The 57,671-nt window shown below is 53.6% G+C and carries 44 protein-coding genes and 1 riboswitch (2 of these 45 cut by a window edge); of the genes, 19 read left to right on the top strand and 25 right to left on the bottom strand.

The genetic code is table 11. The annotated features are described in order from the left end of the window. From DUE52_RS03000 to DUE52_RS32020, 7 genes are all read right to left on the bottom strand, one after another. Positions 1-753 carry the start of a M61 family metallopeptidase gene (locus DUE52_RS03000; RefSeq protein ID WP_114404462.1) on the bottom strand. 1,089 nt of this gene lie to the left of the window's left edge, so only the first 753 of its 1,842 coding nucleotides appear in the window; the start codon lies at positions 751-753; the stop codon falls past the left edge of the window. A gap of 87 nt (positions 754-840) precedes the next feature. Beyond that, entirely contained in the window at positions 841-1,416 is a 576-nt protein-coding gene (locus DUE52_RS02995; protein ID WP_114404461.1) for a YdeI/OmpD-associated family protein, read from the bottom strand. 15 nt (positions 1,417-1,431) lie between these two features. Further along, the gene (locus DUE52_RS02990) at positions 1,432-3,423 is read right to left on the bottom strand and encodes a heavy metal translocating P-type ATPase (RefSeq protein WP_114404460.1); all 1,992 of its coding nucleotides are present in this window, start codon (positions 3,421-3,423) and stop codon (positions 1,432-1,434) included. 5 nt (positions 3,424-3,428) lie between these two features. Then, on the bottom strand, positions 3,429-4,049 hold the full coding sequence (locus DUE52_RS02985; protein WP_114404459.1) for a hypothetical protein: 621 nt from the start codon (positions 4,047-4,049) through the stop codon (positions 3,429-3,431). 11 nt (positions 4,050-4,060) lie between these two features. Continuing rightward, the gene (locus tag DUE52_RS02980; RefSeq protein WP_114404458.1) at positions 4,061-5,299 is read right to left on the bottom strand and encodes an efflux RND transporter periplasmic adaptor subunit; all 1,239 of its coding nucleotides are present in this window, start codon (positions 5,297-5,299) and stop codon (positions 4,061-4,063) included. After that, complete coding sequence (locus tag DUE52_RS02975; RefSeq protein ID WP_114404457.1) at positions 5,296-9,705, bottom strand: CusA/CzcA family heavy metal efflux RND transporter; 4,410 nt, start codon at positions 9,703-9,705, stop codon at positions 5,296-5,298. The genes DUE52_RS02980 and DUE52_RS02975 overlap by 4 nt, the downstream gene beginning before the upstream one ends. A 99-nt stretch (positions 9,706-9,804) precedes the next feature. Next, the gene (locus DUE52_RS32020) at positions 9,805-10,134 is read right to left on the bottom strand and encodes a DUF6660 family protein (RefSeq protein WP_133299745.1); all 330 of its coding nucleotides are present in this window, start codon (positions 10,132-10,134) and stop codon (positions 9,805-9,807) included. A 481-nt stretch (positions 10,135-10,615) separates the two neighbouring features. Between DUE52_RS32020 and DUE52_RS02965 the strand changes: the two genes are divergently transcribed. After that, positions 10,616-11,788 carry an MFS transporter gene (locus DUE52_RS02965; RefSeq protein ID WP_114404455.1) on the top strand — a complete coding sequence of 391 codons (1,173 nt, stop codon included), beginning with the start codon at positions 10,616-10,618 and terminating at the stop codon, positions 11,786-11,788. Between the two features lie 98 nt (positions 11,789-11,886). Here DUE52_RS02965 and DUE52_RS02960 read toward each other — a convergent pair whose 3' ends face one another. From DUE52_RS02960 to DUE52_RS02950, 3 genes are all read right to left on the bottom strand, one after another. Then, positions 11,887-12,651 (bottom strand): glycerophosphodiester phosphodiesterase, encoded by a 765-nt coding sequence (locus tag DUE52_RS02960; RefSeq protein WP_114404454.1) that lies wholly within the window; start codon positions 12,649-12,651, stop codon positions 11,887-11,889. Between the two features lie 244 nt (positions 12,652-12,895). Continuing rightward, on the bottom strand, positions 12,896-14,056 hold the full coding sequence (locus DUE52_RS02955; protein ID WP_374755887.1) for a glycoside hydrolase family 18 protein: 1,161 nt from the start codon (positions 14,054-14,056) through the stop codon (positions 12,896-12,898). 84 nt (positions 14,057-14,140) lie between these two features. Then, a complete protein-coding gene (locus DUE52_RS02950) occupies positions 14,141-14,680 on the bottom strand; it encodes an RBBP9/YdeN family alpha/beta hydrolase (protein WP_114404453.1) in 540 nt (179 codons plus the stop codon). A 275-nt stretch (positions 14,681-14,955) separates the two neighbouring features. Between DUE52_RS02950 and DUE52_RS02945 the strand changes: the two genes are divergently transcribed. The 3 genes from DUE52_RS02945 (at position 14,956) to DUE52_RS02935 (ending at position 18,944) form a co-directional block, all read left to right on the top strand. Then, on the top strand, positions 14,956-15,348 hold the full coding sequence (locus tag DUE52_RS02945; protein ID WP_114404452.1) for a hypothetical protein: 393 nt from the start codon (positions 14,956-14,958) through the stop codon (positions 15,346-15,348). Positions 15,349-15,649: 301 nt separating this feature from the next. Continuing rightward, positions 15,650-16,417, top strand: coding sequence for a GNAT family N-acetyltransferase (locus DUE52_RS02940; RefSeq protein ID WP_114404451.1), 768 nt, complete (start codon positions 15,650-15,652; stop codon positions 16,415-16,417). Further along, positions 16,407-18,944, top strand: coding sequence for an AMP-binding protein (locus DUE52_RS02935; protein WP_114404450.1), 2,538 nt, complete (start codon positions 16,407-16,409; stop codon positions 18,942-18,944). Before DUE52_RS02940 ends, DUE52_RS02935 begins: the two co-directional genes overlap by 11 nt. A gap of 9 nt (positions 18,945-18,953) precedes the next feature. Here the strand turns inward: DUE52_RS02935 and DUE52_RS02930 are convergent, their stop codons facing one another. Then, entirely contained in the window at positions 18,954-20,294 is a 1,341-nt protein-coding gene (locus DUE52_RS02930; RefSeq protein ID WP_114404449.1) for an MFS transporter, read from the bottom strand. 31 nt (positions 20,295-20,325) lie between these two features. After that, positions 20,326-20,742 carry a DoxX family protein gene (locus DUE52_RS02925; protein ID WP_114404448.1) on the bottom strand — a complete coding sequence of 139 codons (417 nt, stop codon included), beginning with the start codon at positions 20,740-20,742 and terminating at the stop codon, positions 20,326-20,328. 247 nt (positions 20,743-20,989) lie between these two features. On the opposite strand from DUE52_RS02925, the gene DUE52_RS02915 reads away from it, so the two are divergent. Further along, positions 20,990-21,892 (top strand): SAM-dependent methyltransferase, encoded by a 903-nt coding sequence (locus DUE52_RS02915; protein WP_114404446.1) that lies wholly within the window; start codon positions 20,990-20,992, stop codon positions 21,890-21,892. Positions 21,893-21,971: 79 nt separating this feature from the next. On the opposite strand, the gene DUE52_RS02910 is transcribed toward DUE52_RS02915, so the two are convergent. From DUE52_RS02910 to DUE52_RS02900, 3 genes are all read right to left on the bottom strand, one after another. Further along, positions 21,972-23,096 (bottom strand): lactonase family protein, encoded by a 1,125-nt coding sequence (locus DUE52_RS02910; protein WP_114404445.1) that lies wholly within the window; start codon positions 23,094-23,096, stop codon positions 21,972-21,974. A 96-nt stretch (positions 23,097-23,192) separates the two neighbouring features. Beyond that, complete coding sequence (locus tag DUE52_RS02905; protein WP_114404444.1) at positions 23,193-23,762, bottom strand: YceI family protein; 570 nt, start codon at positions 23,760-23,762, stop codon at positions 23,193-23,195. 129 nt (positions 23,763-23,891) lie between these two features. Continuing rightward, positions 23,892-25,220 carry a voltage-gated chloride channel family protein gene (locus tag DUE52_RS02900; RefSeq protein WP_114404443.1) on the bottom strand — a complete coding sequence of 443 codons (1,329 nt, stop codon included), beginning with the start codon at positions 25,218-25,220 and terminating at the stop codon, positions 23,892-23,894. A 35-nt stretch (positions 25,221-25,255) separates the two neighbouring features. Next, a riboswitch (Fluoride riboswitch) is annotated at positions 25,256-25,323 on the bottom strand. Positions 25,324-25,461: 138 nt separating this feature from the next. Between DUE52_RS02900 and DUE52_RS02895 the strand changes: the two genes are divergently transcribed. The 5 genes from DUE52_RS02895 to DUE52_RS02875 all read left to right on the top strand — a co-directional run bounded on the left by DUE52_RS02895 (position 25,462) and on the right by DUE52_RS02875 (position 33,450). Then, on the top strand, positions 25,462-27,525 hold the full coding sequence (locus DUE52_RS02895; protein ID WP_114404442.1) for a S9 family peptidase: 2,064 nt from the start codon (positions 25,462-25,464) through the stop codon (positions 27,523-27,525). Positions 27,526-27,639: 114 nt separating this feature from the next. Beyond that, a complete protein-coding gene (locus DUE52_RS02890) occupies positions 27,640-28,629 on the top strand; it encodes a methylenetetrahydrofolate reductase (RefSeq protein WP_229312045.1) in 990 nt (329 codons plus the stop codon). A gap of 12 nt (positions 28,630-28,641) precedes the next feature. After that, positions 28,642-29,550 (top strand): alpha/beta hydrolase, encoded by a 909-nt coding sequence (locus DUE52_RS02885; protein WP_114404441.1) that lies wholly within the window; start codon positions 28,642-28,644, stop codon positions 29,548-29,550. A 347-nt stretch (positions 29,551-29,897) separates the two neighbouring features. Beyond that, on the top strand, positions 29,898-32,300 hold the full coding sequence (locus tag DUE52_RS02880) for a TonB-dependent receptor (protein WP_165840850.1): 2,403 nt from the start codon (positions 29,898-29,900) through the stop codon (positions 32,298-32,300). A gap of 82 nt (positions 32,301-32,382) precedes the next feature. Then, positions 32,383-33,450, top strand: a complete 1,068-nt coding sequence (locus tag DUE52_RS02875) for a fatty acid desaturase family protein (protein WP_114404439.1) — start codon at positions 32,383-32,385, stop codon at positions 33,448-33,450. A gap of 116 nt (positions 33,451-33,566) precedes the next feature. On the opposite strand, the gene DUE52_RS02870 is transcribed toward DUE52_RS02875, so the two are convergent. Further along, positions 33,567-33,995, bottom strand: a complete 429-nt coding sequence (locus DUE52_RS02870; RefSeq protein ID WP_114404438.1) for a DUF4345 domain-containing protein — start codon at positions 33,993-33,995, stop codon at positions 33,567-33,569. Positions 33,996-34,086: 91 nt separating this feature from the next. Then, entirely contained in the window at positions 34,087-34,794 is a 708-nt protein-coding gene (locus tag DUE52_RS02865) for a MarR family winged helix-turn-helix transcriptional regulator (protein ID WP_114404437.1), read from the bottom strand. 198 nt (positions 34,795-34,992) lie between these two features. Between DUE52_RS02865 and DUE52_RS02860 the strand changes: the two genes are divergently transcribed. From DUE52_RS02860 to DUE52_RS02840, 5 genes are all read left to right on the top strand, one after another. Continuing rightward, positions 34,993-35,676 carry an ABC transporter ATP-binding protein gene (locus tag DUE52_RS02860; protein WP_114404436.1) on the top strand — a complete coding sequence of 228 codons (684 nt, stop codon included), beginning with the start codon at positions 34,993-34,995 and terminating at the stop codon, positions 35,674-35,676. Positions 35,677-35,680: 4 nt separating this feature from the next. Beyond that, on the top strand, positions 35,681-36,625 hold the full coding sequence (locus DUE52_RS02855) for an HlyD family secretion protein (RefSeq protein WP_114404435.1): 945 nt from the start codon (positions 35,681-35,683) through the stop codon (positions 36,623-36,625). A 19-nt stretch (positions 36,626-36,644) separates the two neighbouring features. Beyond that, the gene (locus DUE52_RS02850) at positions 36,645-37,769 is read left to right on the top strand and encodes an ABC transporter permease (RefSeq protein WP_114404434.1); all 1,125 of its coding nucleotides are present in this window, start codon (positions 36,645-36,647) and stop codon (positions 37,767-37,769) included. Between the two features lie 156 nt (positions 37,770-37,925). Further along, the gene (locus DUE52_RS02845; RefSeq protein WP_114404588.1) at positions 37,926-39,239 is read left to right on the top strand and encodes a TolC family protein; all 1,314 of its coding nucleotides are present in this window, start codon (positions 37,926-37,928) and stop codon (positions 39,237-39,239) included. 158 nt (positions 39,240-39,397) lie between these two features. Beyond that, complete coding sequence (locus tag DUE52_RS02840; protein WP_114404433.1) at positions 39,398-40,531, top strand: J domain-containing protein; 1,134 nt, start codon at positions 39,398-39,400, stop codon at positions 40,529-40,531. Positions 40,532-41,050: 519 nt separating this feature from the next. On the opposite strand, the gene DUE52_RS02835 is transcribed toward DUE52_RS02840, so the two are convergent. The 7 genes from DUE52_RS02835 to DUE52_RS02805 form a co-directional block, all read right to left on the bottom strand. Continuing rightward, positions 41,051-42,610 carry an ABC transporter permease/substrate-binding protein gene (locus DUE52_RS02835; protein ID WP_114404432.1) on the bottom strand — a complete coding sequence of 520 codons (1,560 nt, stop codon included), beginning with the start codon at positions 42,608-42,610 and terminating at the stop codon, positions 41,051-41,053. Between the two features lie 132 nt (positions 42,611-42,742). Beyond that, positions 42,743-43,639 carry a DUF1207 domain-containing protein gene (locus DUE52_RS02830; RefSeq protein WP_114404431.1) on the bottom strand — a complete coding sequence of 299 codons (897 nt, stop codon included), beginning with the start codon at positions 43,637-43,639 and terminating at the stop codon, positions 42,743-42,745. A gap of 53 nt (positions 43,640-43,692) precedes the next feature. Continuing rightward, complete coding sequence (locus tag DUE52_RS02825) at positions 43,693-45,072, bottom strand: dipeptidase (RefSeq protein WP_114404430.1); 1,380 nt, start codon at positions 45,070-45,072, stop codon at positions 43,693-43,695. Positions 45,073-45,177: 105 nt separating this feature from the next. After that, a complete protein-coding gene (gene plsY / locus DUE52_RS02820) occupies positions 45,178-45,837 on the bottom strand; it encodes a glycerol-3-phosphate 1-O-acyltransferase PlsY (RefSeq protein WP_114404429.1) in 660 nt (219 codons plus the stop codon). Between the two features lie 244 nt (positions 45,838-46,081). Then, a complete protein-coding gene (locus DUE52_RS02815; RefSeq protein WP_114404428.1) occupies positions 46,082-49,267 on the bottom strand; it encodes a PVC-type heme-binding CxxCH protein in 3,186 nt (1,061 codons plus the stop codon). A 54-nt stretch (positions 49,268-49,321) separates the two neighbouring features. Next, the gene (locus DUE52_RS02810; protein WP_114404427.1) at positions 49,322-50,224 is read right to left on the bottom strand and encodes a ThuA domain-containing protein; all 903 of its coding nucleotides are present in this window, start codon (positions 50,222-50,224) and stop codon (positions 49,322-49,324) included. Between the two features lie 162 nt (positions 50,225-50,386). Next, positions 50,387-52,303 (bottom strand): sensor histidine kinase, encoded by a 1,917-nt coding sequence (locus DUE52_RS02805; protein ID WP_114404426.1) that lies wholly within the window; start codon positions 52,301-52,303, stop codon positions 50,387-50,389. Positions 52,304-52,530: 227 nt separating this feature from the next. On the opposite strand from DUE52_RS02805, the gene DUE52_RS02800 reads away from it, so the two are divergent. The 4 genes from DUE52_RS02800 (at position 52,531) to DUE52_RS32295 (ending at position 55,951) form a co-directional block, all read left to right on the top strand. After that, positions 52,531-53,091 (top strand): sugar O-acetyltransferase, encoded by a 561-nt coding sequence (locus DUE52_RS02800; protein WP_114404425.1) that lies wholly within the window; start codon positions 52,531-52,533, stop codon positions 53,089-53,091. 21 nt (positions 53,092-53,112) lie between these two features. Further along, on the top strand, positions 53,113-54,069 hold the full coding sequence (locus DUE52_RS02795; protein ID WP_114404424.1) for an ABC transporter ATP-binding protein: 957 nt from the start codon (positions 53,113-53,115) through the stop codon (positions 54,067-54,069). Between the two features lie 12 nt (positions 54,070-54,081). Beyond that, a complete protein-coding gene (locus DUE52_RS02790; protein WP_114404423.1) occupies positions 54,082-55,641 on the top strand; it encodes an ABC transporter permease/substrate-binding protein in 1,560 nt (519 codons plus the stop codon). Between the two features lie 145 nt (positions 55,642-55,786). Next, positions 55,787-55,951: a hypothetical protein gene (locus DUE52_RS32295; RefSeq protein ID WP_165840849.1), complete on the top strand. Its 165-nt coding sequence runs from the start codon at positions 55,787-55,789 to the stop codon at positions 55,949-55,951. Positions 55,952-56,106: 155 nt separating this feature from the next. Here DUE52_RS32295 and DUE52_RS02785 read toward each other — a convergent pair whose 3' ends face one another. After that, positions 56,107-57,671 carry the 3' portion of a M28 family metallopeptidase gene (locus tag DUE52_RS02785; RefSeq protein ID WP_114404422.1) on the bottom strand. The gene runs 121 nt beyond the window's last position, so 1,565 of the gene's 1,686 nt are visible here — the last part of the coding sequence; the start codon falls outside the window, past its right edge; its stop codon occupies positions 56,107-56,109.

The following is a 57,671-nucleotide window of genomic DNA, read 5'->3' as shown; positions in this document are numbered from 1 at the left end:
CCCTTCAACAATCTTCTTCAGATCGGCCATAAACTGCTGCCGGTCGAAGTTGCCGAGGTTGTACCCAATAAAATAATGCGGAATTCCCTGTACTGTGAACGAGGGCAGTTGCTCCAGATTCCCCATCAAAATCGGGCTGTCATACAGCAGGTCGTAGTTGGGTGCCACAAACGTATGGGACTGTCCGGTAATTGAATCCAGACCCGTGGCAATGGGGCCGCTCCATTTCGCATACGGTTTTAGCGTCACGGTAAGCGGGTGGTTGAGTTGTCCTTCGGGGTACAGAAACACACCCGCCGGTGAAATATAGCCCCGGTTTTCGTCCAGGTAATTTCCGGCCACAAAATTCCGGGTGGCTTTGACGTCATAGGTGAGCGTAACCGATTTGGTCTGTTTCGGATAGACTTTCCAGCGGCTGTTGGCGGTTTTGTCCCATTTCAAAGGCTTGCCGGAACCGTCGGTGGCTTGAAAATTCTGCACCTGTTGGGCATAATTCATCAACTGGTAATACCCGGGTGTCCAGACCGGCATCTTAAAACTCAGCGTATCGCCCGGGATGCCGTCGCAACGAAACGTAACGTGGTAGAGATGTGTGGCGGGGTCTTCCATCGAAACCGTAAACGCCAAGTTTCCGACTTCTTTTTGTCCGAATGAATGCGGGATGGTGACGAGAAAAACCGCAGCAAACGTCAGGGTTTGAAAAAACCGGATGAGAAATGGGTTTCGGGAAAAGAGAAGTGCAAAAGTTTCCATAAATACCGCAAAACGCTGGCGGATTTTGTCGTCCGGGCTTGTTTGCGACTCATTTTAACGATTGTCTGACAGAATTCAAAGGCAACGTTATTCGCCATTACGCCTAAATGGTGCCACTTTTCGTCCGTTTTCCGAGTCTTCGATCAAGCTCGTCAGGCGTTTTAGACGGGTTTCGGGCTGTTTGGCGCTCATAATCCAGTGTCGAACCGTTTTCTGGTAGGAGGGAGCCTGTTTGTGAAAAAAGTGCCAGGCTTTTTCGTTCGCTTTCAGTTGGGCTTCAAAAGCTGCGTCGAATGGCTGGTCTTCTTTTTCGTGTGAATAAATCCCGGCTTTTTTCAAATCCCGGACTTGAAAAATGGTCAGACCGGCGGGTTTTACCAGACCTTGTTCGATTAACTCACCGATTCGCTTGAGGTTGACCGCGCTCCAGATGCTTTTCGTTTTCCGGGGCGTAAACCGGATCATGTAGCTGGTTTCGTCGATGGATTTCCGGATGCCGTCGATCCAGCCGAAGCACAGGGCTTCATCAACCGACTGCGGCCAGGTGATGCTGGGTTTGCCGGAACCCACTTTGTAAAAACCGACGAACAATTCCTTCTCGGTTTCATGATGCTGTTCCAGCCACTGGCGGAACTCAGCGGGTGTTGCGAAAAAAGTTGGCATATCGTACGGACTTAATTAAAACTTCAGATTCTGCACCCGAACGGCGTTCAGGATCGCCAGCAAGGCAACGCCCACATCGGCAAAAACCGCTTCCCACATGGTGGCAATCCCGCCCGCACCCAACAGCAGCACAATGGCTTTAACGACCAGCGAGAGCGTGATGTTTTGCCAGACAATCTGCCGCGTCGCCCGGCCAATTTTTACCGCCGTGACAATCTTCGAGGGCTGGTCATTTTGAATCACTACGTCGGCGGTTTCAATGGTCGCGTCGGAGCCTAGGCCACCCATCGCAATGCCCACATCGGCCAGTGCCACCACCGGCGCGTCGTTGACGCCGTCGCCCACAAACGCCAGTTTGGCCCTGGGATTGCCGGAAAGAGCCTTTTTCAATCGCTCGACCTCCCGCACTTTGTCTTCGGGGAGCAGATCGCCGATGGCTTCCCCGACGCCGACTTTTTGGGAAACCGCCTGAACCACCGCTGATTTATCGCCGGACAGCATGACGGTTTTCAGACCCAGCGCGTGCAATTGCCGAATGGTGTCGGCGGCATCCGGTTTTTCCTCGTCGGCAATCGTGAAATACCCGGCAACCTTTCCATCGACGGCGACGAGCACCACTGTAAAAGGAATTGCCGTCAGTGCTTCGTCAAACGTTACGTTGAATTTTTGCAGCAATTTGGCGTTTCCGGCCAGCACGGTTTTGCCGTCAACGGTTCCCTTTAACCCATGCCCCGGAATTTCTTCCACGTTTTCAACGGAAACTGGTCTCTCTTTCGAACCGGCATAAGCTAGAATAGCCGTGGCCACCGGATGCGTGGATTTGCTTTCCAGAGCGGCCGTCAGATGGGCTAATTCCGTCGTCGTCAGGCCCTGTGCCCGGACTTCCTGCACCTTGAAAACGCCCTGGGTCAGCGTGCCGGTTTTGTCCATCACCACGGTTTTGACCTGCGTAATCAGATCCAGGAAAACCGAGCCTTTGAACAAAATTCCGTGCCGGGAACCCGCGCCAATCCCGCCAAAATAGCCCAGTGGAATGGAAATCACGAGCGCACAAGGACAGCCAATAACCAGAAAAACCAGACCGCGATAAAGCCAGTCCTGAAAGCGGTAATCCGCCACAAAAAAGTACGGCAGCAGCGTAATGGCCAGCGCCAGCGCGCAGATCATCGGCGTATAGATTTTGGCAAACCGGGCGATGAACTCCTGCGTCTGCGCCTTGCGTCCGGTTGCTTCCTGCACCAGTTTCAAAATGCGCGACAGCTTGGAATCCTGGTAGAGCGTGGTCACTTCCATTTCCACCAGGGTTTGCCGGTTGATCATCCCCGCCAGCACGTCTTCGCCTTTGGTAATCGTACGCGGAACGCTTTCGCCGGTCAGAGCCGCCGTGTCGAACGAGCCGGTGCCGGACGTCAATTTGCCGTCCAGCCCCACTTTTTCTCCCGGTTTGATCTGAATCACTTCACCAATCTTCACCTGCGCGGCTTTGGTCGGTACGGTTTTTCCGTCCCGCAGAACCGTCACCGTGTCGGGCCGGACGTCGAGTAGGGCCTTGATGGAACGACGCGCCCGCATCACGGCGGCATCCTGAAACAATTCGCCGACGGTGTAAAAAAGCATCACGGCCACGCCTTCGGGATATTCCCGGATGAGGAACGCACCCATGGTGGCGACACCCATCAGGAAAAATTCGGTGAAGACATCGCCTTTCAAAATTCGCATTCCAGCCCGGCGGAGAACCGGTCGGCCAACAGGCCAATAAGCCGCTAGATACCAGAAAAACCGCCACGGATCACGAAACCGGTCCGGCGCGTAATGATCCAGTAAAATGCCGCCCAGCAGCAGCAAAAAGCTGATGATAACCGGCATGTATTCTTCCAGACTGCCAAGGATGGATTTTGATTTTTCTGAACCAATCGTTTCCTCCGAAGATTCGGTTTCTTCCAGATCCAGCTCATCGTGATCGTGCGTATGCCCGTCGTCGTGGGAATGATCGTGATGCTTTGCCATAGTCCTTAAAGTTCAATGAAAAAGTTGAGGATCCCGAGTGCAATCAGGATGCCGCCGGTGATCTGTTTTTCGTGGTGTTCGAGCCAATGCCACTGCACTTTGGCCAGCCCCCGGAACGACAGCGCCGTCAGCCCGACCATGCACAGGATGGTGACGGCGGTATAGGCAATGCTGAGCGTGACCACCGCCGACCAGCCAAGCGTGCCAGCCGTGAAGAAAAACGTTTCGATTTCCAGACAGGGCGACAGCAGCATGGCCAGTGCCAGCGTGCCGATAATAGCCCGTTTGGAGCGGCCGGACAAGCCTTTCGGAACGTGTTCGTGGGCGCTGTGCGGGTTGTGAACGGCGAAATACACCAGTCCCATAAAAATCAGGATCAGCGACGCAATCCAGCGGGTTTGGTCCTCTAGTTGGGCCGATAATTCCACGCCAATCGCGCCAATCAACACCCCGAGAATAACCGTGCTGAGCGTGTGAAAAAAACCGCTCAAAGCCGCTACGCCCAGCGTTTCGCGCATGGTCCAGCCTTCGCTGCGGCCGATGAGGGCCACGGGAAGCCAGTGGTTCGGGATGGCCGCGTGGACGGCTCCCAACAAAATACTACCGATCAATAGATTGAAAAGCATGGGTTTTCTTCTTAATGAACATGGCCGCCCGCTTCTTCCGAATTATTCAAAACGGAATGCAGGTCATACGCGCCGGCCACTACAATCTGCGCGTCTTTTTTGATCGATGCAGGCAACGTCACCGCCTGATAACCGTTCTGGTTGACCCCGGTTTGCACCGCAACCGGCCGGAACTGGTGATGGACAGTGCCCTCGTGTTCTTCTTTTCCTTCGTAAACAAAAACCTGCGAACCCGTTCCCGATTTGATCACCGCGACCTCGGGCAAAGCCGGTTCCGGGGTTGCTTTGGTTTCGATCAGGGCTTTCAGAAACGTGCCGGGGCGGAGTTGCGCATCCGGTTTTTCCAGTGCGGCAAACACCCGCACGGTTCGGTCGGCACCGGTTTCGCGGTTGATGTACCGCACGCGCCCGATGCGTTCGCCCGGCGTTCCCCCGCCGTTTTCGCCGATGATGGAAAGCTGAACCCGCTGTCCGACCTGCACCTTCGCAATATCGCCTTCAAAAACGGTTAATTCGGCATACAACCCGGATGTATTGATCAATTCGAACAACACATCGTTGGCGTTGACAAACCGCCCCCGGTTTACGTTGACTTCCGTGACGGTTCCGGTGATGGGCGAGCGGACGGCGACGGTTCGCGTAATTTTCCCCGACGATAACTCCTTCATCGATACGCCCAGTAGCGCCAGTTGCTGCCGCAGCCCTTCGGCCCGCGAGCGGAGAATTTTGACCTGCGACGTGGCCTGCTGAAACGTTTTGAGCGTTCCGACGTTTTCGCGGCTCAGTTCGCGCTGGCGTTCGTATTCCTGCTCCTGAAATTCCAGTTGGCTGGTGGTTTCCAGGTATTCCTGTTGCAGCCGGATGAACTCCGGATTTTCGAGCATCGCCAGTAGTTGCCCCTGTTTGACGGCCTGGCCCGGCAGCAGGGGCGTCGAGGTCAGAATACCACCGTAGGGCGTCGAAACCGACACCTTTTGCTGGGGTGGTATGTTGACAACCCCGTTCACGCGGATAAGGTTACTGAGGGTTCGTTCTTCCAGTCCGCCGAGCCGGATGCCGACGGTTTTGAACTGTTCGTCGGTCAGTTCCACCAGCCCTTCTTCGTGCTCATCGTGGTGTTCTTCGCCTTTTTCAGCCGTTTCGGTATGGGCTTCGGTTGCAGTGTCTTTTTGCCGGTTACAGGCTGAAAAAAACAAACCGATACCAACGATGAGAAAAAAAAGCAAGTTGATTTTTAGCGTATTTTTCATGGTTCAATGCTTCCCAGGAGGTATTCAAGGTGGATAATGGTCTGATTCAGGTCGTTCAGGGCAGCCAGATAACCCGTCTGAATACCGCTTGCCGTGCGGAGGTTCTGGAACAATTCGATATACCCAATTTCTCCGGCGCGGTACGACCGGTCGGCCTGCTGCCGGATCAGTGTGGCTTGCGGCAAAGCCGACTCTTCGTAGTACGTCAGCGTCTCGCGGTTTTTGCGGTAGGTTTGCAGGAGTTCCGCAAAAGCGCCTTCGAGGGTGCGCCGACGGGCGTTGAGCTGTGCTTCCGTGCGTTGCTGGCCCAGTTCAGCCGCCCGAACGCGCGCCCGCAGCGGTTTGGCGACAATCGGAATCGAGATGCCGACTTGCCCGTAGGTGAACCGATCGACGCCCGTGTAAAACCGGTCGTTGCCGTTGATCGTCTGAATGCCCCGCAGCGACTGATTCACCACGCTGAACGAATAGTCGGGTTTGAGTCGCGACCGTTCGACCTCGGTTTCGCGCCGGGCCATCTCAATCTGCTGCTGCAACAGCGCCAGCTCGGGGTTTTGCGTTAACGCAACCGAATCCGGCAAGCGAATGACGCGGGCGATCAAGACCGAATCCGCAATCCGGGGCAGTTGGTCGGTTCCCAGCAGTGTTTGCAGTCGCCGGGACTGGATTTGCTGGTCGGCGCGGTTTTGGAGCAGTGTCATTTGGAGTTGCCGTGCTTCCACTTCGGCCGTCGTTTGTTCGAGCAGGGAGCCTTCGCCCGTTCGTCGCCGGATGCCAGCCGCCCGGGCTACGGCCGCAAAAAGACTGTCCTGTCGGGTTAGTTCGCGGTGAAGCGTCTGGAGGTAAACGAGTCCGTAATACGCCGATTTAAGCTGGAAAGCCAGTTCCTGACGGGTCACCCGGCTTTCGGCTTCGGCTCCGCCGATCCGGGCATCGGCCAGGGCTTTCTGACTTCGAATCAATCCCGGTGCGGGAAGCCGCTGGCCGATTTGCAGCGACTGATCGACGTAGCGGCTGTTGTATTGCCCGGCGGTTACCATCAGGTCGGTTTTGCCAATGTCAGAAGCCGTACCGCGTAACGCCTGCTGATAATCGACGTTCAGGGTCGAAACCCGCACCTGTGGATTGTTGTGAAAGGTTTGTTTTAGCGCCTGTTCCAGCGAAAGGGGCGTTGGTTGAGCAGTTACCTGCGCCTTACTTTCCGGCGAAACAAGGCTGAATCCAAGCGTCAGCAAACCGATGAAAGGCCACCAGATGGCTACGACGGTTTTGGGTTGGGGCATTAATGACTGGTCCCGTTTTCCAAACCGCTGTTCGATTAATAAATACAAAACCGGTAAAACCAGCAGCGTCAGCAGGGTTGCCGTCATCAGGCCGCCGATGACGACGGTTGCGAGCGGTTTTTGCACTTCAGCCCCGGCGGTATTGGATAACGCCATCGGTAAAAAACCGAGTGACGCCACCGTCGCCGTCATCAAAACGGGGCGCAACCGGATGCGGGTTCCACGGAAAATGGCCTGTTTGAGATCCGTAATGCCGTTCCGGCGCTGGTCGTTGAATTCGGCCAGCAGCACAATGCCGTTCAAAACCGCCACGCCAAACAGTGCAATGAACCCGACAGCCGCCGAAATGCTGAACGGCATACCGCGCAGCCACAAGGCCAAAACCCCGCCAATGGCCGCCAGCGGAATGGCCGAAAAGATCAGTAATGCCTGTCGCAAGGAATGAAATGTTAGAAAGAGTAAAAGAAAAATCAGGCTCAAGGCCACCGGAACCGCCACTTGCAGCCGTTCCCGGGCGTCGATCAGGTTCTCGAACTGACCACCGTAGGTAACGTAATAACCGGTTGGAAACTGGATCTGCCGACCGATTTTCTGTTGTAACTCGCTCACGATCCCTTCTACATCGCGCCCACGGACATTGAAACCGATGGTGAGCCGCCGTTTGGCGTCTTCGCGCTGAATCTGGTTGGGGCCGGGAATCAGTTCGACGGTGGCGACTTCCGAGAGTGGAATGGCCGGGCCGTCGGTTCCGGAAATGGTCAATTCCTGAACGTCGTTGATGCTCCGCCGGTTTTCGCCCGCCAGCCGCACCACCAGGTCAAACCGCCGTTCGCCCTCGTAAACCAGCCCCGCGCTTTCGCCGGCAAAAGCCGTGCTGATCGTGCGGTTGACATCGTCTACCGATAAACCGTAGCGGGCGAGGGCTTCGCGATCCAGTTTGACGACGATCTGGGGCAGTCCTTCCACCTGTTCGACGTACAAATCCGTGGCTCCTTTGATGCCCGTGATCAAACCGCTCACGCGTTTGGCCAGGCGGGTGAGTTCATCCAGGTCTTCGCCAAAAATCTTGACGGCCACATCCTGCCGCGCTCCCGAAATCAACTCATTGAAGCGCATTTGAATGGGTTGCTGAAAGCCGAAGGTGACGCCCGGAATGGCGTCCAGAGCCTCCGTCATTTTTTCCGCCAGTTCATCGCGGTTTGACGCCGAAGTCCATTCCGAACGCGGTTTCAGAATAACCATCAGGTCGGCGGCTTCAATGGGCATGGGGTCCGTCGGAATTTCGCCCGCGCCAATTTTGCTGATAACTTCCTTTACTTCCGGAAATTTTTGCAGTAAAACCCGCTCCGCCTGGGTCGTTTTGTCTACCGTCTGGCTCAGAGACGAACCGGTCAGAACACGGGTTTCAACGGCAAAATCGCCTTCGTCCAGGGTTGGGATAAATTCCCCACCCAGCGTGGTGAACAGCCAGCCCGCACCCACCAGCAGCAAAACCGCTATGCTCAGCACCAACGCCTTTCGTCGCATAACGCCTTGAATAAGGGGTTCGTACAGCCGCTGGAAAACGTCCATCATCCGGTCGGAAATGGTGCGTTTGGTGGAAACGGTTTTGCTCAGAACCAGGGCCGACATCATGGGTACATACGTCAGCGAGAGGATAAACGCCCCGGCAATGGCGAAGCCGACGACCTGCGCCATCGGGCCGAACATCTTGCCTTCGATTCCTGACAACGCCAGAATTGGTAAATAGACAATCAAGATGATGAGTTCGCCGAAAGCTGCCGAGGTGCGAATCCGGCTGGCGGATTGGTAGATTTCCTCGTCCATTTGCGCCTGAGTCAGCCGGGCCAGTTTTCGTGCGCCCAAATGGTGCAAGGTCGCTTCGACAATGATGACGGCACCATCGACAATCAGGCCGAAGTCAATGGCACCCAGGCTCATCAGATTGCCGGATACGCCGAAAACCTGCATCATGCCGACGGCAAAGAGCATGGAAAGCGGAATGACCGAAGCGACGACCAAACCAGCCCGCCAGTTGCCCAGAAACAAAATCAGCACAAAAATGACAATCAACGCGCCCTCGATCAGGTTGCGGGTGACGGTGCTGATGGCCCGGCCTACCAGTTCGCTCCGGTCCAGAAACGCGTGAATGTCAACGCCTTCGGGCAGGGTTTTGCGAATCTGGTCCATGCGGTTTTTGACCCGGCCGATGACTTCATTGGCGTTTTCACCTTTCAGCATCAGCACCAACGCACCTACGGCTTCCCCCTCTCCGTTGCGGGTCAAAGCACCATACCGCAGTGCTGAACCGTAATTGACCTGCGCCACATCGCGAATCAGCACCGGCGTACCGTTTTTGGTCCGGCGAATGACAATGCGGCCAATGTCGGCCAGATTGCCCACCAATCCTTCAGAGCGGATGAAATAGGCGTTGGGTTTTTTGTCGATGTAGGCCCCACCGGTATTCTGGTTGTTGCGGGATAGAGCGGTGAACAAGTCATTGATGCTGAGTCCGTAGGAGCGGAGCCGGTCGGGATCGATCGCGATTTCGTACTGCTTGAGCAACCCGCCGAAACTGCTGACGTCGGCCACGCCGGGTGTGCCCAGCAACTGCCGCCGGACGACCCAATCCTGTAAGGAACGCAGTTCAGTTGGGGAATATTTCTGCGTATAACCCGGTTTGGCGTAGATGACATACTGGTAAATTTCGCCCAAACCGGTGGTAACCGGGGCCATTTCGGGCTCGCCCGTCCCCGCCGGAATCTGGCTTCGCGCGCTGGAAAGCCGTTCGCTGATTTGCTGTCGTGCCCAGTAGAGGTCGGTTGATTCCTGAAAAACAATCGTGACAACCGACAGACCGAAGCGGGAAAATGACCGGATTTCGTCGATTTCGGGAATGGTCGCCATCGTTTGTTCGATGGGGAAGGTAATGAGCCGCTCCACTTCCTGGGCCGCCAACGCGGGCGAGCGGGTGATGATCTGAACCTGGTTGTTGGTAATGTCGGGAACGGCGTCGATGGGCAAATGGCTGAGCGAATAACCGCCCCACACCACCAGCGCCAGCGTCAACAGGCCGATAATGAGTTTGTTATGGATCGAAAAGCGGATGATGGAATCCAGCATACCGGTACGGCGTTAAGATAAAAAAGGAGTGAAATCGCCGATCAAGGGCGAGAGATGCAACCCGGTTGCACAAAACCGATGGGGCGCAGGTATCCTGTCTTAGCCAATTTGGGGTGGTTGCCAGCAGGAAACCGGGGGAGCGGGCAAGCGGGATTGGAGGGTAGCGTACTGAACGGAAGAAAAAGAGAAAGCCGCAAAGGTGAAGGTAAGAACCGGCATCGATTCCAGCACCGTGCCGCAGCAGGCACAGCCGCAAAAAGGCGAACACAAATCCGCCCCCGCCGGGTCTCCTTCGTGTTGGTGGTCATCACTGGCTACGGTAGTCGTACGTTGCTGATCGTCACGCACACCCAGGCAGCCGTCGGCGCAGGGCCAGGCGGACAACACCAGCAGGTGAACGCTCATCAACAAACAAACCAGTGACTTCATCCGGCAAAGCTATAGGATAAAAGGATGCAACAGGTAGTCAAAAACGGGTTTTAGTCACAAAACCGCTAAAGACGAACGATTTAGCACAGCCAAAAAGCCTGAAAGGCTTACATCACTAGCCCCGGGTATCACCCGGGGGGGGGGGGATGCGATGGGGTTGGTGGACGTCATCCGGTTCGCCAATCCCCCCCCATCGTGTTCGCCAACCCCCATTCCCGTTCCATCCACCAAAACCCCGGGCGATACCCGGGGCTAGTGATGTAAGCCTTTCAGGCTTTTTGGTGGCCGGTGTCTTTTTTGTACTATCCATACAATCTATACGAACTCTTCCAGAATTGACTAAATCTAAGAACTTAATTTTGGTGGTTTTTATTTTATAGTCAGATAAAGCTGTCTTAAATGCTGATAATAAAGGTATTTTTGCGCGTTCTACTCATTAAGAGTACTTTGAATACAATCTGAAATTTGAATTTTTTCAATAATGAATTTTACCGTTTCTCATCTTCTTTCACCCCGGATTTCCACGCGTACCATTCACCGGGGGGCTGTCGGGGCTTTGTTTTTCCTGCAGGGGCTGTCTTTTGCCAGTTGGGCGTCCAGGATTCCGAGCATTCAGCAGACGCTGGGCCTGTCGGATGCAGAACTGGGTGGAGTACTGCTGGCCCTTCCGGCGGGTCTGATGCTTTCATTGCCCATTGCGGGCTGGCTGACGACCAAAATCGGAAGTCGCAAAGTGGCGACCTTGGCCGTTGGCCTCTACGCGCTCACGCTGCTGAGTCTGGGATTTGCGCAAACGACGCTGCAATTGATGGCCTGCCTGTTCGTCTTTGGTCTGGTCGGTAACATGGCCAACATTGCGATCAATACGCAGGCGGTGGGCGTTGAAGCCCTGTACAAACGGCCCATTATGGCCTCGTTTCACGGGCTGTGGAGTCTGGCGGGTTTCGCAGGGGCCATGTTGGGAGCCGTTATGATTGGCGCGGGCATTGTTCCTTATCAGCATTTTGCGGCTGTCCTGTTCTTCGCCCTGGCGGCTCTGGCCGTTGCTTCCCGGTATATTTTGCCGGAAGACGCCAACACGAATTCTGATCAACCCATTTTTGCCAAACCCGACAAAGCCCTGTTGATTTTGGGCATCATTGCCTTCTGCGCGATGATCTGTGAAGGCGCGATGTTCGACTGGAGCGGTATTTATTTCAAGAAAGTCATTCTGGCCGATAAAGCGATGGTGGGCGCGGGGTATACGGCTTTCATGAGCACGATGGCCCTCGGGCGTTTCATTGCCGACTGGTTTGCCACGCGTTACGGTTTAAAACGCACACTGCAACTGAGTGGCGTTCTGATTGCTTCCGGTTTGCTGACTGCCGTTGCATTTCCGTATCTGGGTACGGCCATTGTCGGCTTTTTCCTGGTCGGCTTTGGGGTTTCGTCGGTGGTGCCGCTGGTGTATAGTGCGGCCGGAAAGTCCACGGTTCTGTCGCCGGGGGTGGCCTTGGCCGCTGTTTCGACCATCGGTTTTCTGGGCTTTCTGATCGGCCCTCCGCTGATCGGTTTCGTCGCCGGCGCTACCAGCCTGCGGATTTCCTTCGTCATCATTGCCGGTATGGGCCTGTGTGTCGCGCTGATGGCGGGCAAGGTGAAGACGGCAGCGTAAAGTTTTGTAAAGACAAAAGAGCAAAGACAAGAGAATAAAGAGTTTGGCTAATACCATTCTTCTTTGCTCTCTTGTCTTTGCTCTTTTGTCTATTTCCTCTATTTCGCGATCTCCAGCAATTTCTCCGGTTCGTCGGTCGTGATGAAGTCGGCTTTGCGTTCGAGCATCCAGTTCATCATGTCGGGGTCGTTAACGGTCCAGACGTTGACGGTCAACTTTTTCTGGTGGGCTTCCTGAATCCAGTTTTCATTCTTTTTCAGGATGCTGAAGTGGTAATCCAGCCCGTATAAACCGTCGGCGGCCAGTAGGTCGGGGGCTTTGTCACCCGTCAGGTAAGCCACGTTGGCCGACGGGTCCAGTTCTTTCACCTTTTTGCAGACGTCGTAATCGAAACTGATGTAGTCGACCCTTTTCCGGCCTTTCTGCGCTTTCACGGCCTGAACGCACTTGGTCGCCAGCGCCAGTGAGTGTTCTTTGCTCACCTTCGACGCCTTGATTTCCAGAATCAGCCGGGTTTTCTTCTGCTTTAAGCCGGTTTTCAAATAGCTTTTCAGGGTCGGCAACGATTCGCCGTTGCTAAGCTTCAGGGCGTTGATGTCGGCTGCCGGAGCCGTTTCAAGGTTGACGCCCTGCAAGGTATGATCGTGGTTGACCACCAGCGCCGAATCGGCGGTCATGTGAACGTCGAACTCACTGCCGTAGCAGCCCAGCTTGATGGCCTGTTGCAGCGACGCAATCGAATTTTGGGGAGCACCGGTATTTTTCCAGGCACCCCGGTGGGCAATGACTTTGGTTTGTGCCATACTCTGAACTCCAAAACCGGTGAGCAGGAAGACGAAGCAACTGAAACAAGCGATTTTCATACGGTTTAGCGGATTACCTGCGCAAATGTAACAGACAACCCCGCAATGAATGAGTTATTCGCTAAAAATTAGGCGTCTTTCATCGAAAGATAATAATGGGATAATTAACTAAAACGTACCTGTTTAACTAAACAAGAAGAACTATTTCGCGGAGTTGAGCGGAGTGAAAAGAGTTAAGCAGAGTTTTTTAATTTTCTCCGCTCAACTCTTTTTACTCCGCTCAACTCCGCGATATAACTTTTACTCACTTTGCCAGTTCCGTCACCAGAACATCCAGTAGCTTATCTTCCTTTAAATCAAGGGTATATTCCCAGAACATGGCTCCGGCCAGCCCTTTGGATTTGACATAATCAATTTTGTGTTTCATCGATTCCTTGTCGGCATACGAAATGAACGTACGGCTTTCCTGATTCCATAAATACGGCGCTTTGGCTTTGTCATCCCAATACCGCGTATACCCGTTTTTGTTGATGTAATTAGCCACCAGATCATCATAATTCGGGCTCATGTGTTTGCCCGCCGAGGGTTGAAACAGGCCCTTATTAACTGGGTTGACTGCCGTCCAGCCGCGTCCGTAAAAAGGCAGGCCGAGCACAATTTTGCGGGCCGGAACCCCGGCTTTAATGTGGCCGTTGACGGCGTCGTCGGAACTGTTGCGCGACCGGTCGCTCAGGGCCGATTGGTACAGCGGGCTGTGGTGACCGGTTTTCTTATCATTCCCATGATACAAGTCGTAGGTCATGATGTTGACGTAGTCGAGGTATTTCTGCGCGTTGCCCAGTTCGGTATGGTTCACAAAAGCCGTGTCGCCCCCGGTGGCTGCCGTCAGCAGGTAGTGGCGGGATGCGGGTCGGTTATCTTTTTTACCCTGTGCATCCAGTTGCTCCCGTAACTCTTTCAGCAACAGCGTGAAATTCTGTTTGTCTACGGGCCGGAAGATGTTGTTTTCGCCAATCTGATCCGGATATTCCCAGTCGATATCGACGCCATCGAGCCGGTGTTTTTTCATAAAAGAAACCGCACTTTTCGCAAATTTCTTCCGGGCCGCATCGGTCAGCGAGGCATCGGAAAAATACCGGCAACCGCCCCAGCCGCCAATGGAAATCAGGATTTGCAGGTCTTTATTGATTGCTTTCAGGGTGTTCAGCGTCGCCAGATTGACCGAATCTTTCGCCTTGATTGGGGCCAGTTCGCCGTTCTGGGCCGGTACGGCAAACGCATAATTGATGTGCGTCAGTTTCTGGGGTTCGATGTCGTTTTTGGTCCAGCCACCCCCGCCGACGTAGCCGATCAGAACGTATTTTTTGGGTTTGGACTGGCCCCAAACCGGTTGTCCAATGAGGACGGATTGACAGAAAAGAGCAAGAAAAATGAGTGTCAGAATACCGTGCGGTCGTTTCATCATCAGGTTGGTCAATGCATTTGGTCGAAAAGCTGTAAAATTAACACCAACGGCGACATGAACAACGTTTGCCGGGCTAGGCAATGATTACGACTCTAATTCTTTGAGCAGACGAAGCCCTTCTGGCCAGTTTCCATAGCCTGAATGGACATTGATATGGCCCGCTGCGCCAATATTGACCAGTTGACTGCCCCAGGCCTGAGCAAACAAAGCGGCTCGTTCCAGTGAGACGTAGAAATCGTCGCTGCTGGCGACGACAATAGAAGGAAAGGGGAGTTTAAAAAGCGGAACGGGCGCGAAACCGGTCGTTCCCGGTGGATACGAGTCGGCCTCCGTGTCGCTGGGAGAAACCAGTAAAGCCCCTTTGATGGATCGCTGAAAGGCCTGTGCCCAATAGGCGATGGTGGCGCAGGCCAAACTGTGACCGACAAGCAGGACATTGGCGGGATCTTCATCTACTACGGCCTGGTCAATCTGTCGAATCCAGTCTGCACAAACCGGGGTTTCCCAATCGTTCTGCTGAACCCGTTTAAAATCAGGATACTCCTTTTCCCAAAGACTTTGCCAATGGTTTTCACCCGAGTTGCCTAAACCGGGGAGAATGAGGACGTTGGATGTAAAATTCATAGCGTGATGTTACGGACGGTTTTAACCTGCTAAATCCAATTCCCGCCAACTAGTTCCCAAAATGAGCCAATCCATCGTCTTTTCCCGGAAAAGGGTCGGTTTTAGGAAGATGAGGATGATACCACCCGCCTGAACACAAACTTTCTGCCCTTTTTTGCCTACCTAATGAGAGAAATTCGTTCCGTTTTATGGTTGAAAAGCAAAGGCCATACGCACGATTTTATAAACCAGCGGACAACAAATGAGTTTATTAACTACGGATTTACTTCAACGTCATGAAAATACTGCTTTTTGTATTGCCTTTGCTGATGCCAGGCGTATCAGCCCCGGCGCAAACCAAATCCACTCCCCCCGCCGTTGTCACGGCCATTGAAGGCGTTACCGGCAAGCAATTTTTGCCAGACACGGTTTTTGCGGCTTTGTCGGAAGAGGACGAAAAGTTGCTGGCGAAAGAACCCGTGGCGAATTGGGGATTGCCGCAGGCGGCAGACAACAATATGTCTTACTATAATCTGGTGATCGGTACCCGGTCCTATCAGCTCGTTATTCTGAAAGCGCCCAAAGCCGTATTCCCAACGGCCACGCTGCTGCGTTTCAACGACCCCAAATCGAAACCGGAACCCATTGCGCGGGGAAGTCTCAAACCGAAGGAGGAAAAGCCAAAATGAGATATAAAGAAAGCCAGAAGACTTCGGTCTTCTGGCTTTCTTTATTCACCCGATTGTAAGGATAATCCACGTCTCCGTCGCTATCCTTACTACGAGCGAAATACAATTACATAACGCGATTTAAAGTAAATTGTTGTTCGGTCTGAAAAATGAGGGGCAAAATTTTTCAGTTTTTTCAGGTTGCTTAAAACCTTGAAAGAGAAAATGGATAGTCTGGTGAACCGAAGGTTGAGTATACAACAAGGTTACTTCTTCTAAAAAGTGATACTATTGCATTCTCTAAACCTGCGTTAACCCATTCATGGATTTATTTTTTGAATATGATGTCGAACGGCTCCGTCGCTACGCTGGTGTTGCCGAAAATACCGGCAAAATCAGCATCGAATCGTATCCTACTCATTTGCTTCTTTCCTTTACGGAAGTCGGCTACTTTAATTATTGCGTATGCCACGAACCGGTGGAGATCGCTGACGTTGTCGGACAGGCAAACGTGTTTTATGCTTCCCGGTCCATTCATCACCATAAACTTCTCCTCGACGAAGCCCGTAGTGACGAGACCCAGCACCGGTTTTTGTTGGAAAACGGGTATCGCCTGAAAGAAAAGCTCATGGCGGTTGAGGACCCGACGCTTCAGTACCGTCCGCAGCCGATCCCGGAAAGTCTTCATCTTGAGCGGGTTCAGGCAGCCACGCTGCCTGATTTTACCGAAGATTATCTGGCGGCTTTTGAGTCGGAACAGAAAAATACGGCACCCGTGGTCATTAATTTCGGGCAATTGCTGGACAATGAAAACATCGCCTTGTTTCGGGTCAGGGATCAGGCCGAGCCGGTAGGAATTGCGGTTTTGTACGGAATTGAAAGCGATTTTTTTCTGGCGGGAGGGGCCATCCTGCCCGCCTTCCGAAACCGGGGGTATCATACGACCGCGCTGGTAACGCGTCTCAACTGGGCAAATGCCCAAAATGCCCGGCGCATTATTTCGTGGGCCTACGACGGTGGCGCAAGTTACCGGAACATGTTAAAAGTGGGGTTGACGCCTTATAAATGTTACCGCCTGTATGAACGATGAATTTCGGCTTCGGTGGACGGAAATCGCTCAACGTTATTCCACCAAAGCCGCTTTTTGCGAGGGAAACCGCACCATGACGTATAGCGTGTTGTTTCATCGGGTCCATCAGTATGCTGCTGCGTTATTGGCACGGGATTTCAGACAGCAGTGTATTCCCGTTCTGCTCGACGATCCAATGGAACACGTTACCGCTCTGTTTGGAATTCTATTGTCCGGCAATTACTACCATTCGATCCATCGGCAATCCGCCGAATCCCTGAGTAACGTCGTGAAATCGCGGGCTTGTCCGTGCCTGATCAGTGATTTGCCGCTGGTCGTTCCGAACCATCCGGGCTTGCCAACGCTGCTTCCCGAAATGGTGCAGACGGACGGTTTCGATGCGCACTCGTACCCGATTGTCCCACCGGAAACGCCCTTCTGCCTTTTTATGACCTCGGGCAGCACCGGCCAGCCAAAGCAGGTGATCCACTCGCACGCGAGTGTCCTGGCCGACACGTTCCGGCAAATAACCGACAACGAAATTACGGCTACCGACCGGATCGATCTGCTGTTTTCACTCGAATTCAGTGCCTCACTGGCCTGCATTTTTCCGGCTCTGCTGACGGGCGCTACGCTGGTGTTTTACGATCTGAAAAAAGAAGGCGTGTTGTCGTTGCCGGTTTTCTGGCAGCAGCAGAAAATTACATTCAGCAGTTTGTCGGTCAGTACGTTTCGGCTGTTGTTAAAAACCGGTACGGATTTTAAGACTTTAGCCGGCTTGCGGATGCTTTCCATTGGTGCCGAACCCATACAGCCCTCCGATATTACAGGCTTTCAGAAACGTTTTTCGACCCATACGACGTTGCAGGTGGCCTATGCAACGACCGAAACCCGGACGATTTCGGATTATAAACTGCGAACCGACACGCCGGTAACGGATCATCTTTTTTCGGTGGGCAAACCGGTGTCCGGGCGAACGGTTTGGATTCGGTCCGAAACGGGGGCGCCGTTACCTCACAATCAGGTGGGTGAAATTATCGTTCAGGCGTCGGGTATTCCCTCGGATTATCCGAATAATTTGGACGCTACGCAACGGGCCTACCAACGCCTGCCCGACGGAGTGATTGCGTATGCGACCGGCGATCTGGGCTTTTTAGACCCCTATGGGTATTTGTTCTGGTGTGGCCGAACAGATTTTGTAGTCAAGATTAACGGACAAAAGGTAAACCTGATTCAAGTCGAACAGGAATTGAAAAGCGGGAAGGGCGTAAAAAATGCTGCGGTTCTTTACGATACCTCCCACGAAAACCGGTTCTTTCTGAAAGCTTTTCTGTGTACCGAACCCGATTTTGAACTTTCCCATCTGCGACAGTTCCTGTCGCAGCGGTTACCGGTCATTATGCTCCCCGACCGGTATATTCTGCTCGATGCGTTGCCGCAGACCAAAACGGGAAAAACTGACCGACTTCGTTTAGCAGCTCTGTCGGAAACAGAGAAACCCGTTTCTGATAATTCCCCGGAATGCCGGGCTGGTTCTCCAGATTTGGTGCAGCTTATCAAGGCTGTCTGGCAAAAAGAACTGGGGTTGGCAACGGCCTTGTCGGACTATGATGATTTTTTTCAGGATCTCGGTGGCGATTCGCTGATGGCGGAGAGCTGTCTGGCTGAATTGGAAAACCGGATCGAAAAAAACGTGCCGGTTCAGGCGGTTTTTTCGTATACGACACCCAAAGCGTTAGCGCATTACCTGACGGGCTATGCCCGGCAAGGGGTTCAGTGTATTCCGTTGAATAAACCCGAACGCAACCGGAAACACGTCTATTTCATTCCGCCATTGCCGGGTGATCGGCGAATGTATCGCGGGATTGAAAGCCATCTGAATCAGCATTGTAATGTATACTACGTTCATTATGAGCCGCATACAGTGGACGGGGCGCTGATTCCGCTGGCTGATCTGGTCGGGCAGATGGTTCGGGCGATCGATAAACCGGCGGATAGCCTGCTCATTGGTTTTTCGTTTGGCGGATTGGTGGCCTATCAGGTGGCTTTGGCCCTGGAGCAAAGGCAGCAACCGACTCTGAACCGGCTTGTTTTACTGGACACGCCCCTCTACCGGCGAATCACATTTCGGGAATCCTTGCAGAAAGATGTACACCGGATCGCGCGAAAGGTTTTTGCGGGTTTTAAGACGGAGCGGGCTGTCGACTGGAACGCCAGTTGGCAGCGGGCCGTTGCCCGTTATCGCAACCGGTTGACCCGTTTGGGTAAGGGGACTCAGGCCGTCAGTTGGCAGGAACCGTGTTTCACTGCGGTCGACCAATACGCGCGGCAGGCCGAGGTAAAAACCCCGGTTTCCTGCCCCATTGTGCTCTTTCGGGCGAGTGATTCGTCCGCTTTTCAGTACGAAATCCGCCCCGATTTCCGCTGGCAGTTGTTTGCCAAAACCGGCTATGAAGAACACTGGCTGGAAGCGAATCACGATCAGGTTTTGAATTCGACCAACAGCCATCGGATCGGGACAATTGTAGGCGGCTTACTAAATTTGTGAACGATCGACTCAAGATGAAATAACGCCGGCCGACCGGTCCGGATCAACGAGTTCGGGTACCTGCTGGTATTTCCGGGAAAGAATTCTGTAGGAATCGGAGCGCATGGCGATCAGCGTAACGAGCAGACCAATGACTCCGGTCACGGTAAACAACAGGGCCAGCCCCCGGGCACTTCCGGTACCAAACCACGAACCCAACAGATCCACGCCCGCACCCGTGGTCATGAAAGGAATAAACACCAGTTGAGCAATCGGGCCGATGATAAACGCGGTGATGGGAGAAGCCGCCTGTTCGACGCTCTGGGCAAACCCGAAAACCCGGCCCTGCCGTTCGGGCGAAATCAATTTTTGAATGATGGTTTGCTCAGCCGCTTCCACCACCGGAATCAGGCAGAGATAGATGAACATCCCGACCCCCAGCAGAATGATGGATGCCTGAATAGTGAAGAAAATGCAAACCGTCCACATGGCAATGTTGGCCAGAAAAAGCGTCCGGAGCGGTTTGGCACCCAGACCATTACGGGCCACCACCATGCCGCCGACAATAAAGCCCAGACTCAACACGCCCCACAACGTACCCCAGACCTGCACCGAAACAAGTGACAGTCCGTAGGCATCCATCAGCGACATAAAAACACCACCCAGGAAATTGTTGAAGGTGTTGAAAAAAATGAGTCCCAGTAAACCCGGAATCTGCTGTACGGACTTCAGCGTTCCCCGGATGTCGAGGTGATTGGGTTTCGTTTCCGCAACGACAATTTCCGGTTCAGGAATCGAAAGGAGTCCCAGGTGAACGATGACCAGGGCCGTCAGAGCAATGGCCAGCGCCAGCATCCAGAACATGCCCAGAAAACCGATCACCAAACCGCTGAAGAGGGACGCGACGAGAAATGAGACGCCGTTGGCCGTGCCGACCAGTCCGTTGGCTTTGTCGCGCTGGTCTTCGTCGATCAGAATGGTCACCAGTGTGGCAATGGCAATGCTGCGAATGTTGCCGGCAATGGCGCCCAGCAGCCCAAACAGGATGAATAGCCACAGGATAGGACTTGACGGGTTGGAAAATGTGGAGGATGGAAATGTGCTGTAAAGCAGCAAATCCACCAGATAAAACCCCAGAGAACCCACGCTCGACAGCATCATGGCGGTTTTCTTGCGGTTGTGGTCGACCAGTGAACCCAGAAAAAAGCCGGAAACGGCGACGGTTCCCAGGTAAATACCGGCCATAATCGACGTCGCGACCACCGATTTGGTTTCAAGGTACAACCAGAACGTCAGCGCAAACCAGACGCAATTGTTGATGACGGAAGCGGTTAGCGTATTGGCGAGAAGGGCGTAAAATCGGTTCGTCATGAGTCTGTTGTTTACTGGGGCAAACGGTCCGCTAGCCTAAAACCGCTCGCAGGGAATTCTGGTTTCCGGATTCGGGGAAAGTTGCAGCCTCCCGTTTTTTGTGGTAAAAAACGTATGAGGCAGCCCCTAAAGCCACAAAAAACAGCATCGGCGCCCAGTCCATTGTTGCTTTCCCCGCGCTGTATACGCAATAGGTGGCACCCAGTAAATCAAAGATCAATCCGGCATACGCCCATTCCTTGATGCGGGGAAAACCGGGAACCAGAATGGCCATCACGCCGAGCAGTTTCGCCCACCCCAGAAACGGAAGCAGGTAGGCGGGTAGATTGATTTGTTTAAACCCTTCGACGGCTTGCGGGATAACCAAAATATCGGGAATAGAAGAACCCAGCATAACAAACGCGAATAATCCGGTAAAAACCCAGTACAAAATTTTCGTCTTTTTCATGGCAGTAGGTGTTGTGTGTTTACAGGACAAATTTACCCCCGGATCCGGACTCGGAGAGCGTGTGAAAACGGCAATCTACGGGGCTGATTGCGACAATCACGCGGGGTTCAATCGTGATAAAATAACGGGGAAGAGCGGCTTCTTTTTCCCGTTGCCTTTTAACGTGCTAGCGGAAATTTTTCACGAATGAATTGTTCAGTGGAATCATAAAAAAACTAAATTGGCGAACACCCGCTTGTGTCCACCGATGGCTTCCCAAAACGATTTAGAATTTACGTATTCCACGATTGATCAAATTTTCCGTCTCAGTGTGGGCCAAACCGGCGACTACAGTGGGGCGATGTACAATGGCAATTTTAAGCTGACGCTGGAGGAGGCTCAACGCCAGAAACACCGTTTCATTGCAGAAAGTCTGAACATTACCAAAGGCACAAAAGTGCTCGACATGGGCTGCGGCTGGGGGCCGTTCCTGACCTACATCAAAGGCCAGGGAGCCATTGGCCGGGGCGTAACGCTGTCGTCGGCGCAGGCTGCGGCCTGTGTGCAGAATGGACTGACGGTGGAAGTGAAAGACTGCCGCCTGATTACGCCCGCCGATTACGGCACTTTCGACGCGGTGAGTTGCATTGGTGGTATGGAGCATTTCTGTTCGATCGAGCAGTACAAAGCCGGTCAGCAGGACGCGGTTTATGCCGATTTCTTCAAAAATCTCTACAACCTGCTCCCTGTGGGCGGGCGGTTTTACATGCAGACGATGGTTTTCAGCAAGAACATGCTGCCGCTGGAAGAAATCAGTCTGGAGGCACCCAAAGACTCGGATTCGTATTCACTGGCGTTGATGATTGCCCAGTTTCCGGGTTCGTGGCTGCCCTACGGCCCCGAGCAGGTGATCCGCAACGCGGCCCCTCATTTCAAGCTAATTTCGCAAAGCAGCGGACGGCTCGATTACATCGAAACCATCGGTCAATGGCGGAAGCGGTTTCGGGCCTTTAATCTAAAGAAATACGCGTTGTATGCTTCGCTGCTGCCCCGGTTTCTAACCAACAAGGCCATGCGGGATCTGATTGCCGTTTTCCGGGTCAGCCCAAACCGGGTTTGTTTCGAACGCGAGACGATGGATCATTACCGGCTGGTGTTTGAGAAGGTGTAGGTAGGTGCGCTGATCAAGATTTAATTTAAATCAATTAAATCTTGATCAGCAACCCTCAGTTGGCTCAAATCTGCTGTAATTATTTCACCGAAAACAGCTTCAGACAAACCGGGGCGGGGACTTTCACCTGCGTGCCGGTGGGCGTCAGTTTGCCGGTTTTCGAATCCAGTTTATAGACCACAATATTGTCGGTATCCTGGTTGGCGGCAAACACGTATTCGCCTTTTGGATCGACCAGAAAGTTGCGGGGCGTTTTGCCGTCGGTGGGCTGCTGACCGATCAGCGTCACCTTGCCGTCGTTCGCAATCGACAGGATCGCCAGCGCGTTATAACCGCGATTGGAGTGGTAAAGGAACTTACCTTTCGGGTCCGTGTGGATGTCGGCGCTGGTGTTTTTGTCGGTAAAATCGTCCGGAAGCGTTTTCACGTTGTCCTGGATCATCGTCAGCGCACCGGTTTTGTTGTCGAGCGCGAAGGTCGCGACGCTGGAGGTCAGTTCTTCTACCAGATAGAGGAATTTTCCGTTGGGGTGGATCGTGATGTGACGCGGTCCGGAACCGGCCGAAACCGTCGCGTAGGGCGTTGCCGCCGGTTTTACTTTGCCGGTTGCCTTGTCAAATTCGTAAATATAGACCTTGTCGGTGCCGAGATCACAGACGTACACAAAGCGGTTGTTGGGTGAAACCGTGGCCGAGTGAATGTGCGGTTTTTCCTGCCGCTGGGCGTTGGGACCTTTGCCTTCGTACTTAAGCGTGTCGGTCGCGGGGGCCAGGGTGCCGTCGTTCTGGATGGGCAGAACCGTGAAGGTGCCTCCGCCGTAGTTCGACACAAAAGCCAGCTTGCCGGTTTGGTCGATGGCGATGTGGCAGGGACCGCGGCCGTGCGACGACTGCTGGTTCATCATCGCCAGCTTGCCGGTTTTGGGCTCGATGGTGTAGGAACTGACGCCCCCGGAATTGGGAGCCGCTTCGTTGACCGAATACAGAAATTTGCCGGTTGGATGGATTGCCAGAAACGAAGGACTTTTGGCGTTCGAAACCGTCTGAAGTTGTTTCAGCGAGCCGTTGGCCCGGTCAAATTCCAGCACATAAATGCCTTCGCTGCCCCGGGTCGAATACGTTCCGACGTAGAGGACTTCTTTGGGTGATTGCGCGTTGACCATCAGACTAAAGAGCAGGGCGGTTACCGTGAATAATTTTTTCATTCGTCAAGGGGAATAATCAGATCGCAAAGCTAATAAAAAGGACAAGCCGTTGACGGGCCTGTCCTTCTTCTTTCTGTTCAGCATGCGTCGCCGGGCTTATTGCTTGCCAAATTCGGCGTTAGCGCGAATGGTAATTTCATCGCTCACCACCGCCACCGGCGTGCCGGTTCCGATGCCGAAATCCGAGCGTTTCAGTTCACCGGCAATCTTGAATCCGGCAATTTCTTTTTTATTCATCGGATGCGGAATGGGGCCATTGAGCGTAACGTCCAGCGTAACGGGTTTGGTCACACCATGCATCGTCAAATCACCGGTCACTTTGTATTTCTTTCCTTCTACTTTCTTGAACGAGTTACTTTTAAAGGTCAGGGTGGGGTATTTGGCCGCATCGAAGTATTTATCACTTTTCAAATCGGCGTCACGGCGTTCGTTGCCGGTATCGATGCTGTTTACGTCGGCTGTCAGTTCAACAACCGCATCCGTAAAGTCGGGTTTCGAAGAGGTGATTTTGGCATCGAACGTCTTGAAATTCCCATCAACGTCCGAAACCAGGAGGTGAGTAACCGTAAAACCGACTTTGGCGTGTGCTTTGTCCACGGTCCAGGTTTGCGCAAAAGCGGCTGCGGATGCGAATAGACATGCAATAAATAGGGTGACTTTTTTCATAAAATTTCAGGATTTGATTGAAAATGGATTGCTTTTCGAGCAACTAGTATACGCAAAAATTCTTGTATAGACATATAATAAATCACTTTTTCCACAATTTACAGTATCTATCAAGGGCGAAAAGCGGAATCAGGATTTTTCAGGAAAGCGGTTTTTGGGGTTGCCCCGGAGCGCGGCCAGGTTCCGGCCTTCATGACGGCCATAAATAAGATGTTTGGGCTGCCCCACCACCTGAGAACCGTAGATGCCCCGGTGGCCGGAGACGAAATACGCCACGACACAGGCCAGGGCCACGTAAACGCCACAGTCGGCCCCGAACAACTCAATGGCCATCAGCGTGCAGGCCAGGGGCGTGTTGGCTGCCCCGGCAAAAACCGCCACAAATCCCATCCCGGCCAGCAAGCCGGTGGGCAGTGGAATGACGTACGAAAGTGCATTGCCCAGGGTCGCGCCGATGAAAAACAAGGGTGTTACCTCCCCGCCCTTGAAAGCCGCTCCCAGCGTCAGGGCCGTCAACAGGATTTTGAGGGCGAAATCGTAGGGAGGAAGCTGAACCAAAAAGGCATCCAGAATGGTCGGAATGCCCAGTCCGATGTATTTCGTTGTGCCGAGGGCAAACACCGCCAGCGCCACCAATGCCCCGCCAATCAGGGGCCGCAGCGGGGGATAGGCGACTTTGCTTTTGAATAGACTGCCGATGGCGTGCGTCAGACTACTGAAAACCACCGAACAGGCTCCAAAAACCACTCCGGCGACCATCGCCCAGAGAACCGCCCCGGCCGACAGTTCCGGTACCAGCGGAATGTGGTAGTGGGTATGCCCAACCTGCCAGGCCCGGGTGGTGAGATCCGCAAAAATGGAAGCCGCAAAGGCCGTAAATAAAGCATCGTATTTCAGTCGGCCGAGGAGGAACACTTCCAGTCCGAAAACCGCGCCGGCCAGCGGGGTTCCGAAAACCGAGCCGAAACCGGCCGCAATGCCAGCCACGAGCAGCAGTCGCCGGTCGCGCGGACGCAACCGCAGCAGGCGGGTGAACTGGTCGGCCAGGGAGCCGCCGATTTGCAAGGCTGTTCCTTCGCGCCCCGCCGACCCGCCGAACAGGTGCGTGGCGAGGGTGCCGATCAGCACGAAAGGCGCCATTTTCAGCGGAATGATTTGGGCCGGCCGATGGATCGTTTCGAGAAGCAGGTTATTCCCGGCTTCGACGTCCTTGCCCCAATAGTGATAAAGACAACCGATCAGAAAACCGCCGAGGGGCAGAAACGCAATGATCCAGATGTGGTGTTCCCGCCACTGGGTAACCCAATCGAGCGACACCAGAAACAGGGCCGATGCCGAGCCGACGCACAGGCCAACGATGGCCGAGAGCAACAGCCATTTGACCAGAAAAAAAAGAATCGGTTGCTGCCAGAAAAGCGGAGTAAGCGGGCGAAAAAGACGAAAACGAGACGATGCCATATCAAAATACCTATCAGGGATACAAAAAGCTTTTGAACCTAATAGGCGCCATCATCCCCGGGCGGGGCGGTTTCAGCAGGAAGACACCATTTCCTGTACAATGAGGCAATAATACGCGGTTTTTTGAAAATCCCCAAGCCCGATCTGCCGCTGTTGGTTATATGGGAGAAAAAAGTAACTTTTGTTCTCCGGTCGGACCCAAACCGACATCCTTTCATCAACCTAAACGAAGTAGTTTTTCATGCAATTCAGGATTAGTGTGTTGTTTTTGCTGCTCAACGGAGCTTCCTACGCTCAAAAACAACCTTTTACGGCGGCTCAGTTATTCAAAAACGAAAAAACGAATACGCTGCAAACGTTGCCTGCCATCAAGGGCTGGGCCGACGATGCGCATTATCTGCTGACGAAGGGCGAGAAAACCTACGCCGTCGATGTCAAAACCGGTCAGGAAAGCGAACACAAGGAAACCGGTGGCTGGGCGATTTATCCACCTTTGTCTGCTTCTCCGGATCAAAAAGGCCAGAATCTTACGGGTTCGCCCGATGGTAAGTGGCTGGCCTACACCCGAGACAGCAAAAATCTTTTCCTGACCGATTTGAAAACCGGGCAGGAAAAACAACTCACGACCGATGGTTCGGGGACGGTTTACAACGGCTACGCAGCCTGGCTGTACTGGGAAGAAGTGCTGGGCCGGGCCACGCAGCACAAGGCTTTCTGGTGGTCGCCAGATAGTAAGTACCTGGCGTTCATGCGGTTTGATGAGGGCAAGGTGCCGGTTTTTGCCATTGCCGGAGCCACCGGGCAACACGGTTATCTGGAAAGCCAGCGATATCCCAAACCGGGCGATCCGAACCCGCTGGTGAAAATGGGCGTGGTGGAAGTGGCCACCGGAAAAACCGTCTGGGCGGATTACGACGCCAACGCCGATCATTATTTCGGCACGCCGTTCTGGACACCCGACTCGAAAGCCCTGTGGATGCAGTGGAAAAACCGGGGGCAGGACAACCTGAAACTGGTGGCTATCGATCCGGCAACGGGGAGCAAAACCGAGCTGGTGAGCGAGACCCAGAAAACCTGGGTGGACTGGCTGACGACGGTTCATTTTTTGAGCGACGGCAAGCATTTTATCCGGATGAGCGATGAGTCAGGCTGGATGCACCTCTACCTGCACACGATGGATGGCAAGCTGAAAAATCCGGTGACCAGCGGAAACTATACGGTGACGGGCGTTTCGCTCGTCGATGCGAAAAACGGTCTGGTGTATTTCACCGCCCGCAAGGAAAATTCGGCCCGGGCGGATCTCTACAAAGTGAAACTCGACGGCAAGGGGTTGCAGCGGCTAACGTTCGGGGAATTCAGCCACCAGGTGCAGGTTTCGCCCGGCGGAGACTACTTCATTACGACCTATTCCAACCTCCAAACCCCGCCGAAGTTGGCACTGCTCGACAAGAACGGCAAGCTAATTCGGGAACTGGGCGATGCGAAAGGTCCTGATTTTGATAAGTTTACCATCGCCAAAACCGAACTGGTGCGCGTGCCGACCACCGACGGTTTTCAACTCCCGATGACGATCAAATACCCCACGAACTTCGAACCGAACAAACGCTACCCGGTTTTAATCAACATCTACGGCGGCCCCAATGCCGGGTCGGTTTATGACCGCTGGAGCTACACCCCGGCTGCGCAGTGGTACGCCCAGGACGGCTTGTTGCAGGTCGCCATCGACCACCGGGCGTCGGGGCATTTTGGCAAAACCGGGCAGAATTTCATGCACCGCAATCTGGGAAAATGGGAACTGGACGATTACAGCACGGCGGTGAAGTGGCTGGTTGACAAAGGGTTGGTTGATCCCAAAAAAGTCGCCATAACGGGCGGGAGCTACGGCGGTTATGTGACGGCGTTGGCCCTGACGCGGGGTGCCGACGTTTTTACGCACGGGATTGCCAACTTTGGCGTCATGGACTGGCAATTGTATGACACCGAATACACGGAACGTTTCATGGACACGCCCGCCGAGAACCCCGAAGGCTACAAAGTAAGCTCGGTGCTGCAATATGCCGACCGGCTGAAAGGAACGCTGCGGATTGTCCACGGCACGATGGACGACAACGTTCACATGCAGAATTCCGTCCAGTTGGTCGACAAACTGGAAACGCTCAACAAGCATTTTGAATTCATGATTTATCCTGGTGCGCGGCACGGTTTTGGCACAACCAGTAAAGCCAAACACGCCCAGGCCGAGACCGCGCGGTTTATTTACCGGTATTTGCTGGAAAAACCGTTTCCGGCGGAGGTGTGGGAGTGAAACTCTATGGGAATACCGGGATAAGTCGAATGGCAAGTATATTTTGGCAGGATTTTCTTTAGAAAAAGGGATAAATTGAACGATACCAGCGCACTGGTTTGGGTATCGGAATAAATGTTCCCCGAAGCCTCAAGTCCTTATTTACGTTACAATATGTTTTTAGAAAAAATCAAATCCGGCGAATCAGGGGTGCTGCTGTATGGCATTACACCGCCCAAAGTCGGTACCGCTCCTGATCGAATTGCCGAAATTGCCCAAAAAACAATCGACCGACTCTCTGTTCTGGATATTGATGCACTGGTGGTTTATGATGTGCAGGATGAGTCGGCGCGGACGAATGAAGAAAGGCCCTTTCCTTTTATCAATGCGCTGGACCCGCTGGTTTTTGCCGCCAATTATCTGAGCATTTTATGCATCCCTAAAATAATCTATCGGCCAGCCGGCAAATTTTCTGCCGATGAGTTGTCCGACTGGCTGGAAGAACTGCACAGACAGCAATTGTATCCCGTTTTTGTCGGTATTCCGGCCCCGGATTTTCCGGTGAAAACGAGCCTGCCGGAAGCCTACCAACTCTGGAGCAAGCACCGGGACACGTCCGTTATAGGCGCTGTTACCATCCCTGAAAGGCATCACGTGCTGAAAGATGAAGAAGTCAGGGTGCTGGATAAAATGAACCACGGGGTTTCTTACTTTATTTCACAATGTGTCTTCAATCTGGCATATGCCCGGCAGGTGATCGAAGATCTGGCCAGCAGTTGTAAACGGCAAGGGATCACCCCACCGACTCTCATTTTCACGATTACCGCCTGCGGATCGGCCAAAACCCTGCATTTTATGGAGTGGTTGGGCATCCACATACCGGACGACGTGAAAGCCGAACTGAAAGCATCGGACGATATGCTGGAGAAATCGGTACGAATTTGCCTCGACATTGCCTTGGCACTTACTACCATCTGTCTGGAACACGGCATCCCGTTTGGTTTCAATATCGAAAGCGTTGCCATTCGCAAAGCAGAGATCGACGCTTCGATCGATCTGGTGAATCAAATAAGTCAGATGCTGAAGGAGAAAGGCGTAAGAAAGTCCTCTTTAGCGGTCTCCTAATCCCTAAACAAAATGATCAAAAAACTGCTGTTGAGCGGCTTTTGCGGCCTTTCGGCCCTGCTTTCCCTGGCTCAGACTGAAATGCCGTTGTATTCCGGCCCGGTGCCGAATGCAAAACCGTCGGACGTTAAAGAAGTGAAACGACCCGACCAGGTGGTGAGCCAGGTCATTCAGCCTACGCTGACGGTCTATCAACCGGCGAAGGGCCAAGCCAACGGAACGGCGGTAATTATCTGTCCGGGCGGGGGCTACGGCGTGCTGGTGATGAAACGCGAAGGCTACGATGTGGCCGAAGCGTTCAACAAAATGGGCGTGACCGCTTTCGTGCTGAAATACCGCCTGCCCAACGAAAAAACCATGATCGACCCGTCTGTCGGGCCGTTGCAGGACGCGCAGCAAGCCCTCAAAACCGTGCGGCAACGGGCTGCGGAATGGGGCGTCGATCCGAAAAAAATTGGCATCATGGGTTTCTCGGCGGGCGGCCACCTGGCAGCCACCGCCGGAACGCACTTTAACCAGAAGGTGATCGACAACCCGGAAGCGGTCAGTGTTCGGCCGGATTTTATGATTTTGGTGTACCCGGTTATCTCCTTCACCGATCAGGTCGGCCATTCCGGGTCGCGCAAGAATCTGTTGGGCGCTGCGCCCAAACCGGAGCAGGTAGCCTTGTATTCCAATGAGTTGCAGGTCACTTCTTCCACTCCGCCCGCCTTCATCACCCATGCCAGTGACGATACGGTGGTTCCGGTCAAGAATAGTCTGCTGTTCTACGAAGCCCTTCAGCAAAATAAAGTGCTTGCCGATCTTCACATCTACACCAAAGGCGAACACGGTTATCTGAAAACACCGGCTTTTGAGGAATGGTTTGGCCGGTGCCGCCATTGGCTAATTCAAACCGGGTTGATGGAAAGTCGCCCCTAAATCCCGAAGCATTTGCCCCCCAGCCCCCTAAAGGGGGAGCTTGGAGCGCGAGAAAACTCCCCCTTTAGGGGGCTGGGGGGCAAATGCTTCAGTGGATTTAGGGGCAGACAATAGGATTTAAAACCGTTCTAAAATCCAAAACCCGGGCAATCTTATTAAGATAAGTTCCAGTAACTAACATTGGTATTATTTTTATAAAAAGATCAGTAAATTAGCTCATTAATTTTCTTGTCTGTTTATAATCTCCTTTGTCGTTGGTTGAAGTGGTTGCCCGAAGTATGAAAAAAATCCTACTCCCGCTATTATTATGTATAGTTGTTTCGGTTCGTGCTCAAAATCCGGCTTCCATGCCGCCAGTACCAGCGATTCAAACCACCATTAAAGCCAGCCTGAAAGCAAAAATTACGGGGGTGGTGATGGATGCGGCCCAGAACAAACCCGTTGAATTTGCCACGGTCGCCCTGCTGAATCCCAAAACCGAGAAAATTGTCGGCGGAACCACCACCAGTGAGTCCGGCAAGTTTACCATCAGTGGCGTTGACGCCGGAGTCTATCGGGTCGTGATCAGTTTTATCGGCTACGAAAATAAAACCATCAATACCGTCCAGGTTGGTTCGGAAGGGGCCGAGGTGGCGCTGGGTGTCGTGCAGATGCAAACCGATTCGCGGACGCTGAACGAGGTGGTGGTGACCGCCGAAAAACCGCTGGTGGAAGACAAGGACGACCGGCTGGTCTACAATGCCGATAAAGACATTACCAATAGCGGTGGCACGGCCATCGACGTCCTGAAAAAAGTGCCTTTGCTGACGGTCGATCCCGACGGGACAGTTACGTTGAAAGGCAGCAGCAGCATTAAAGTGCTGATCAACAACAAACCGTCGAGCATCATGGCCCGCAGCATCAGCGAAGCCCTCCAGATGATTCCGGCGGAACTGATCAAATCGGTGGAAGTCGTCACGGCTCCTTCGGCTAAATACGACGCGGAAGGAACCGCCGGCGTGATCAACATCATCACCAAAAACCAGTTGCAGGGCCTGACGGGCGGGGTGAATGCCTCGGTCGGCAGCCGCCGGAACAACCTCGGTGGAAACTTCAATTTCAAGCAAAACAAGCTGAGTATCACCTCGTATGGCGGTGGCAATGTCAATAATTATTTCGGCGGTTCCGAAACCATGCGGCAGAACCTGCTGGATGGTCAGGTCATCAGCACGATTGAACAGATCAATGCCTACAAAAACAAAGGCAGGTCGGGGTTTGGCTCCGTGAGCGTCGATTATGACCTCGATTCACTAAACCGCATTGGCGTCGATGCCAGCTTCGGCGGGGAAGGGCGGAACACGAATTCCACACGCGATACGCGGGTGACCTCCGACGATCCGCAGAATTTCCGGCGGTATAACTATACCCAAAACCGCAACCGCAACATGGACGTCAATTTCAACTACACGAAAACGTTCAAGCGGAGTACGGAGCAGGAATATACCTTTCTGGCGCAGTATAACCGGAATAATAACCACAGCAACTACTCGCTGAACCAGTTTCCGCTGCCCGAAAGCGAAGTGATCGACTACCGGGAGCGCAACAACAACGACAACCAGCAGAAAGAATTCACGATCCAGACCGACTACACCCATCCGTTCTCCACCGTCAAACGCCGGATTCTGGAAGTCGGAACCAAGGCCATTCTGCGCGATGTGGGCAGCGATTACCGCCTGGAAAATGCGCCCGACGGATCGTTGAATTACCGGGAAGACCCCACCCGCGCCAATACGTTCGATTACCAGCAGTGGGTTTGGTCGTCATATGCGTCGTTTCGGATGCGAACCAGCAAAATGTGGGGTTTTAGCCTCGGCGGACGGATGGAAATGACGAACATCAACGCCAATTTTATTTCGACCAGCACGAAATTTACCGACCGCTACCAGAATTTCCTGCCGAACGTGACCATTTCGAAGCGGTTTGGTGAAGAACGACGGCTGAAACTGAACTACAGTCAGCGGATTCAGCGACCGTCCATTTTTTATCTGAACCCATATGTCAATTACTCCGATCCGAAAAACATCCAGACCGGCAACCCGTATCTGGACCCTGAACTGGCGCATTCGGTCGAATTGTCGTATAGCACGTTTACCAAAGGCGGGACAACCGTGAATGCTATGGTTTTCGGGCGGCAAACCAACAACGCCATCGAGCGCATCACGACGGTCGACACGAGCGGTATTTCGAGCAGCACTTACCGGAACATCGCCCAGAATTCGACCTACGGCATGAACCTGTTCGGGTCGGCGCGTCCGGTAAAACAGTGGAACATCAGCGGGTCGTTCGGGCTGAACTACAACATTCTGAACAGCAACGCCTTGAATATTACCAACGAAAACTGGAGTTACCGGGTTAACCTCAACACCTCGCTCCAGTTGCCCCACGACATCAGCCTCCAGGCCAACGGTTCCTACAATTCGCGCCGAATATTGTTGCAGGGGCAATCATCCGGTTTTTACTACTACGGTTTTTCGGGCCGGAAGGAATTCAAGAAACAAAAAGTGACGATCACCGCCAGTGCCGAAAATCCCTTTCGGCGCTACAACACCATCGCGACCTTGCTCCGCACGCCCACTTTCATCTCGGATGGCTCCAACTACAACGTCATCCGGAACATCCGTTTGTCGGTCAACTGGCGATTCGGAAAAATGAACGCTGGTCAAAACCGCGAGAAGAAGAAAATTTCGAACGACGACGGGAAACGGGGGTAACAGGATAACTATACTGGGATAAAGGCTTGGTTTTGGCTGAAAATGCCTACCTTACTTTGCGAATCACGAACTTTGTTTGCCAATGAGAAGATTGCCTGCCCTTCAGGACCCTAGTTCCGTAGCTCCCCCTTCCACCGCTATCGACCGTTTTTTACTCCGCTTTATCCGGGACAGCCGCGATCTGCCGTTCCTCTATCTGACGCTAAAAATCTCGTTTACGCTGGTTCCGCTGGGTATTTTGTTGTTCATCCCGGGCATCACCGGCTGGGTTTGGGGCGTATTGGCGTTTGCCTGTTTTGCGTCGTATGCTATTTATAAAGGCCCATTTGGACTCATGGTGCATTGTGCTGCCCACCGTCCGCTGTTCAAACGGGAATACAGTGCTCTGAACTATTACATGCCGACGTTTCTGGCGCTTTTCTTCGGAATGTCGCCCGACACCTACCAGAGTCACCACATCGGCATGCACCATCCCGAGAACAACATGCCCGAGGATCTGAGCAGTACGATGACCTATAAACGCGACAGCGTCAGGGGCTTTCTGATGTATCTGGCTAACTTTTTCTTTCTGGGCGTAATCACATTGATCGGTTATCTGAAGCGGAAAAACCGCCAGAAAATGGCTTTCAAAGCCATGAGCGGTGAAATCCTCTTTCTGACGATGTGCGCGATTCTTCTGTGGGTGAATGCCCCGGCCACGATTGTGGTGTTTCTGCTTCCGTTTGTCATGACGCGAGTTTTTGGCATGATCGGCAACTGGACACAACACGCTTTTATCGATAAAGATGATCCGGCGAATGCCTACAAAAACAGCATCACCTGCATCAATATCAAGTATAACCGCATGTGCTGGAACGATGGCTATCACATTAGCCACCACTGCCGCCCGTCCATGCACTGGAGCGAACATCCCAAGTTCTTCACCAAAACGCTCGACCAGTACGCATCCAACAAAGCCATCATTTTCGAAGGGCTCGACTATGGACAGGTTTTTGGCTTATTGCTGAGTAAGCAGTATAATCGACTGGCCAAACACGTTGTCAACGTCAATGGGGCGTTTCAGAACGAGCAGGAAATCATCGAGTTGATGAAATACCGGGTACGGCCGATTTTGGAATGGAACCCGGAGAAGGCGTCGGTAGCGGCCTGAGGATTATAATGGAATGATACATATCAAATGATGAACGCTAAATGTAAAAGTGGGCTGGCGTGTTCCAAACACTTTTACATTTAGCGTTCATCATTTTACATTTAAAATTCCTTTCTTCACTGTTGGCTCACCCGGACCGAAACCGCCGTGGTTCGGGAATTGGCCCGCAGCAACACCAGCGCAATGACAAAAAATACGGATTCGGTCACCAGCCACTGCCGGCCAAAATCGCCCAGGGCTCCTTCGGCGAAAACCGTGATGGTGCGCGACAGTGCGTAAAAGCCCCATAGCAGACACAGAAAAGCCAGGCCCTTGTTGACATCGGTTACCATCAAATAAAGCAGACTGATGACGATCGTTGCCCCCACGCCCCCATAGACGCCCCGGATCGAGCTGAAGGCGTCCGTGTTGGTGAGTTGAACGTGAACCAGATCCATGACGGATTGGGGGTTGGCAAAAGCCATGATACTGACCGAGAGGAGGGCCAAAGCCGAGAACAGAATGAATCCCTGAGCGGCCCGTTTTACAATCGTTTGCGTTTGCATGTTCGTCGTAGTTGTTGGTTTACGAGGCAAAGTTGCAGACGTTTTTCGTCGGAAATCTTGGTCTTGACCAGGATTTTAGCAGAAGATCATACTACGGCACCATGCGGTCATACACCTCATCGAATCCGGCATTTTTGCTCTCTCGATAATGCTCCGCGTGGTACCGGTCGAGCTTGTCCAGAATCTGGATCAGCAGGGCTTTTTCGCTTTCGGTCAACGAACTATAGGCAACGTCGGCCACCCGGTTCATGACCGGAAAGCACTGCTGAAGAATGGTCAGCCCCGCTTCGGTGATGCGCAGGCGTTTGGAGCGCCGGTCATTTTCGTCGGGAAATTCCTCAATGTACCCCATGCCCACCAGCCGGTTCACCACGTCAATTCCGGAAGCAAACTCCACCATCATTTCATAAATCAACTCGCTTTTCTTGGGCGTTCCCATTTGCGCCAGCACAATCAGGTAAACCGGCTCTTCGATGCTTTTGAAGTTGAGCGGAAACATGGCCTTCTTGGAGTAGAAATGGGCGTATTTTGACAACCGTCCAACCAGTGCCGCCAGCCGTGCCGACGGCCGGATCTCGGTCAGCGACCGATTGGCGGTTCCCGTCAGGCTCTCTACCCACTTTTCATCGTATAACCCATCGGCCGAAGCCACCGGCTGGTGCTGATTGAGGGTCGCGGGCTGGGCGGTTTCGGTTAAATAATGCAGGCAAAATCCGGCCACGTCCGCATCGGGCGTAGCCTCGCTATACCTGGCCCAGGCATTCACTAATTCAACAAGCTGCTGTTCTCCCCGGTCCATATTATTATGATTTCATACAAAATAACGGATAAGCATTCCTGTTTAACTACGAAAATAAAATATTTTTTCGGACACAGTAAACAATAATTATGTTTTCGTAGTAATATTGTAAATATATACGCTGTATAATTACGAAAACGTAGTTTTTGTTCCCAAACAAAAGTATCACGACTGAATGCGTATACCCTTTCAAAACCGATGATAGCAGAACTGAAAAATGTTGGCAAGGAATACCAGACCGGCGATCAAACCATTGTGGCCCTGCAACCCACCACCCTGACATTGAACGAGGGCGAACTGTTGCTCATCATCGGGCCGTCGGGCTCGGGCAAAACCACCTTGCTCTCGCTGTTGGGCTGTGTGATTTATCCCAGCTACGGCGACCTTTGGGTCGACGGGAAGTACGTCAATAAGTTGAATCAGAGTGAATTGGCGCGACTTCGGCTGAATACCATCGGGTTCGTTTTCCAGAATTTCAACCTGCTGGCTCCCCTCACCGCCGAAGAGAACGTGATCATGCCGCTGAAACTTCAGGGCGTGAACAGCTCCGAAGCCCGCGCCCGCACCGAACAGGCACTCAAAACCGTGGGCATGACCGACCTACGCCGGAACCTCCCGAAACAACTGTCGGGCGGGCAGCAACAACGAATCGCCATCGCCCGCGCCCTCGTCACCAACCCCCGACTGGTGCTGTGCGACGAGCCAACGGCGTCGCTGGACAAAAATTCGGTGGGCATTGTCATGCAGGAACTCCGCGCGCTGGCCGACGAAGGCAAGTCGGTGGCCGTCGTAACCCACGATCCCCGCCTGAAACAATACGCCCACCGGATCGTGGAAGTCGATAACGGGGTAGTAAACGAAGTGAACGAATTTAACGAATAAGGCTATGAAACCGGTTTACTTAGTTAGTCTGCTTGTTGGACTCACTGCCTGCGGAGGCAGCAAGGAAAAAAACGCAGCGTCGCAGGATTCTGTCCGGACGGTGCAGACGCCGAAGCGCATCGACGAGGTGCTGGGCATTGCGGTGATCGAGCCGGCAAAACGGATTAGCCAGTTATCCGCCGAAACCGGTGGTCTGGTCAAGAGCATTGCCGTCAATATCGGTGAGGAAGTGAAAAAAGGGCAAGTGATTCTGACGATGGATAACGCTGTCGAATCGGCTCAACTACGACAGGCCAGCGTCAAAATCAAAACCCAGCAGGACGCCATCGAAACCGCCCGGCAAAACGTGCAGACGCTGCGCGTACAACTCCAGAAAGCCGAAGCCGACCTGCAACGCAACCAGACGCTGTTTGCCGGAAAAGCCCTGACGCAGAAGGATCTGGACGATTCGAAGTATGAAGTGACGAACCTGCAACAACAAATCCGGGCGTCGGAAGCCCAGGTTCGGGAGGCCCAGGGGCGCATTAGCGAAATCCGGGCGGACATCCAGTATGCGTCGACGGTGGCCGGTCTGAAAACCGTGAAAGCACCCGAAGATGGAACGCTGCTGAGTCTGGACGCTAAAATCGGCCAGTTTTTGTCCAGCAACCAGTCCATCGGCGATTTTGCCCCGGCGGGTCCGCTGATCGCGCTGACCGAAATTGACGAACTGTTTGCGCTGAAGGTGAAAGTGGGCCAGAAGGCCTACATCCGCCCCCAGGGCAGCAACGAACGACTGACCACGGGAACGGTGGTGCTGACTTCGCCCTACCTCCGTAAAAAATCGCTCTTTGCCGACAATGCCGCTAACCTCGAAGACCGGCGTGTTCGCGAAGTTCGCGTGCAACTGGACGACCCCGGCAAAGTCATCATCGGTGCCCGGGTCGAGTGTCTCATTTCCATTCAATAAGGTAAAAACCGCCTTTGCCATGTTTAGAATCGCGTTCAAATTCATCCGCTACGATGTGGCCAAGTCGCTGGGTGCACTGGCGGGAATCGTTATTTCGGTGTTTCTGGTGGGGCAGCAGGCCGGTATTTTCATCTTCCTGACCGACGCCATGCGGAGCATTGTCGACAACAACAAGGGCTACATCTGGGTGACGGACGAAACCACGACCAACGCCAACCAGCTCAGCCAACTCGACGTTCGGAAAGGCTACGAAATCGGTTCGCTGCCGGGCGTGGAGCGGGTTTATCCGGTGGTGATTGCCGGAGCCGGGGCCAAATTTGCCAACGGCACCACAAGCGGTTTTTCGCTGATCGGTTCCGAAGCCCCGGCTTTTGTTGGCGGACCGTGGCGGCTTTACACCGCCAAACCGGCCGACATGATTCCGGAGGGCGCACTGATTACCGATTTCTACGACGCCAAAGCCCTCGGCGGACTCAAACCGGGCGATTATTTCGAAGTCAACGGAAAAAAGGTGTACAACGCGGGTCTGACGCGGGGCGCGCGCTCGTTTGGCGGGGGATTGCTGGCGTTCACAACCATCGAACGCGCCCGGTTTCTGGCCAACGTTCCGACCAACAAAGTGAGTTTTTACCTCGTCAAACCCAAAACCGGTGTTGTGGAGGCAACGGTTATTCAGCAGATTAACCAGAGCATCACCGGGGTCCGGGCCTGGAATGCCGACGACCTTTCGCAGGTTACGGTCAAAACCGTGCTGGCCACCAACGGTATTGCCGCTTCGTTCGGCAGTCTGATCGGTTTTGCGGTTATTTCCGGACTGGTCATTATCGGACTAACGCTCTACTCGGCGGCTATCGACCGCATCAAGGACTACGGCACGCTCAAAGCGATTGGCGCCACCAACGGCTACGTCAGCCGCCTGATTCTGACCCAGGCGCTGCTGTTCGCGGTCGTAGGCTACGTGGTTGGTCGGGGATTGGCCGAGGCTTTCCGGCTGGGCATTGCGCAGTCGGGAACGCTATTTTTTTTCCCGACCTGGTTTGAATACGCCCTTTTTGTGATCACGCTGGTCATCTCGCTGGGCGGTTCGGTATTCGCCATTCGTCGCATCAACTCGCTGGAACCAGCCACGGTTTTCAGGGGATAATTTCATTGAGCGATTGTGTGATGGGGCCGCCAGCGCGGTGAGCGAATGAGTGGTCATGCCCGGATATTCGTCTTCATTGGTCAATATTCTTTATTTTCAACAAGATACAATATGAAACCGGCCGTATTTCAACGTTCCTTTTTCTTCTTTAGCTTCATGGCGGTAGTCCGATTCGCGCTTTTGCTCGCCGGCCTGCTTTCACTCAATCACGCATTCGCTCAATCGCTCAATAATAGAATCACGCTCGCTCAGGCATTGCAGCAGGCGCAGGCGAACCGGCTGGAACTGACGAATCAGCGGTTGCAGACGCAGATTGCGGAGAGTGACGAAGCCCGGCGACACGCCCAATGGCAACCGCAGCTCAATGCTGGAGCCGATTTCCGCTGGAACACGCAGATTCAGCGGAGCGTGATCAAAAATGCACCGTTTGCCAACGGCCAGGATCTGGTGTTGCGGTTTGGGACGCCTTTCAACAACATTCTGAACGTGCAGGCCGAGCAGAAAGTCTACGACGCCCAAAGCCGCATCGACCGTTCGATCAATCAGTTGAATGCCGAAAATCAGCAAACAACGCTGGAAACCCGGAAGGTCGAGGTGCGGCAACAGGTGACGGAAGCGTATTACCAGACGGTATTCAACCGCGAAAAACAGCGGCTGTCGGAACGCGCCCGCAGCCGGGCGCAGGGCTATCTTGAACAGGCGCAGGCTCGTTTTCGGGCCGGGACGTTGCTGGAAAGTGAGTTTGACCGGTTTTCGCTGGATCTCAGCAATGCCGAACTGACCTACCGCAACGACCAGCGCGATTATGCGCTGAGTCTGGAAAATCTCCGGTACCGAATCAACGCCCCGCAACCTGTTGAACCCGCCGATTCGCTCCGGGCCTTGTTCGCGGAATTTCAAACGCTGGGACTGGCGGTCGGCAATCGCCCGGAACTGCGGACAGAAGAACTGAACCGGCAGGTGAACGAACTCAACCAACGCCGGGAACAGGCCCGGCTGGCACCGGTCGTAACGGCCTATGGTGCGTATTTTGCCCAGCAATTTTCCGATGCGTTCAATCCCTTCCAGAGCGGAACCTGGTTTCCGTACAATTACGTGGGGGTTCGGGTCAACGTTCCGGTGTTCGACGGGCGGCAAACGCGGCTGAACAAACAGGACTACGTCCGGCGGGCGCAGATCAATCAGAATACGCTTCAGCAACTGAAAAACGACTTTGACTACGAACTCCGGGCGGCCCGGAACACGCTCGATCAGGCCCGCGAAAACCTCGCCGAAACGCAGAAGAACATCACCCAGGCCCAGAACATTCTGGCCATCGACCGCGTCCGTTTCGACGCCGGCACGCTGCTGCTGGCCGACTTCCGCAACAGCGAATACAGCCTGCAACAGGCCGAAAACAACTATCTCCGGGCAGTTTATGACGTATTGCTGGGGCAGGTACAGGTTCGGAAAGCCCTGGGGAATTTGTAAGAACGGGCGTTTCTGAGGGGCAAAGAGGTTGAGGAAATTTCGGCGATTGACGGCACCGGGGAAGCAGAAGCTACGAAAGTTTTTTTAGAATGAGCGGTTCTCCGGAATAATTTCCAAATCCATATTCTTATTTTTGCCACTCACTACGTCAACGGCCCATGAAACCACAAGCCCAGCAGATTATCCGGATCGGGAGTACGAAAGACAAGGACATGCTGTCGAAACCCCAGAAGGAGTTTAACCGCCTGACCCGGAAAATCGAGACGCTGGAAAAAGAGCTGGTGGAATACCGGGAGGCTTCAACCCGCATTCAGCAACGCATTCAGACCGAACTCCTGCCGTTGCAAACGGAATTTCATGAGCAACGGGCCGCGCTGGTTCGGGTTTTCGATCGCGCCCACGATTCCGGCACTTTCAAGGCCAATGAACGGAAAAAACTGGTCGATATCATCCTGAATCTGACCTATGACCTCATCTCCGAGCACGGTCTGGACGACCTGAAACCGATCTACGACAAGTATGACCCCGACGGTTTTGACGCCACCACCGCCGAAGCCGACGAGCTGACGTCGGAGGCCATGAAAGCCATGTACAGTAGCATGTTTGGCGTCGAGTTTGACGACGATGCGGACGTGAGTTCCCCCGAAAAAATGGCGGAACACCTGCGGCAAAAACTGGAAGAACAGCAGGCAACTTACGAAGCGCAACAACGGCAAACCGAGGAGCGACGCGCCCAGCGGCCAAAAACCAAAAAGCAACTGGAGCGGGAAGCCAAAAAACAGACCGAAGAACGCAGCATCACGAAAGCCGTGCGGACGGTTTACATGGATCTGGTGAAGGCCTTTCACCCTGACCGGGAACCCGACGAAGCCGAGAAACTGCGCAAAACCGAGGTGATGAAGCGGATTACGGAAGCCTACGAAAAAAGCGACTTGCTGACCTTGCTCCGTTTGCAACTGGAGTTTAACCGAATCGATCAGGATCACCTCGAAACGCTGGCCGAAGAGCAGTTGAAGTATTACAACAAAATTCTGAAACAGCAGACCCAGGAACTGGAAGAACAGCTTTACGGCCTGCAGTCGCAGCTTGCAGCCATCAGTGGGAAATCTCTGCTGTTTGTATCGTCACCGATGAGTCTGGAATTCAGTTTCAAAACCGACGTGCAGGAGTTGAAACGCAGCATCAAAAACCTGAAAAATGATCTGAAAGACTTTCAGGACGCTGCCGTGATGAAGCAGTGGCTGAAGTCATATCGGATTCAGAAAGCCGGGGATTTCGACGGTTTTTTCTGACGGTTACCCAGCGGAAAATTCTTGATTTTTGTTTATTTAAATAAGCTTTTTTATGTTTGATACCTGTTACGTAACGAGTAATAGCGTCTTTGGTCACATTACGGAATAACGGCACCATGTTCCACAAATCAAAGGCCAATGATTGTATCATTCAAGCACTCCCTACATCAACGCCGGAACAGTGGCTTGATCTTCAACAGCAGTATGATCTGTGGCAAGCTCGGCAGAAGAAACAGCCGATCATTGCTCCGCTTTGGCCCGCGAAAAACCGGATTACCGCTGCGCAGTAACTAACGTGAATTATGGATACGTTGAGTTCTGTTACGATGCCGTTAGGCATCTGATGTTTGTAGTAGGGATTTCGTATCCTTCCAGCCGCCTGCCGTAGGTAGGCAACGGTTGCCTACCTACGGCAGGCGGCTGGAAATCAGGCTATTGTTCTATAAACATTCCGTCTCTACGAGACGACACGAGCCATAATTCACGTTAATTATTTGTTATTTAGTTGGTTAACAACTGTTACCGGTCCAGATACCGCTTCAAATCCGAAATGGATTGGATGCCCAGTTGGTCGGCCTGCGCCCGGCGCATCATCAGGGCGTAGGTGTTGTTGAAACCCAGCGGAGGCAGCCAGGTCAGGTTATACCGGTTTTGAAATTCACGACTGACATACTGAAAAACCGCTTTTCGGTCGGATTTAATGGAATCGGCCAGGGCCGGGGGCGGTTGCAGAATCACGAGTAAACCCGTTCCGGTGTATTCCGGATACAGGTCGATGTCGCCGGACGCCAGTGCGTCGAAGCAGATTTTGGTGCCGCCCAGACCGGTTTTCGTAATCACTTCCAGCGTTGTGCGGTTTTCGAGCAACTGCCGCAGAATCTCGGCCAGAATGTATTGTTCCGTAAAAATCTTGGTACCGATCACGATCTTTTCGGTGCGTTTGGTTTGCACCGGTGGAATCAGCAATCCGGTTTGTTGCAAAAAACGCCGGGCCACGACTTCGGGCGATTCGTGCAGAAAATCCGCGCGGTAGTTCAACTCCGTCATGACCGAATCCGACAGCCGACCTTCCAGCAAATGCAGTGTTTTGGGAACGTCGGGATATTGCTCTAAAACTGCATTTCGAACCACCAGTGCGGCTTCGTAGGGCGGAAACGCATTTTTGTTATCCTCCAGAACCCGCAACTGAAACGCCTTGATCCGTCCGTCGGTCGAATACCCGCTGATGAGATCGACCTGCTCCCGAAAAACCGCTTCGTACATCAGATTCTGGTCGATGAGTTTAGGCGTCATCTGCAAACCGTAGGCCCGAACCAGGCCCGGATACCCATCGGCGCGGCCGTAAAACTCGTGGGCAAAACCGGCCGTCAGCTTCGCCTGACTCCCCAGCGGTACCCAGTAAAAAGCCGACAGAATGGGAGCGATCAGCAGAAAAGCGAGGGCAACCCGGCGAAGCCGTACTCCCTGCAACTGTTGCAGCCGGGCCAGCAAAAAATCGAAGAAAATCGCTAACAAAGCCGCCGGAATGGCGCCCGCCAAAATCATGTTGCTGTTGTTGAGGGCAATACCGCCGAAGACAAACTCGCCCAGCCCCCCGGCGGCCACGTAAGCCGCCAAGGTTGCCACGCCCACGTTGATGACGGTGGCGGTGCGAATCCCGGCAAAAATAACCGGCAGAGCCAGTGGCAGTTCCACCCGAATCAGCATCTGGCCGGTGGTCATGCCCATGCCCAGCGCGGCTTCTTTCAGCATCGGACTCACTTCCCGAATGCCGACGTAGGTGTTGCGGACAATCGGCAATAAAGCATACAGAAACAAGGCGGTGATGGCCGGCCAGATGCCGATTCCCAGCAATGGAATCAGAAAGCCCAGCAGGGCAATACTCGGAATGGTTTGCAGAATGCCCACGACTGCCAGGACGACGGAAGCCAAACGCGGGCGGTATGTGATGAGGATGCCCAGCGGAAGGCCAACCAGCAAGGCCAGGCAAAGCGACAGAAACGTCAGGCCGATGTGCGTCAGGGTTTGTTCGGCCAGTTTGTCCCGTTGTTGAACCAAAAAGTCGAAAAAATCCTGCATGATTGTGCTTAGATAGCCCCTAAATCCCGAAACGTCGGCCCGGCCTAAAGGGGACTTTTTGCATCTGGAGTATAAGTGTACAAGTCCCCTTTAGGCCGGGCCGACGTTTCGGGATTTAGGGGTGAAACAAATCTAAATCGGATTGAAATACACACCGATGCCGAACCAGCGGGTTTTCTGGTTTTCGTAGACGCTGTAGGGGCGGAAACCGGTGTAGCTTTCCAGCAGGAACGTCAGGTTGTTGGCCGTGCGGCCCAGTTCCAGACCCAAACCGGCTTTGACACCGGGCCGGAAGTCGGTTTGCTGCCAGACTTTCAGATCCACCCCCCCCACAAAGCGGGCAAAGGCCTGCGACGGTTTGCGGTAATAAAAACCGGCCTGAGCGCTCAGTCGCTCGCGTTCTTCCGGTTTTCGCAGACCAATTCCAACACCCAGGTATTTCCGTAAACCGTTCTTTTCGTGGTTGTACGTCACGTCGATCACTTCGTAATTGACCGGATTGGGGAGGTAATAATTGATCTGGTTGCGAAACAGATAATCGTCGCCGAGGTGGGACGACAAGTGATACAACCGCAACCGCCAACTGTGATTCCGGACTTTGATATTGTAGAGAAAACTGAGCCGGTAATCGGTGTTCATCAACTGACGTTTCTGTTTGTTCAGCTTATCGTCGTGATACACTTCAAACTGCGTAAACGAAGCCACGTCAAACGAAAGCTCGCTGCTGCGGTCGGCGGATTTATACCAGCGAATCAGCGGTTTTCGAAGTCCGAACGCAAACGGGACGATGGTGCCGTCGTATTGGTCGCCGTCCATCCAGTAGCCGGGCAGAACGCTGACGCTGGTTTGGGCTTCGATGGGGTCCAGTAAAATGGGATCGAAGAGGTGGCCTTTGGGCAGAAACTCCCGGCGCGGAAACGTCGGCTGGGTCAGGGTTGCGTGGCGAATCACGAGGGTGTCGGGCAGATCCTGCGCCAACGCACCCACCGATCCGGTGAAGAGAAGAAAGGACAGTAAATAAGGTTTCATCGCGCAATAAAAACCTCCGGTTTTCAGGCCGGAGGGTGACAACAGAGAGTTTTTTAAGCCTCAACGCCCGTTTTCTTCAATTCGGTGTAGTGTTTATAGAAGTACGGAATGGTTTCGATTCCCTTGTAGAAATTGAACAAACCGTAGCTCTCGTTCGGCGAATGCAACGCGTCGATGTCCAGACCAAAACCCATCAGAATGGATTTGACACCCAGTTCCTGCTCAAACAGCGCCACGATGGGAATGCTGCCACCGCCCCGGGTCGGAATGGCTTCCTTGCCCCAGGCTTCGCGGAAGGCCCGGCGGGCGGCTTCAAATTCGACCGAGTCGGTGGGCGTTACGTACGGCTGACCGCCGTGGTGGGGCGTTACGGTTACGGTTACCGTCGGCGGAGCGATAGAAATAAAATGCTTCGTAAACAGTTCGGTAATCTCGTCGGGGTCCTGACGCGGCACAAGCCGCATGCTGATTTTGGCCTGTGCCTTGCCCGGCAACACGGTTTTGGCCCCTTCACCAATGTAGCCACCCCAGATGCCGTTCACGTCCAGCGTCGGACGAATCGAAGCCCGTTCGGGCGACGAATAGCCTTCTTCGCCAAAAACCGCCTTGAGGTTCAGATCGCGTTTGTATTCTTCTTCATCGAAGGGTGCTTCGGCCAGGGCCGCCCGTTCTTCAGTCGTCAATTCGTCTACCTTATTGTAAAAACCGGGGATCGTGATCTGGCCTTTTTCGTCGTGTAACGAAGCAATCATCTGACACAGCACGTTGAGCGGATTGTGAACCGCGCCACCGTAGACGCCCGAATGCAGATCGCGGTTCGGCCCAACGACTTCCACTTCGACGTAGGAAAGACCCCGCAAACCGGCTTCGATCGACGGCACATCGTTGGCAATGATGCTGGTATCCGAGATCAGAATCACATCGCATTTGAGTTTATCGCGGTTGGCGGCCACAAAATTGCCCAGGTGATCGGAGCCAATTTCTTCTTCGCCTTCAATCATCACTTTGACGTTGCAGGGCAAACCGTCGGTGGCCAGCATAGCTTCCAGCGCTTTGACGTGCATGTAAAACTGGCCTTTGTCGTCGCAGGCCCCCCGGGCATAAATGCGTTCATTGCGAATGGTCGGCTCGAAAGGCGGGGTGTTCCAGAGTTCGTACGGATCAGCGGGTTGGACGTCGTAGTGGCCGTATACCAAAACCGTCGGCAACGCATCGTCGATCAGTTTTTCGGCGTAAACGACCGGATGGCCCGGTGTTTCGTGCAGCGCAGCATTGTCGAGACCGGCGGCAGTCAGTTTATCCCGGACAAATTCAGCCGCCCGGCGCATATCGGGTTTAAATTTAGAATCGGCACTCACGGACGGAATCCGCAGCAATTCGAAGAGTTCGTTCAGAAACCGCTCTTTATGTTCCGCAAAGTAGGTTGATAACATGGTGTTGACGGGTTTTTGTCGGACTGACAAAGGAAATAGTACCAAAAAATGACGCCCCGAAGTTAATCACTTCGGGGCGTCATGCAATCAGGAATAGCTTGAAACTTATTCTTGGTCTTCTTTCTTTCGGAATTTAATCAGCCGTGTCCGGCTTTCTTCGCCATTCAGCAGCCGGGTGATGTTTTTCTGATGGGTCAGTACCACAAACAGAAAAACGACTACTCCGAAAACAATCAGCAGCGGATGTTCTTTTTGTCCAAAAGCCCGCAGCAGCAACAGCACCGGAAAGGCCAGGGCGGCCATCATCGAACCCAGCGAAACGTATTGCGAGGCAATGACCACCACCAGAAAAATACCGATGCAGACAGCGGCCACTTCGGGGTGAATCGCGAGAACCATGCCCAGGAGTGAGGCAACGCCTTTGCCGCCTTTGAAGTCGGCCCAGATTGGAAAAACGTGCCCGATAACGGCCACAAGGCCAAAAACCAGTTTAAACGTCAGGATTTCGTGGGTTCCGATCACGTCGAAATACCACAGCAGGGAGGCAAGAATGGTGGCGGTGTAGCCTTTCAGTACGTCGATCAGCATCACGACCGTGCCGGCCCGTTTGCCCAGAACGCGAAAGGTGTTGGTCGCACCGGCGTTTCCACTTCCGTATTTACGAATATCTAATCCAAAAAAGCCCTCTCCATACCAAACGGCAGTCGGAATGGAACCCAACAGATAAGCAAGTAAGGTCGTTGCAATGATTAATAACACGTTCATTCAAGAAATCTACCGCTTCGGCGGTGCGATTGACATTGAGTACATACTAAACTTAAATCACCCCAAAGAGGTGCGCAGAGACTTAAAAGTAGGAATTTCCGGCGGGTTGTAACAACTCCTAAATGACAAATCTACGAAAAAAACCGAGTTTGTTACCGTTTAATAACACCAAAACCATGAAATGTATTCCTTTATCACCATTTTTCATGTATTTCCCACAGTCGTCAGACTGTGGGAAATAGACTTATTTCTCCATCGGGTGTTCTTTCAGTAACTGATCCGGCGCGTAAAAATCCTTTTTGCTTCCAATAGCCGCCCGAACCTGCTTCACTTTCGCCGGCAGGATGGCCGAAGCCTGGTTTCCGAATGAATTCCGGACGTAGGTCAGCACGGCTGCGATTTCGTCGTCCTTCAGCAAACCGCCGAATGGTGTCATCGGAACCTGTCCGGGGTAATTCTTGCCTGCTACTTCGATAGGTCCCAGCAGCCCGTTCAGCACAATTTTGATGAGACGATCTTCATTGCCGGACACCCATTTCGTGCCGTTCAGCGGGGGAAAACCGGAAGCCGCCAGTCCTTTGCCGTCGGGCTGGTGGCAGGTGGTGCAATAGCCTTCCTTGCCATAAATCTCTTTGCCCTTGTTGAACAGTGCCAGTTCGGCGCCTTTCAGCGTGGTTTTTTCAGCCACCTCTTTCACGGCTTTGACATTGACGTCGTTCAGATGAGCAACGGCAGTTTCGTAGGCGTGAATCATCCAGTCGTCGAGCGGTTTTTTCTTGGCCTCGGCCAGAATCGGCAATCCTTTTTCCTTTCCGATCCAGGATGCCGCCACAATCGCGTCCAGCCGAACCCGGCTGTTGTCGTCCTTCACAGCCTGCATCAGCAGTGCCGCCTGATCGGGCACCTGATGACCGGTATACCGCACCACCTGAACGGCCGCGGCCCGGGCGTGGTAATCTTTCGCCTTCAGCACCTGGCGCAGCAGCGGCTGATCGACCTTGTTCATCCCCCAACTCACCCACAAGCCTTCGAGCAGGTGGTGTTCGTAGCGCGGATCGTTTTTATCGAGTTTCGCCACCCAGGTTTTCAGTTTCGCCAACACCTGATTGACATCGCGACCGCGTAGTTCGCGTCGGGTGCGGTAGCGGGTGCGGTATTCGGGCAATTTCAGATTATCCAGTAATTCTTCGATCGTGGCCCCGTCAATTTTAGCCGGTTTGACCAGTGGACGCGAGGGATACGTAATCCGGTAGACCCGACCGTGTGAGTGGTCGCGCAGCGGATCGCGGGCGTTGTGCTGCATGTGGCCGATCAAAATGTTGTGCCAGTCGATCAGATACAGCGAACCGTCGGGAGCGAACTCCATGTCGACGGGCCGGAAGTTACGGTCTTCGCTCACCACCAGATCCATCCGGTGCTGGCTTTTATAGCCGGTTCCGTCATCGACCAGCGTGTGTTCTTTCATGCCCAGAAAACCGATGGTGTTGTTGATCAGGAAATCGCCCTGCAATTCGTCGGGGAAATGGCGGCTCGAAACAAACTCCAGACCCGACGTTGGACGCACGCGGTGGGCTTCCTCGATCAACTGTACGGATTTATGCGTAGCCTGACCGTAGCGCGGCAACACCGTTCCCGGCATCATCCAGCGAACATCGGGGCTGGAGGTTTCGGCAAAAAACGGCTGTCCCCAGTCGTCAAACGCAATGCCCCAGGGATTCGGAATGGAAAGTTGGGCCGTACGTTCCAGCTTGTGACGCTGGGGCGTATACCGGTAAAAACCGCCGTTGGTGGCCCGAACCGGGCCGTACGACGTTTCGACGTTGGTGTGCAAGAACACGCCTTCGCCCGAATAAATGGCGCCGGAAGGGTCCACGCAAAAGGCGTGGCTGTTGTGGTGGGTGTCGTGGTCGTCGAAGCCACTCAGCAGAATTTCACTTTTATCGGCTTTATCATCCCCGTTGGTATCCGTAAAGAGCTTCAGATTGGTTCCCTGCGAAACGTAAACGCCTTCTTTCGCGATTTCGAAGCCCAGCGGCAGGTGTAATCCATCGGCAAAAACCGTCTCTTTGTCAGCCTTGCCATCGCCGTTGGTATCTTCGAAAATCAGAATCTTGTCATTGGGTTTGGAATCGCCCGGTTTGTAGTGCGGATAGCTCGGCATCACCGCCACCCAAAGCCGCCCCTTGCCGTCGAACGACATCTGCATCGGTTTGGCCAGGTTCGGAAATTCCTCCTCGGAGGCAAATAGCTCAATCTTGTAACCCGCAGGAACTTTGAGCTTCTCCAGGGCTTCCTTGCCGTAGAGGTAGGTTAAACTGCCGTTTTTCTCCGGGTTGTAATTGGTTTTTACCGGCGGCAGGGGTGTGGTATTTTTATCCGCAACCGCCAGATCCAGCTTTTCGCCTTTGGAAGCTGCCAGCCAGATCGCATTGTCTCGAATGGCGGTTAACTCGCGGATTTTTTGAATTTCGGCGGGGTAGTTTTCCGGACCAAACGGATTGTAGCGACGCCCGTAGACGTGAACACCGTTCGGGATTTTGAAATCGTTGTGCCACATCCAGTTTTTCTCCATCACGGCCTCATGAATCAGCTTCCGATTGGTTTCCGCTTTAGCAGCCGCCTTTCCGAAAACCTGATCGACCAGCAACACACCCAGTTTTTTGTAGCCTTCTTCGTTCAATTGCGAACCATCGATGGTCAGCGGTTCTGCGCTGTCGGCATACCACTGCTGAGAAGGGGTGAAGGCATCGACAAAGAGAACCTTGTTCTGCTCCGCTACTTCCTTCATGGCTTTGGTATACAGCGACAGGTTTTCATTCTCCTTTTTGCCGTTCGGCAGATCCATTTTGGCGGATAAATCCTCAAAAGCGATGGGCGAAACGATGGCGAGTTGCGGGGCGGTTGTGCCGTTGTATTTCTGGCTCAGCGTCCATTTGATAAAGGCATCCAGTTCGGCTTTGTAGTTTTCCAGTTTGGCCGGCCCCTGAAACGATTCGTTGTACCCGAAAAAAGCGACGATAACATCGGTTTTCAGGCGGGTGAGCCATTGATCGGGCGTTTCGAAATGGCCTTCACTTTGGGAGGGATTGGCGTATTCGGTCTGAAACTTTTCGGCACCGGGAAACGCCCAGGGCAAATTCCGGCTGGCGTGGGGCCGAAAACCGGGGGTGTCGCCCCCGTCGCACATGTTCCGGATGAAGAGCTCGCTATCGGGGTAGCGAACCTGTAGCTCGGTCTCAAAATTGTCGTAATTCATCATTCTTGACCCCAGATTGTTGCCAAGCAGCATGATGCGCGACCCTTTTTTGAGCGGAATCGGTTCGGCTCCGGAAAAGAAACCCCGGTTTGATTGAAAAGCACTGAACGCGATGAGCCCCAATCCAACGGCAATCAGCAGTCCGATGAGGCTATTTTTCCTGGGTTTAGACATTTCTATAACTTCTAATATGTAATACGGATTCGAAACGGCGGGACTTGGGGGCTACTACTTCACGATACCCCGGTAAGGCACATTGATCGCTATGCTACCCTTCCATTTTTTAGGAACGGGTTTGCCCAGCAACCAGTGTATGGCATTGATGGTCAGTCGCTGAACACTTTCCTGCTGAAAGTCTTCGGGGTGTCCGAGGGTGGTGAAGAAAACCTTGGCATTGGCTTTGTTTTTCCAGGTCCAGGCAACCGGGTTATCAATAGCCGGTTTGTCCGGATTGACCGATTTGCCCATCAGCAGCAGCGTTGCGTCTTTGGGGGGATAGTCCGGACGAACCCGGTAGAGCCACGAGGCCGCGTGAAACGAAGGAGCCACACCCGTCAGGATGGGGTTTTTGGCCGCTTCCGGAATGATCGTTACATCGGTCGTGCTTTCGTGTCCATAGTGGGTATGCCCCGCCTTTCCCCAACCGGGCGGTGAGCCAAACGCTCTTTCGCCGAAGGCATTCCATTCCTCCGAAGCATCGCCTTTCGGAAAATTAAACGCGTGTGTGGATGTCCGGAAGCCCATAACCGGTTTTCCGGATTTGAGGTATTCGTCGATGTACTGGAGTTGGTCGGGGGGCAATTGCCGCCACCGCAGGAAAAATACCGCCAGATCGGCTTCCCGCAGGGCTTCCAGACCGGGGATGTTTTTTTCGGCATTCTGATCCGGAGCGGATTTTATGACTTTGGTCCGGAAGCCATAATTTTTTTCCAATTCGGCCGCAATCAGCGGCAGGGTTTGTTCACCGCTGTATTCATGGTCGCCCGCAACAAAAACGATATACGGTTTTCCGGCTTTTGCGGGGGATTTCAGTCGGTTGGCGAGGGCTTCGTTTTCGGTCAGGCTCAGCAAGCCGGCGAGTCCCAGCAGGCCGGAGGTCTGTTGTAAAAAAGCTCTGCGTTTGGTTTTCATGAAGGGTCGGTTTAGGATCCAGGTTCTAATCTGCCAAATTAAGGAATTTTGGGCGCGGATTTACTCGTGGGGGAGATTTTGTGAAACAGGAAACCGTATTTTGGGAACGATATTGCAGGAAGTAGGCAGACGGTATTCTACAAAAGGTTTTCCGACAAAAAACTACGCTTCCATTCCGTCACGGAAGCGTTGAGGCACTACCGGCGTCACGGTGGCTAAGGCGAGACTGATGGATTGGACCGGAAACCGGAGGGTTACCGTGGTGCCAGACCCCGGTCTGGAATCGATGTGGATTGTTCCACCCAACACAGCCGCCCGGTGGTGCTGATTGCGTAAACCGTGGCCCGTCGGTAGCGCATCCGGGGAAAACCCAATCCCGTTGTCGTGAATCGTCAGACAAAGTGTGTGAGGATCTTCAGCCTCCAGCCGGATGGCCACTTCCGTCGCCCGGGCGTGCTTGACGATGTTGTGCAGGGCTTCTTTGTAAATCAGGAACAGGTTCCGCCACTGATCGGGTGGCAGGGACGCAACGGACAACTGAGCTGAAATCTCCAGAATCGGACGAATACCGGTAGGCTCGAACACGCTCCCGGCCATGTTCTGTAGCCGATTGGCAACCGCGTCGGTTTGGGGCTGGTGGAGTGTTAAACTCCAGACGATGTCGCGCATCCGATCCATGATGTGCCGGGCAGTTTCGCCGATGGTGGTGAGGGCGGTTTGGGCCTGGGCCGGTTGGTGAGCCAATCGCCCTATCGCAACCTGGCTCAGGATGCTGATGCCGCTTAGTTCGGAGCCGAGTTCATCGTGCAGATCGCGGGCAATGTCACTTCGGATTTGTAGTAATTGCGCCTGTTTGCGTTGATTCTCCTGCAACTGTTCGACCAAAGCCGTCTGTGTCCGCAGTTTTTCCTGCATGACCAACTGCTGCCGTTTTGCCAGACCGAGTGAGAAAGCCAGCAACTCGGCGATGTAGCTGGTGGCCCAGATCAGAACTTCCCGAAAATCCAGACCGGGTACATCATAAAATACTTGTTGATTAACAAAGCTGATAAGCCCGCCGGTGAGGAAAAATACCATTCCCCAAAAGATGTATTTGACCGTCGCATCGTAAAACCGCCACAGAACCCAGAGGGTGAACAAACCGAGAGCCATCAGGCTGATTTCGAGAATGCCGTAGGTAGAAGTAAGGAATGGAACATACAGCCGCTTTATCGTAATGAAGAGGTCGAAAGCCCCCAGTCCGAACAAAATCCAGCCCGTCCAGCGAAAAACCCGGTTCAGCCTGGGCGCGCGGGTGTCCAGTTGCACGTAAGATCGCACAAAAAACGTATAGGCCGATAAGGACCAGAAAAACGTGGTTAGTGAGACGCGTCCGGTAAAGCCGATCTCCCGAAAAACCGGCCAGGTGTCAACTACGATGAACTCGCCGAGCATCAGCAACCGGACTAACACCAGCAATAGATAGAGCGCATAATAAAGAAACATCCGTTCGCGCAGCAGGAAGAATTGGGCGCTGGTGAAGAGAAACATCATCAGGATAATACCCCAGAAAAACGTTTCACCCAGGCGATTTCGGTATTTGGATTCGTAGAGCCAGAGCGCTTCTTTGGCCTTATAAGCCGCTGGGGTGAATAGCCGGACCGGAAACGTTCGGGAGTATACCCGCATTCTGTTCAAAACCTGGAGACGGTATGTCGCTGATTGCCCCGGTTTCAGGGTGAACAGAACCAGATTTTTGTCGCGCAGGTAAGGCATCACGCGATCCGGCGGGGGGCGGGTTGCGGTCAATTGGCCCGTATAATCAAGTAAAATCAGCGTGTTACCCCGTTCCTGATACAGCCGGATCGAGTCGGCAAGGTCCCCAACCTCGATTACCACGGGCGCGGGTTGCGAACCGGGGTTTATCACAACAAACCGGTGTTCGGTGGTTTGGTTCGATGGGGTTAGTGTAGCAGGAAGGCCCGTCTGTTGGGTTGGCCCAAATGGGTAAACCAGCGGCTGGGCCGGGAGCGAATCCGCGAGAGCTAGGCAGACGATGAGCGTAAGAAGTAGTTTACCGACGTAGGTAGCGGACAACATACTAGCATTTGTTTCCTCAAGATAAAGAAACCATGTCTGAAAGTTGATAAAAAGTCCATTTAGGCGGGTTAAATTGAGCGATCGGTTCCTGATAGCAGGAATTCATAGCGGTTTGCGGTTAGAGGAGAAAAAACCGCTCGCTATCTTTTTCAGGGACAGGATGATTTGTGCGGTAAATCGTATGATATTGGCTTGATTTATGTCGGTATTTCTACCTAAAACACAGGATGAGCGAACGGGAAAAAATGCTGGCCGGGGAGTGGTATTGGGCCAATGACCCTGAACTGCTGGCGATGCGGGCGCGCGCCCGGGAATTATTCATGCGGTATAACCAGACCCTGAACAGTGAACAGCCGCTCCGGGAAGAAATACTGGGCATTCTGCTGGGATCATTTGGCAAAAATCCGGACATTCAGCCGCCTTTCTATTGTGACTATGGTGCTTACATTCACTTGGGCGATACGGTTTTCATCAACTACAACTGCACCATCCTGGATTACTGCCCGGTTACCATTGGCAATAATGTGCTGATTGGCCCCAATGTAAGCCTGTATGCGGCTTCACATCCGCTACTGGCCAGTCACCGAATTCAGAAGGGGTCGGATATTGCGAAACCCATCACGATTGGCCACAACGTCTGGCTGGCTGGCAATGTCGTCGTTTGTCCGGGCGTAACCATCGGCGACAACACCACGATCGGGGCCGGGAGCATCGTGACGCGGGACATTCCGGCCAATGTTTTTGCCGCCGGAAATCCGTGCCGGGTGATTCGGGAAATTACGGAATAAGCTGATTTTAACCCTGTTCCTATGATTGCTGTTCGTCACCTTACCAAGCAATACCCGACTCATCTGGCCGTCGATGACGTCTCCTTCGAAGTGGGCGCGCGCGAAACGCTGGTGCTGCTGGGAACCAGCGGTTCCGGCAAAACGACCACGTTGAAGATGATTAACCGGCTGATTGAACCGACGTCCGGCGTCATCGAGGTGAACGGGATTGCAATCGGCGAGCGAAAACTCCACGAACTTCGGCGGGAAATTGGCTACGTGATTCAGGAAACCGGCCTGTTTCCGCATTACACCATCGGCGAAAACATCGCCCTGGTGCCGAGGTTGTTGCAATGGGACGAACGGAAGACTCAGGATCGCATTCGGGAACTGATGGCCATGCTCCGCCTGCCCGAAACCTTCGTGAAGGCCTATCCCAGTCAGCTCAGTGGCGGACAACGGCAGCGGGTGGGCCTGGCCCGGGCGCTGGCGGCTCAACCATCGATTCTGCTGATGGACGAACCGTTGGGCGCGCTCGATCCCGTTACCCGGAGTGCCATTCGCCGGGAATTCCGGAATCTGGAAGAAATACGCCAGAAAACCATCGTTTTGGTAACCCACGACATCCGGGAAGCGTTCGAACTCGGCGACCGCGTGGCCTTGATGGACGGTGGACGCATCCAGCAGATCGGAACACCCCGCGAGCTACTTTTGCGCCCAGTCAATGAATTTGTCCGCAATTTTTTCGCCGACCAGTGGTTATCGCTCCAGTTGCACGCTTTTTCGCTCCAGGATTTATCGCCCTATCTGCCCGACGAAGCCACTTCGCCCCCCGAAGCGCGGCTTTTTCCGGCCCACACCCAACTGGCCGATGTCATGAGCGAACTTTCCGGCTCCGAAACCATTGTTTTCCAATCCAGTCAACGGTTTATAACCATTCAGTCGGCCACGATCTGGCCCGCATTGGGGCAGTTACTCCAGCATCAATCCGTATCGTAAACCGTACTCGCCGTGCAGGAATTTTTCGAATTCATTGTTGAACATGCGGATAAACTGGCCGAACAAACGCTGACTCACATCGGCCTGACATTCCTGTCGCTGTGTATAGCACTGATCATTGGCATCCCACTGGGTGTGCTGATCACGTTCCGCCCCCGCATCGTCGGCGTCGTTCTGGGGTCGGTGGGTGTGCTGCAAACCATTCCGAGCATTGCCTTGCTGGGCTTCATGATTCCACTGCTGGGGATTGGGCCGGGACCAGCCATTGTCGCCCTGTTCCTGTATGCGCTGCTGCCCATTGTTCAGAACACCTACGTCGGCATTCGGGAAGTGAGTCCGGCGCTGAAAGAAGCCGCGCGGGGCATGGGCCTCACGCCCTGGCAGGTGCTGGTTCGGCTCGAATTTCCGTTGGCACTCCCGGTTATTTTTGCCGGCATCCGCACGGCCACGGTCATCAATGTCGGCGTGGCCACGCTGGCGGCTTACCTCGCGGCTGGCGGACTGGGGGAGTTTATTTTCGGCGGTATTGCCCTGAACAACACCAACATGATTCTGGCCGGTACCATTCCGTCGGCCCTGCTGGCCATTCTGCTGGACGCCGGGCTGGCCCGTTTGCAGAAGCTGCGCGGTTTGGGCCGGTTTCGCGTGATGGCGGTTTTTTTCCTGCTCGTACCGGTTCTGTCGTCGTTCTATCTGGTGCCGGGCGCGGGTCGACCTAAACTAAGTGCTGGTTTTGCACACGAATTCTACGGGCGGGCCGACGGTTATCCGGCTCTGCTGCGGACGTACAACCTGCATCTGGCGTCGCGGCTGATCGACCAGAATCTGATGTACGAAGCCGTCCGCACCGATCTGGTAGATATTATCAGCGGATATTCGACCGACGGGCGCATCAAAGCTTTCAATCTGCGGACGCTGGCGGACGACAAACATGCCTTTCCGCCCTACGAAGCCGCTTTGGTCGTTCGGCAAAATACCTTGAAACAGCACCCGGAACTGCAACCCGCGCTGGATCTGCTGGCCGGGCAGCTTTCGGATTCGTCCATGACTGAACTGAATTACCAGGTCGATCACCTGCACCAATCGCCAGCCGCCGTGGCCCGGCAGTTTTTGACCAGCGCCGGATTGCTCCGGAAACCGGACGGACGGAAGCGGCAGGGAAAAATCGTGATTGGGGCCATGATTTTTACGGAGCAATACATTCTGGCCGAAATCGTGCGGCAGTTGGTCGAAAACCGGACGGCGCTGGAGGTGATTACGAAAACCGGTCTGGGCGGCACCAAAATCTGCTTCGATGCCCTGATCGCCGGGGATCTTGATCTCTATCCGGAATACACCGGCACGGGTTTGCTGGTCATCCTGCAACCTCCACTGACGGTTTCGGATACACTACAGGTGAGCACTAAAGCGGTTTATCAGTACGTTAGCCGGGAGTTTGACCAGAAATACCAGTTAAGCTGGCTAAAACCGCTGGGCTTCAACAACACCTACGCCCTGATGATGCGCGAGGCACAGGCGGAGCAGTTGGGCATCCGGACCAATTCGGAACTAAAGCGGTATCTGGATCGGTGATTCACCTACCCAATAAGTAACTGACATCCCGTTATTTAACTGATATAAGTAAAACTTGGGTTGGTCGTAACCCTGTTTTTTGTGTCTTTATCGATACAACAGAAGCACTGAAACTAATTAACCGATACTTCAAATCTTAATCAAAATGGGACTCATTAAAGAACCCAAAGACGTTGATTTTATAGTTGATGGCCGTGATTTGACACTCGAAGAACATCAGAAGATCAGCGAATATATTCGGATGCAGAAGAAACTGCGCCAACAAAAAACTAGAAAACGACCAACAAAAAGTAGTAAAAACTACGCCTAACAACGCATTCACCGCAAGCCACCGGCATGTTCCATGGCAAACCGTAACAGACTGTTTTACCCGTTAACCTGCGTTTTCGGACGATATTCATCCGGTGATTGTTCGCCATCCGTTCGCGTCATCCGATAGCCGGATGAGTTGCGTCGGTAAGACACTTATTTTCCGCTATCCGCCGGTACTTTAGTCCCCGGTTTAATCCCGAATCTGTTCCCGAAAAAATCGCCCGCATTCCAGGTGGGGCGCTCCGGATTCTGGGCGGTCAAATAACCGATCAGGAACTGGAGCTGGGCGTGTTTGGCAGCCGCGTTGAAGTCGAACGGCTGGTCTATTTCGTCCTGGGGCGAGTGGTAAATCGTCGCCCGCCAGTTGAGGTTCAGCTTCAGGCCGTCGACTTGCGGATTGCCCGAATCCGTCCCGCTTTTCACGTAAATCGCCGGAATGCCCTGCCGAACGAAGCTGAAATGATCGCTGCGCATGAACACCACCTGCTCCGGCATGGGGTCTTTGGCGACCTTCACGCCCAGAAAGGATGCTGCGCTATTGACGGCTTTTGCCATGCTGGAATGTTCGTAGCCATACGGCACAATGTCGACCAGCGGATGAAAGAAAAACGGCATATCCAGACACAGGTTGGCCACAATCGATTCTTTCGGAACCGTCGGGTTGCTGGCGAAATAATCGGAACCCAACAAGCCCATTTCCTCCGCCGTGACGCCTACAAACAGAATTGAACGTTTTGGTTTGGTGGGTAGCGACGCATACATGCGGGCCGCTTCGAGGTTGATGCCGACGCCCGACGCGTTGTCGTGTGCGCCATTGTAAATGGAGTCGCCCTTGACGGGTCGGCCAATGCCGAGGTGATCGAGGTGCGAAACGTACACAACGTATTCATTCTTCAAAACCGGGTCGGTTCCGGGCAGCACACCGACCACGTTATACCCGGCAATGTCGCCCCCGGATTGGGTTTCGGTTTTCATCCGAACCGAAAAATTGAGCGGAAACGTTTGCGGAATGCTCTTGTTCGCAGCCGCAATGACATCCGCCAATGCGTGGCCGGATTCCGCAAAAACCGTCCGCGCCGTTGAATCACCCAGCGAAGCAACGCCTTTCAGTTGCGGAAAAACCCGTTGCGGTTTGCCGTCCTTGTCCAGCCAGCGGTAGGTGCCTTGCCGGGCGCGCGGGGCCGAGGCTTCCATGCGGTTGCGAACGTCGGTAGGCAGGCTGAACGAAATCACGCCAACCGCACCGTGGGCAGCCGCATTTTCCAGTTTGGCCGAACCGTGATACGCCCGTTGGTTGGACGGAAATGCCGCCGGTGCGCCGTTGAAATAAGCCACAATTTTGCCTTTGACGTCGATGTTTTTGTAATCGTCGTAGCTCAGATCGGGGGCCGTGACGCCAAAACCGACAAAGACAACGGGCGCGGTGACCTCACTTTTTTCGCTGCCGTAGACCGGGGCTAAAATGTAGTTCTTTCCGAAATTCAACGTTTGTTCGCCCTTTTTGCCGATCAGCGTCAGCGAGCTGTTTTCTTCGTTTACCCGCCACTGGCGCAGCGGGACTTTCTGTAAATAGGTCTGGTTGTCACCCGCCGGTTGCAGGCCCAGGGCTTCAAACTGCGAAATGACGTAATTGGCCGCCAGCCGGTAGCCGCGTGTTCCCGGTTTTCGGCCCTCCATGGCGTCGTCGGCCAGAAAGCGCATGTGTGCGCGGATGGCTT

The sequence above is a fragment of the Larkinella punicea genome, from assembly GCF_003334855.1.
In the GTDB taxonomy this organism is placed as follows: Bacteria; Bacteroidota; Bacteroidia; order Cytophagales; family Spirosomataceae; genus Larkinella; species Larkinella punicea.
Note: the sequence above shows the minus strand (reverse complement) of the source record. Positions and strands in the feature narration are given on the sequence as shown.

What these genes read in the sequence shown, in the direction of transcription:
- DUE52_RS02995 (WP_114404461.1), bottom strand. Translation starts at nt 1,416, where the DNA reads ATGCCAACTTTTTTCGCAACACCCGCTGAGTTCCGCCAGTGGCTGGAA.
- DUE52_RS02990 (WP_114404460.1), bottom strand. Translation starts at nt 3,423, where the DNA reads ATGGCAAAGCATCACGATCATTCCCACGACGACGGGCATACGCACGAT.
- DUE52_RS02985 (WP_114404459.1), bottom strand. Translation starts at nt 4,049, where the DNA reads ATGCTTTTCAATCTATTGATCGGTAGTATTTTGTTGGGAGCCGTCCAC.
- DUE52_RS02980 (WP_114404458.1), bottom strand. Translation starts at nt 5,299, where the DNA reads ATGAAAAATACGCTAAAAATCAACTTGCTTTTTTTTCTCATCGTTGGT.
- DUE52_RS02975 (WP_114404457.1), bottom strand. Translation starts at nt 9,705, where the DNA reads ATGCTGGATTCCATCATCCGCTTTTCGATCCATAACAAACTCATTATC.
- DUE52_RS32020 (WP_133299745.1), bottom strand. Translation starts at nt 10,134, where the DNA reads ATGAAGTCACTGGTTTGTTTGTTGATGAGCGTTCACCTGCTGGTGTTG.
- DUE52_RS02965 (WP_114404455.1), top strand. Translation starts at nt 10,616, where the DNA reads ATGAATTTTACCGTTTCTCATCTTCTTTCACCCCGGATTTCCACGCGT.
- DUE52_RS02960 (WP_114404454.1), bottom strand. Translation starts at nt 12,651, where the DNA reads ATGAAAATCGCTTGTTTCAGTTGCTTCGTCTTCCTGCTCACCGGTTTT.
- DUE52_RS02955 (WP_374755887.1), bottom strand. Translation starts at nt 14,056, where the DNA reads ATGATGAAACGACCGCACGGTATTCTGACACTCATTTTTCTTGCTCTT.
- DUE52_RS02950 (WP_114404453.1), bottom strand. Translation starts at nt 14,680, where the DNA reads ATGAATTTTACATCCAACGTCCTCATTCTCCCCGGTTTAGGCAACTCG.
- DUE52_RS02945 (WP_114404452.1), top strand. Translation starts at nt 14,956, where the DNA reads ATGAAAATACTGCTTTTTGTATTGCCTTTGCTGATGCCAGGCGTATCA.
- DUE52_RS02940 (WP_114404451.1), top strand. Translation starts at nt 15,650, where the DNA reads ATGGATTTATTTTTTGAATATGATGTCGAACGGCTCCGTCGCTACGCT.
- DUE52_RS02935 (WP_114404450.1), top strand. Translation starts at nt 16,407, where the DNA reads ATGAACGATGAATTTCGGCTTCGGTGGACGGAAATCGCTCAACGTTAT.
- DUE52_RS02930 (WP_114404449.1), bottom strand. Translation starts at nt 20,294, where the DNA reads ATGACGAACCGATTTTACGCCCTTCTCGCCAATACGCTAACCGCTTCC.
- DUE52_RS02925 (WP_114404448.1), bottom strand. Translation starts at nt 20,742, where the DNA reads ATGAAAAAGACGAAAATTTTGTACTGGGTTTTTACCGGATTATTCGCG.
- DUE52_RS02915 (WP_114404446.1), top strand. Translation starts at nt 20,990, where the DNA reads ATGGCTTCCCAAAACGATTTAGAATTTACGTATTCCACGATTGATCAA.
- DUE52_RS02910 (WP_114404445.1), bottom strand. Translation starts at nt 23,096, where the DNA reads ATGAAAAAATTATTCACGGTAACCGCCCTGCTCTTTAGTCTGATGGTC.
- DUE52_RS02905 (WP_114404444.1), bottom strand. Translation starts at nt 23,762, where the DNA reads ATGAAAAAAGTCACCCTATTTATTGCATGTCTATTCGCATCCGCAGCC.
- DUE52_RS02900 (WP_114404443.1), bottom strand. Translation starts at nt 25,220, where the DNA reads ATGGCATCGTCTCGTTTTCGTCTTTTTCGCCCGCTTACTCCGCTTTTC.
- DUE52_RS02895 (WP_114404442.1), top strand. Translation starts at nt 25,462, where the DNA reads ATGCAATTCAGGATTAGTGTGTTGTTTTTGCTGCTCAACGGAGCTTCC.
- DUE52_RS02890 (WP_229312045.1), top strand. Translation starts at nt 27,640, where the DNA reads ATGTTCCCCGAAGCCTCAAGTCCTTATTTACGTTACAATATGTTTTTA.
- DUE52_RS02885 (WP_114404441.1), top strand. Translation starts at nt 28,642, where the DNA reads ATGATCAAAAAACTGCTGTTGAGCGGCTTTTGCGGCCTTTCGGCCCTG.
- DUE52_RS02880 (WP_165840850.1), top strand. Translation starts at nt 29,898, where the DNA reads ATGCCGCCAGTACCAGCGATTCAAACCACCATTAAAGCCAGCCTGAAA.
- DUE52_RS02875 (WP_114404439.1), top strand. Translation starts at nt 32,383, where the DNA reads ATGAGAAGATTGCCTGCCCTTCAGGACCCTAGTTCCGTAGCTCCCCCT.
- DUE52_RS02870 (WP_114404438.1), bottom strand. Translation starts at nt 33,995, where the DNA reads ATGCAAACGCAAACGATTGTAAAACGGGCCGCTCAGGGATTCATTCTG.
- DUE52_RS02865 (WP_114404437.1), bottom strand. Translation starts at nt 34,794, where the DNA reads ATGGACCGGGGAGAACAGCAGCTTGTTGAATTAGTGAATGCCTGGGCC.
- DUE52_RS02860 (WP_114404436.1), top strand. Translation starts at nt 34,993, where the DNA reads ATGATAGCAGAACTGAAAAATGTTGGCAAGGAATACCAGACCGGCGAT.
- DUE52_RS02855 (WP_114404435.1), top strand. Translation starts at nt 35,681, where the DNA reads ATGAAACCGGTTTACTTAGTTAGTCTGCTTGTTGGACTCACTGCCTGC.
- DUE52_RS02850 (WP_114404434.1), top strand. Translation starts at nt 36,645, where the DNA reads ATGTTTAGAATCGCGTTCAAATTCATCCGCTACGATGTGGCCAAGTCG.
- DUE52_RS02845 (WP_114404588.1), top strand. Translation starts at nt 37,926, where the DNA reads ATGGCGGTAGTCCGATTCGCGCTTTTGCTCGCCGGCCTGCTTTCACTC.
- DUE52_RS02840 (WP_114404433.1), top strand. Translation starts at nt 39,398, where the DNA reads ATGAAACCACAAGCCCAGCAGATTATCCGGATCGGGAGTACGAAAGAC.
- DUE52_RS02835 (WP_114404432.1), bottom strand. Translation starts at nt 42,610, where the DNA reads ATGCAGGATTTTTTCGACTTTTTGGTTCAACAACGGGACAAACTGGCC.
- DUE52_RS02830 (WP_114404431.1), bottom strand. Translation starts at nt 43,639, where the DNA reads ATGAAACCTTATTTACTGTCCTTTCTTCTCTTCACCGGATCGGTGGGT.
- DUE52_RS02825 (WP_114404430.1), bottom strand. Translation starts at nt 45,072, where the DNA reads ATGTTATCAACCTACTTTGCGGAACATAAAGAGCGGTTTCTGAACGAA.
- plsY (WP_114404429.1), bottom strand. Translation starts at nt 45,837, where the DNA reads ATGAACGTGTTATTAATCATTGCAACGACCTTACTTGCTTATCTGTTG.
- DUE52_RS02815 (WP_114404428.1), bottom strand. Translation starts at nt 49,267, where the DNA reads ATGTCTAAACCCAGGAAAAATAGCCTCATCGGACTGCTGATTGCCGTT.
- DUE52_RS02810 (WP_114404427.1), bottom strand. Translation starts at nt 50,224, where the DNA reads ATGAAAACCAAACGCAGAGCTTTTTTACAACAGACCTCCGGCCTGCTG.
- DUE52_RS02805 (WP_114404426.1), bottom strand. Translation starts at nt 52,303, where the DNA reads ATGTTGTCCGCTACCTACGTCGGTAAACTACTTCTTACGCTCATCGTC.
- DUE52_RS02800 (WP_114404425.1), top strand. Translation starts at nt 52,531, where the DNA reads ATGAGCGAACGGGAAAAAATGCTGGCCGGGGAGTGGTATTGGGCCAAT.
- DUE52_RS02795 (WP_114404424.1), top strand. Translation starts at nt 53,113, where the DNA reads ATGATTGCTGTTCGTCACCTTACCAAGCAATACCCGACTCATCTGGCC.
- DUE52_RS32295 (WP_165840849.1), top strand. Translation starts at nt 55,787, where the DNA reads ATGGGACTCATTAAAGAACCCAAAGACGTTGATTTTATAGTTGATGGC.